This window comes from Mesorhizobium sp. CO1-1-11, assembly GCF_020164995.1.
Taxonomy (GTDB): domain Bacteria; phylum Pseudomonadota; class Alphaproteobacteria; order Rhizobiales; family Rhizobiaceae; genus Mesorhizobium; species Mesorhizobium australicum.
Genome location: NZ_JAIUHE010000013.1, coordinates 1 through 56501, shown reverse-complemented (window position 1 = coordinate 56501; position 56501 = coordinate 1). Strand labels below are relative to the sequence as shown.

General features: G+C 63.8%; 57 protein-coding genes (1 of these 57 running past the window's edge). 36 read left to right on the top strand and 21 right to left on the bottom strand.

The annotated features are described in order from the left end of the window. Positions 1-135, bottom strand: partial view of a hypothetical protein gene (locus LB554_RS16825; RefSeq protein WP_023770299.1) — the 5' portion only. The gene continues 123 nt to the left of window position 1, outside the view; only the first 135 of its 258 coding nucleotides appear in the window; the start codon lies at positions 133-135; its stop codon lies beyond the left edge, outside the window. Positions 136-303: 168 nt separating this feature from the next. Between LB554_RS16825 and hemF the strand changes: the two genes are divergently transcribed. The 3 genes from hemF (at position 304) to LB554_RS16810 (ending at position 2149) form a co-directional block, all read left to right on the top strand. After that, positions 304-1218 carry an oxygen-dependent coproporphyrinogen oxidase gene (gene hemF, locus LB554_RS16820; RefSeq protein WP_140617679.1) on the top strand — a complete coding sequence of 305 codons (915 nt, stop codon included), beginning with the start codon at positions 304-306 and terminating at the stop codon, positions 1216-1218. 297 nt (positions 1219-1515) lie between these two features. Then, positions 1516-1776, top strand: a complete 261-nt coding sequence (locus tag LB554_RS16815; RefSeq protein WP_023770301.1) for a DUF1344 domain-containing protein — start codon at positions 1516-1518, stop codon at positions 1774-1776. Positions 1777-1963: 187 nt separating this feature from the next. Further along, on the top strand, positions 1964-2149 hold the full coding sequence (locus LB554_RS16810) for a DUF1059 domain-containing protein (protein ID WP_015316061.1): 186 nt from the start codon (positions 1964-1966) through the stop codon (positions 2147-2149). A 6-nt stretch (positions 2150-2155) separates the two neighbouring features. Here LB554_RS16810 and LB554_RS16805 read toward each other — a convergent pair whose 3' ends face one another. From LB554_RS16805 to LB554_RS16795, 3 genes are read right to left on the bottom strand one after another with little or no spacing between them, the layout of a single operon-like run. Further along, complete coding sequence (locus LB554_RS16805; protein ID WP_224585722.1) at positions 2156-3418, bottom strand: CCA tRNA nucleotidyltransferase; 1263 nt, start codon at positions 3416-3418, stop codon at positions 2156-2158. Further along, positions 3415-4047, bottom strand: a complete 633-nt coding sequence (locus LB554_RS16800; RefSeq protein ID WP_224585901.1) for a CoA pyrophosphatase — start codon at positions 4045-4047, stop codon at positions 3415-3417. The genes LB554_RS16805 and LB554_RS16800 overlap by 4 nt, the downstream gene beginning before the upstream one ends. Then, complete coding sequence (locus tag LB554_RS16795; protein ID WP_015316058.1) at positions 4047-4676, bottom strand: DUF1285 domain-containing protein; 630 nt, start codon at positions 4674-4676, stop codon at positions 4047-4049. Before LB554_RS16795 ends, LB554_RS16800 begins: the two co-directional genes overlap by 1 nt. Positions 4677-4834: 158 nt before the next feature. Here LB554_RS16795 and LB554_RS16790 point away from each other — a divergent pair, with 158 nt between their 5' ends. Genes LB554_RS16790 through LB554_RS16775 form a run of 4 tightly spaced genes read left to right on the top strand, consistent with a single transcriptional unit; the run spans position 4835 to position 11754 of the window. Next, positions 4835-5839 (top strand): AAA family ATPase, encoded by a 1005-nt coding sequence (locus LB554_RS16790; protein ID WP_023770308.1) that lies wholly within the window; start codon positions 4835-4837, stop codon positions 5837-5839. Further along, on the top strand, positions 5839-6804 hold the full coding sequence (locus LB554_RS16785; RefSeq protein ID WP_140617678.1) for a DUF58 domain-containing protein: 966 nt from the start codon (positions 5839-5841) through the stop codon (positions 6802-6804). Before LB554_RS16790 ends, LB554_RS16785 begins: the two co-directional genes overlap by 1 nt. After that, positions 6801-9623 carry a DUF4159 domain-containing protein gene (locus tag LB554_RS16780; RefSeq protein WP_224585721.1) on the top strand — a complete coding sequence of 941 codons (2823 nt, stop codon included), beginning with the start codon at positions 6801-6803 and terminating at the stop codon, positions 9621-9623. The genes LB554_RS16785 and LB554_RS16780 overlap by 4 nt, the downstream gene beginning before the upstream one ends. Before the next feature lie 58 nt (positions 9624-9681). Next, positions 9682-11754 (top strand): hypothetical protein, encoded by a 2073-nt coding sequence (locus tag LB554_RS16775; RefSeq protein WP_224585718.1) that lies wholly within the window; start codon positions 9682-9684, stop codon positions 11752-11754. 102 nt (positions 11755-11856) lie between these two features. Here the strand turns inward: LB554_RS16775 and clpS are convergent, their stop codons facing one another. From clpS to LB554_RS16755, 4 genes are all read right to left on the bottom strand, one after another. Continuing rightward, positions 11857-12162 (bottom strand): ATP-dependent Clp protease adapter ClpS, encoded by a 306-nt coding sequence (clpS, locus tag LB554_RS16770; RefSeq protein WP_015316053.1) that lies wholly within the window; start codon positions 12160-12162, stop codon positions 11857-11859. 129 nt (positions 12163-12291) lie between these two features. Beyond that, entirely contained in the window at positions 12292-12606 is a 315-nt protein-coding gene (locus LB554_RS16765; RefSeq protein ID WP_140665118.1) for a hypothetical protein, read from the bottom strand. A 161-nt stretch (positions 12607-12767) separates the two neighbouring features. Further along, positions 12768-13061 carry a hypothetical protein gene (locus tag LB554_RS16760; RefSeq protein WP_140617674.1) on the bottom strand — a complete coding sequence of 98 codons (294 nt, stop codon included), beginning with the start codon at positions 13059-13061 and terminating at the stop codon, positions 12768-12770. Positions 13062-13098: 37 nt separating this feature from the next. Beyond that, the gene (locus LB554_RS16755) at positions 13099-13398 is read right to left on the bottom strand and encodes a hypothetical protein (protein ID WP_015316050.1); all 300 of its coding nucleotides are present in this window, start codon (positions 13396-13398) and stop codon (positions 13099-13101) included. A 272-nt stretch (positions 13399-13670) separates the two neighbouring features. On the opposite strand from LB554_RS16755, the gene LB554_RS16750 reads away from it, so the two are divergent. Together LB554_RS16750 and LB554_RS16745 are read left to right on the top strand one after the other, a co-directional pair. Beyond that, entirely contained in the window at positions 13671-14387 is a 717-nt protein-coding gene (locus LB554_RS16750; protein ID WP_224585716.1) for a response regulator, read from the top strand. Then, entirely contained in the window at positions 14384-15793 is a 1410-nt protein-coding gene (locus LB554_RS16745; RefSeq protein WP_140721663.1) for an ATP-binding protein, read from the top strand. Before LB554_RS16750 ends, LB554_RS16745 begins: the two co-directional genes overlap by 4 nt. Before the next feature lie 112 nt (positions 15794-15905). Here the strand turns inward: LB554_RS16745 and choV are convergent, their stop codons facing one another. The 3 genes from choV to LB554_RS16730 form a co-directional block, all read right to left on the bottom strand. Further along, on the bottom strand, positions 15906-17087 hold the full coding sequence (choV, locus tag LB554_RS16740) for a choline ABC transporter ATP-binding protein (RefSeq protein WP_015316047.1): 1182 nt from the start codon (positions 17085-17087) through the stop codon (positions 15906-15908). Continuing rightward, positions 17084-17938 carry a choline ABC transporter permease subunit gene (gene choW, locus LB554_RS16735; protein WP_140665124.1) on the bottom strand — a complete coding sequence of 285 codons (855 nt, stop codon included), beginning with the start codon at positions 17936-17938 and terminating at the stop codon, positions 17084-17086. The genes choV and choW overlap by 4 nt, the downstream gene beginning before the upstream one ends. 135 nt (positions 17939-18073) lie before the next feature. After that, the gene (locus LB554_RS16730) at positions 18074-19009 is read right to left on the bottom strand and encodes a choline ABC transporter substrate-binding protein (RefSeq protein WP_015316045.1); all 936 of its coding nucleotides are present in this window, start codon (positions 19007-19009) and stop codon (positions 18074-18076) included. 262 nt (positions 19010-19271) lie between these two features. Between LB554_RS16730 and LB554_RS16725 the strand changes: the two genes are divergently transcribed. The 9 genes from LB554_RS16725 (at position 19272) to LB554_RS16685 (ending at position 29995) form a co-directional block, all read left to right on the top strand. Beyond that, positions 19272-19883 (top strand): thymidine kinase, encoded by a 612-nt coding sequence (locus tag LB554_RS16725; protein WP_140617670.1) that lies wholly within the window; start codon positions 19272-19274, stop codon positions 19881-19883. A gap of 130 nt (positions 19884-20013) precedes the next feature. Then, positions 20014-20403, top strand: coding sequence for a c-type cytochrome (locus tag LB554_RS16720; RefSeq protein ID WP_140875383.1), 390 nt, complete (start codon positions 20014-20016; stop codon positions 20401-20403). A gap of 319 nt (positions 20404-20722) precedes the next feature. Continuing rightward, entirely contained in the window at positions 20723-21811 is a 1089-nt protein-coding gene (locus LB554_RS16715; protein ID WP_140665129.1) for a hypothetical protein, read from the top strand. A 40-nt stretch (positions 21812-21851) separates the two neighbouring features. Continuing rightward, the gene (locus LB554_RS16710) at positions 21852-22997 is read left to right on the top strand and encodes a hypothetical protein (protein WP_224585713.1); all 1146 of its coding nucleotides are present in this window, start codon (positions 21852-21854) and stop codon (positions 22995-22997) included. Positions 22998-23021: 24 nt separating this feature from the next. Then, a complete protein-coding gene (locus tag LB554_RS16705; protein ID WP_224585712.1) occupies positions 23022-24932 on the top strand; it encodes an AAA family ATPase in 1911 nt (636 codons plus the stop codon). Positions 24933-25001: 69 nt separating this feature from the next. Further along, positions 25002-25409, top strand: a complete 408-nt coding sequence (locus LB554_RS16700; protein WP_015316039.1) for an endonuclease domain-containing protein — start codon at positions 25002-25004, stop codon at positions 25407-25409. A 67-nt stretch (positions 25410-25476) separates the two neighbouring features. After that, the gene (locus LB554_RS16695) at positions 25477-26775 is read left to right on the top strand and encodes a DUF6638 family protein (protein WP_224585710.1); all 1299 of its coding nucleotides are present in this window, start codon (positions 25477-25479) and stop codon (positions 26773-26775) included. A gap of 103 nt (positions 26776-26878) precedes the next feature. Next, entirely contained in the window at positions 26879-28003 is a 1125-nt protein-coding gene (locus LB554_RS16690; protein ID WP_015316037.1) for a DUF2333 family protein, read from the top strand. Positions 28004-28315: 312 nt separating this feature from the next. Further along, positions 28316-29995 carry a formate--tetrahydrofolate ligase gene (locus tag LB554_RS16685; RefSeq protein ID WP_140823199.1) on the top strand — a complete coding sequence of 560 codons (1680 nt, stop codon included), beginning with the start codon at positions 28316-28318 and terminating at the stop codon, positions 29993-29995. 67 nt (positions 29996-30062) lie between these two features. Here the strand turns inward: LB554_RS16685 and LB554_RS16680 are convergent, their stop codons facing one another. Further along, entirely contained in the window at positions 30063-30707 is a 645-nt protein-coding gene (locus tag LB554_RS16680) for a cysteine hydrolase family protein (protein ID WP_224585709.1), read from the bottom strand. A 125-nt stretch (positions 30708-30832) separates the two neighbouring features. Between LB554_RS16680 and LB554_RS16675 the strand changes: the two genes are divergently transcribed. Further along, positions 30833-31828, top strand: coding sequence for a helix-turn-helix domain-containing protein (locus LB554_RS16675; RefSeq protein ID WP_224585707.1), 996 nt, complete (start codon positions 30833-30835; stop codon positions 31826-31828). A 56-nt stretch (positions 31829-31884) separates the two neighbouring features. Here LB554_RS16675 and LB554_RS16670 read toward each other — a convergent pair whose 3' ends face one another. Then, on the bottom strand, positions 31885-32469 hold the full coding sequence (locus LB554_RS16670) for a cytochrome b/b6 domain-containing protein (protein WP_224585899.1): 585 nt from the start codon (positions 32467-32469) through the stop codon (positions 31885-31887). Between the two features lie 5 nt (positions 32470-32474). Beyond that, positions 32475-32741 carry a PepSY domain-containing protein gene (locus LB554_RS16665; RefSeq protein ID WP_224585705.1) on the bottom strand — a complete coding sequence of 89 codons (267 nt, stop codon included), beginning with the start codon at positions 32739-32741 and terminating at the stop codon, positions 32475-32477. A 166-nt stretch (positions 32742-32907) separates the two neighbouring features. On the opposite strand from LB554_RS16665, the gene LB554_RS16660 reads away from it, so the two are divergent. Together LB554_RS16660 and LB554_RS16655 are read left to right on the top strand one after the other, a co-directional pair. Next, positions 32908-33567 carry a response regulator gene (locus tag LB554_RS16660; RefSeq protein WP_140665149.1) on the top strand — a complete coding sequence of 220 codons (660 nt, stop codon included), beginning with the start codon at positions 32908-32910 and terminating at the stop codon, positions 33565-33567. Further along, entirely contained in the window at positions 33564-34913 is a 1350-nt protein-coding gene (locus LB554_RS16655) for an ATP-binding protein (RefSeq protein WP_224585703.1), read from the top strand. The genes LB554_RS16660 and LB554_RS16655 overlap by 4 nt, the downstream gene beginning before the upstream one ends. On the opposite strand, the gene LB554_RS16650 is transcribed toward LB554_RS16655, so the two are convergent. Then, the gene (locus LB554_RS16650) at positions 34900-35457 is read right to left on the bottom strand and encodes a sugar O-acetyltransferase (RefSeq protein ID WP_224585701.1); all 558 of its coding nucleotides are present in this window, start codon (positions 35455-35457) and stop codon (positions 34900-34902) included. The genes LB554_RS16655 and LB554_RS16650 overlap by 14 nt on opposite strands. A gap of 212 nt (positions 35458-35669) precedes the next feature. Here LB554_RS16650 and LB554_RS16645 point away from each other — a divergent pair, with 212 nt between their 5' ends. The 7 genes from LB554_RS16645 (at position 35670) to LB554_RS16615 (ending at position 44264) form a co-directional block, all read left to right on the top strand. Next, positions 35670-36317 carry a glutathione S-transferase family protein gene (locus LB554_RS16645; RefSeq protein WP_224585699.1) on the top strand — a complete coding sequence of 216 codons (648 nt, stop codon included), beginning with the start codon at positions 35670-35672 and terminating at the stop codon, positions 36315-36317. A 116-nt stretch (positions 36318-36433) separates the two neighbouring features. Beyond that, the gene (locus LB554_RS16640; protein ID WP_140721635.1) at positions 36434-36895 is read left to right on the top strand and encodes a DUF4126 domain-containing protein; all 462 of its coding nucleotides are present in this window, start codon (positions 36434-36436) and stop codon (positions 36893-36895) included. An 11-nt stretch (positions 36896-36906) separates the two neighbouring features. After that, positions 36907-38283: an FAD-containing oxidoreductase gene (locus LB554_RS16635; protein WP_224585897.1), complete on the top strand. Its 1377-nt coding sequence runs from the start codon at positions 36907-36909 to the stop codon at positions 38281-38283. 298 nt (positions 38284-38581) lie between these two features. Continuing rightward, a complete protein-coding gene (locus tag LB554_RS16630) occupies positions 38582-39757 on the top strand; it encodes an MFS transporter (RefSeq protein WP_224585697.1) in 1176 nt (391 codons plus the stop codon). Between the two features lie 87 nt (positions 39758-39844). After that, on the top strand, positions 39845-40900 hold the full coding sequence (locus tag LB554_RS16625; RefSeq protein WP_224585687.1) for a succinylglutamate desuccinylase/aspartoacylase family protein: 1056 nt from the start codon (positions 39845-39847) through the stop codon (positions 40898-40900). Positions 40901-41121: 221 nt separating this feature from the next. Further along, entirely contained in the window at positions 41122-43311 is a 2190-nt protein-coding gene (locus LB554_RS16620; protein ID WP_224585685.1) for an anthranilate synthase, read from the top strand. 5 nt (positions 43312-43316) lie between these two features. Beyond that, positions 43317-44264 carry a cation diffusion facilitator family transporter gene (locus tag LB554_RS16615; protein WP_140617656.1) on the top strand — a complete coding sequence of 316 codons (948 nt, stop codon included), beginning with the start codon at positions 43317-43319 and terminating at the stop codon, positions 44262-44264. Between the two features lie 6 nt (positions 44265-44270). Here the strand turns inward: LB554_RS16615 and LB554_RS16610 are convergent, their stop codons facing one another. From LB554_RS16610 to LB554_RS16600, 3 genes are all read right to left on the bottom strand, one after another. Continuing rightward, positions 44271-44657 carry a type II toxin-antitoxin system VapC family toxin gene (locus LB554_RS16610; protein WP_015316022.1) on the bottom strand — a complete coding sequence of 129 codons (387 nt, stop codon included), beginning with the start codon at positions 44655-44657 and terminating at the stop codon, positions 44271-44273. Beyond that, entirely contained in the window at positions 44654-44899 is a 246-nt protein-coding gene (locus tag LB554_RS16605; protein WP_041163682.1) for an antitoxin, read from the bottom strand. Before LB554_RS16605 ends, LB554_RS16610 begins: the two co-directional genes overlap by 4 nt. Before the next feature lie 66 nt (positions 44900-44965). Beyond that, complete coding sequence (locus LB554_RS16600) at positions 44966-46063, bottom strand: hypothetical protein (RefSeq protein WP_224585683.1); 1098 nt, start codon at positions 46061-46063, stop codon at positions 44966-44968. 101 nt (positions 46064-46164) lie between these two features. On the opposite strand from LB554_RS16600, the gene LB554_RS16595 reads away from it, so the two are divergent. The 6 genes from LB554_RS16595 to LB554_RS16570 all read left to right on the top strand — a co-directional run bounded on the left by LB554_RS16595 (position 46165) and on the right by LB554_RS16570 (position 49741). After that, on the top strand, positions 46165-46602 hold the full coding sequence (locus tag LB554_RS16595; RefSeq protein WP_140823190.1) for a DsrE family protein: 438 nt from the start codon (positions 46165-46167) through the stop codon (positions 46600-46602). Between the two features lie 71 nt (positions 46603-46673). Continuing rightward, positions 46674-47459 carry an SDR family NAD(P)-dependent oxidoreductase gene (locus tag LB554_RS16590; protein WP_224585682.1) on the top strand — a complete coding sequence of 262 codons (786 nt, stop codon included), beginning with the start codon at positions 46674-46676 and terminating at the stop codon, positions 47457-47459. Positions 47460-47517: 58 nt separating this feature from the next. Continuing rightward, the gene (locus LB554_RS16585; protein WP_140721619.1) at positions 47518-47826 is read left to right on the top strand and encodes a putative quinol monooxygenase; all 309 of its coding nucleotides are present in this window, start codon (positions 47518-47520) and stop codon (positions 47824-47826) included. Positions 47827-47928: 102 nt separating this feature from the next. After that, entirely contained in the window at positions 47929-48174 is a 246-nt protein-coding gene (locus LB554_RS16580) for a type II toxin-antitoxin system Phd/YefM family antitoxin (RefSeq protein WP_140721616.1), read from the top strand. Continuing rightward, on the top strand, positions 48171-48557 hold the full coding sequence (locus LB554_RS16575) for a type II toxin-antitoxin system VapC family toxin (protein ID WP_140721613.1): 387 nt from the start codon (positions 48171-48173) through the stop codon (positions 48555-48557). Before LB554_RS16580 ends, LB554_RS16575 begins: the two co-directional genes overlap by 4 nt. A gap of 95 nt (positions 48558-48652) precedes the next feature. After that, complete coding sequence (locus LB554_RS16570) at positions 48653-49741, top strand: AbrB family transcriptional regulator (RefSeq protein WP_015316016.1); 1089 nt, start codon at positions 48653-48655, stop codon at positions 49739-49741. Positions 49742-49764: 23 nt separating this feature from the next. Here the strand turns inward: LB554_RS16570 and LB554_RS16565 are convergent, their stop codons facing one another. Next, positions 49765-50652, bottom strand: a complete 888-nt coding sequence (locus LB554_RS16565; RefSeq protein WP_140665177.1) for a LysR family transcriptional regulator — start codon at positions 50650-50652, stop codon at positions 49765-49767. 146 nt (positions 50653-50798) lie between these two features. Between LB554_RS16565 and LB554_RS16560 the strand changes: the two genes are divergently transcribed. Then, the gene (locus LB554_RS16560) at positions 50799-52334 is read left to right on the top strand and encodes an MFS transporter (RefSeq protein WP_224585680.1); all 1536 of its coding nucleotides are present in this window, start codon (positions 50799-50801) and stop codon (positions 52332-52334) included. A gap of 39 nt (positions 52335-52373) precedes the next feature. Here LB554_RS16560 and LB554_RS16555 read toward each other — a convergent pair whose 3' ends face one another. After that, the gene (locus tag LB554_RS16555) at positions 52374-53150 is read right to left on the bottom strand and encodes an esterase family protein (protein ID WP_224585653.1); all 777 of its coding nucleotides are present in this window, start codon (positions 53148-53150) and stop codon (positions 52374-52376) included. Positions 53151-53153: 3 nt separating this feature from the next. Next, positions 53154-54320, bottom strand: a complete 1167-nt coding sequence (locus LB554_RS16550; protein WP_140617648.1) for an ATP-grasp domain-containing protein — start codon at positions 54318-54320, stop codon at positions 53154-53156. Positions 54321-54721: 401 nt separating this feature from the next. Here LB554_RS16550 and leuA point away from each other — a divergent pair, with 401 nt between their 5' ends. Beyond that, entirely contained in the window at positions 54722-56461 is a 1740-nt protein-coding gene (leuA, locus tag LB554_RS16545) for a 2-isopropylmalate synthase (RefSeq protein ID WP_224585651.1), read from the top strand. Positions 56462-56501 lie beyond the last annotated feature (40 nt).

Sequence of the window (56501 nt, the reverse complement as noted above, 5' to 3'; positions counted from 1 at the left end):
GAGACGGGCGTCCGAGCGCGGCAGGACGAAGGTCTCACGCAGGAAACCGTCGCGCGGCATGCGTGCGCGCTCGGCCCGGCTTTGATCGAGCCTTTTCTTCAGGCCATCCAGCGGCGGTCTTGCCGGGGTGCGCACGAAACAACTCCTTGCACCTGGCGCATGACCCCGAAATCGGAATCGGGTTTCGGAAAGGATCATGCGCGAAACCAAAGTGACTTGACCCTATCCCTTAAGAGATTAGGGATCGCGCCCGGAAAAGACGAGTCTTTTGTCGACTCACCGCCCCGCAACCGGAGACGGCACTTGGAACGACCTGAAATACCGGCGGGGCTGCCTGCCGACATCGAAGAAAAGAAGATGAAGGCCCGGCTTTGGTTCGAGGCGCTGCGCGAGCGCATCTGCGGCGCTTTCGAGCAGATCGAGCAGGATCTCGGCGGGCCGCTGGCTTCGTGGTCACCGGGCCGTTTCGAAAAGACGCCCTGGGAGCGCGATCACGGCAAGGGCGGCGGCGGCACCATGTCGATGATGCACGGCCGCGTCTTCGAGAAGGTCGGCGTCCACACTTCGACTGTTCATGGCGAGTTCTCGCCCGAGTTCAGGAAGCAGATGCCCGGCGCCGAGGAAGACCCGCGCTTCTGGGCATCGGGCATTTCACTGATCGCGCATCCCTGGAACCCCAACGTTCCGGCCGTGCATATGAACACCCGCATGGTGGTGACCTCGCGCCAGTGGTTCGGCGGCGGCGCCGACCTGACGCCGGTGCTCGACCGCCGCCGCACCCAGGACGATCCCGACACGATAGCCTTTCAGCGTGCCATGCAATTCGCTTGCGAGAAGAATGCCGCCGTCGCCGACTATCCGAAATTCAAGGCCTGGTGCGACGAGTACTTCTTCCTGCCGCACCGCAACGAGCCGCGCGGCACCGGCGGCATCTTCTTCGACTACCTGCATCCGGAAGAGGAGAAGGGCGGCTGGAATGCCAATTTCAACTTCGTCCAGGATGTCGGGCGCTCTTTTCTCGTGGTCTACGGTCACCTCGTGCGCGCCAACTTCAACGAGAACTGGACCGATGGCGACCGCGACGAACAGCTCGTTCGCCGCGGCCGTTATGTCGAATTCAACCTTCTTCACGATCGCGGCACCATCTTCGGGCTCAAGACCGGCGGCAATGTCGCCTCGATCCTGTCCAGCCTGCCGCCGGAAGTTCGCTGGCCATAAAAAAATTGTGAGCGCGATGTGAGGCCGCATTGATGTCCCATTGTTCGAATCTGGGCGCGGAATGTGACACAATGAATATCTTTTTCGTCTAATATCCATCTGATAAGACTGGGTTATTTATCGCATTCGGGTCGGGAAGCGCCGGTGGTTTGCCCGAGGGCAATTCCAGGAAAATGCGGTTTTCCCTTCGGAATTGCGTCGGAACAGGCGAACCGCGACTCGACGCGACCGGACGGCCCGAAGACGATGCGGATCATCTTCGTCAAAGGATGGCCGCTTTCCCAGGAGTGTATCAGCATGAGAAAGATCATTGTTTCCGCTGCCGCGGCTGCCCTTCTTGCTTCCGGTTCGGTGGCGTTCGCCGCCGTCAAGCACACCACCGGAACGGTCAAGAGCTTCGATGCGACGGCCAAGAGCCTGGTTCTCGACAATGGATCGTCTTTTACGCTTCCCCAAACCTTCAAGGATCCTGGCCTGAAGGTCGGCGAGAAGGTCAGAATTTCGTGGGACATGAGCGGCAAGGACAAAGTTGCCGAGGCAGTCAAGATCGTGAAGTGACGGCCTGCCCGCCGGGCTAGCGTAAGAGGGCGGAGCAGCGCTGCTCCGCCCTTTCACCGTTGACCGCAACCAATATCACACCATCTGTGTTATGGTTCTCACCCCCGCCCATGATCGGAAAAGTCGGATCATGGGCCAAGAAAGTACCGGGGCCTTGCAGGCTCCACGGAGGAAAAGGAGAAGTCCGATGAAGGAATTTCACTGCGGGTCGCTGGTTCCCGGCTGTGAGTGGCATACCCGTGCCGGCGAGGAGGCCGAAGTGATGCGCCGTGCCGTCGAGCATATGCGTGAGACACATGGCGAAACGACCATCCGCGAGACGATGATCGAGGCTATCCGCTCCCGAATCGAGAAGGTCCGCGACGCGGCCTGATCCTCATCAGCCTTCAAGTGCCTCTGCGGCGCGCTTGATCAGTGCGTCGCGATCGGGCGTGAAACTCGCATCGATCCATTCCGCTTCCAGGTTCTTGAGGATCTCCCCGAGCTTCGGCCCTGGTGTTGCGCCGAGCGCGGTCAGATCGGCGCCTCGCAGCGGAAATTCGGGCCTTTTCCATTTGAGCGCAAAGGAAAGCAGGCGCGAAAAGCCGCCGGCTTCGAGCAGCGCTTCATTGTCTTCGACGGCCCGCACCCGCGCCGCGGCAAGCGAAAGCCGCAGGCGGTCGACAAATCCTTGGCGGTCGCCGCGATAGAGCCGTTTCGCCAATTCGCCCTCGGTCGTCTTCGGTTCGACGGCGGTTGCCATGGACCAATGGCGCAGGCGATCCGCCTCGGCGGTCGAGAATTTCAGCCGCTCCGCAAGCGTCTTCATGCGCGCCGCATCCGGCGGCACCATCGCCTCCAGCCGCAGCATCGGATCCATTGCCCAGCCCAGATCCTTCTCGGCTCTGGTCAATCCGTGGATCGCATCGATGCCCCATTTCTCGCTTTCTGACAGCGCGGCGGTCAAGACACCGGCCTGCCGCATCCATAGCAGCGCCCGCGAGGGATCGGGTGCGGACAAAAGCTTTTTCAGTTCGGACCAGATGCGCTCCGCCGAGAGTTGGGCGAGGCCTTCCTTCAACCGGGCGCAGGCCTTCAGCCCCTCGGCGTCGGGCCGGCCTTCGCCATACCAGGCGAAGAAGCGGAAGAAGCGCAGGATGCGCAGATAATCCTCACGGATGCGTGCCTCCGGATCGCCGATGAAGCGCAGCCGGCGCGCCTCGATGTCGGCGATGCCGCCGACAAGGTCGACAACGCTGCCATCGGCCTCCGCATAAAGCGCGTTGATGGTGAAGTCGCGCCGCTCGGCGTCGAGCTTCCAGTCGCGCCCGAACGACACCCTGGCACGACGGCCATCGGTCTCGACATCGGCGCGCAAGGTGGTGATTTCATAAGGTTTGCCATCGGCGACCACCGTGATGGTGCCATGCTCGATACCGGTCGGCACCGCTTTGAAACCTTCCGCCTCGGCGCGGCGAATGGTTTCCCGCGGCAGGCAAGAGGTTGCTATGTCGATGTCGGTGACAGGCTGGCCCATCAGCACGTTGCGTACGGCGCCGCCGGCGATGCGCGCCTCTTCACCGCCTTCGGTGAGCGCGCCAAGCAGGCGCTGCAGATGCTTGTCGAAGAGCCAGTCCGCCCTGCCCGCGATCGAAACACTCACGCATAGAGCCTTTCATACAGTGTGCGGATGATCCCGGCGGTGACACCCCAGATGCGCCGGTCGCCATAGGGCATGTCGTAGAAGAACCATTCGAGATCGTTCCACATGCGGCTGTCGCGCTTGTGGTTGGCCGCGTCCATCAGGAAGCGCAGCGGCACTTCGAAGGCGGCGTCGACCTCATCCGTGTTCAGGGTCAGCTGGAAATGTGGCCGCACGATGCCTAGCACCGGCGCGATGCGGTAGCCGCTGCCGGCGACGTAATCGGGCATCCGGCCGATGATCTCGATGCGATCCTGGCCAAGGCCGATCTCCTCGAAGGTCTCGCGCAGCGCCGCCGCTTCCGGGCTTGCGTCGGTCGCATCGATCGTGCCGCCCGGGAAAGCCACTTGCCCGGAATGATTGCGGAGTTTTTCGGCCCGTTTGGTCAGCAGAACCGTCGCCTCGCCGTCATGGTCGACCACCGGGATCAGCACCGCGGCGTTGCGCAGCGGCTTGCCAGGGTTGAGGCGCGGATGGCCGGGATTGAAGCGGTGATCGCCATAGTCGCCGCCGGCATGCGCCTCCGGCTGCGCGGCGAAGCGCGCGCGAAAATCCGCTGATGAAAACGGCGCCGGCGATACCTGGTCCATCATGCGCTCAACCGCTTCAACTGATCGGCCGGCATGATCGGAAACACGGCGTTCTTGGAGCGCACTGAAAACATCGTCCTGCCGTCGATTTCGATCTCCTCGCCATGCCCGACCAGTTCGTACATGACCGGCCGCGCCACAAGCGCCTCCAGCCTGCCGCGCACCAGCAGATACGGCTTCAAACCGCCGGTCCCGTTCTCGTCGACGAAGCGCAGCGGCCGCTCCGGTCCGGCCTCGATCACGTCGCCGACATTGGTGCGGAAGGTGATGACCTGATCCTCGCCTTCGCCCGAAACATCCATCTCGACGGCGACGAAAGGCGCATCGGCGACGCGGATGCCGACTTTTTCCACCGGCGTCACCAGATAGGTCCTGCCGTCGGCGTCCTTGCGCAGCACAGAGGAGAAAAGCTGCACCAGCGGCATGCGGCCGATCGGCGTGCCCAGGTAGAACCAGGTGCCGTCGGCCTTGATTTCCATGTCGAGATCGCCGCAAAAGTCGGGATTCCAGCGCTCGACCGGCGCCGCGCCCTTGCCTGCGCGGGCCGCGCGCGAGATCAGCGCCTCAAGGCCCCGAGCCTCGGTGGCCTGCGTAAGGCTTTGTTGGCGATGTTCGTGGTGTTCGCTCATCGTCACGAAATAGTCACTGTTGTTCCGCTTGTCAGCCTAAGTCTGTGATTTAAGTTCAACCATAGGCGCTCCGCGAGGCCGAATCGCGGCAGTCTATGGTATGGTGCGGGCCAGCATTTCCAAACCATGGCATTTCCAACCAAAGGGGTCGATGCGGCATGAGCGTGATGGTCAAGGAAAGCCCGATCAGCGAAACGGACATGGTCGCCGAGGCCGAGAAGGCACTTGCCGACATCTCCAGGATCCGTGACGGGGTTGGCCGGGTGATCTTCGGCCAGGAGAACGTCGTCGAGCGTACGCTGGTGGCGCTGCTGGCCGGCGGCCATGCGCTTCTGGTCGGTGTGCCGGGCCTCGCCAAGACCAAGCTGGTGGAGACGTTGGGCGTCGTGCTCGGGCTCGATTCGCGCCGCATCCAGTTCACGCCCGACCTGATGCCGTCCGACATTCTCGGCTCCGAGGTCATGGAGCAGGACGAGACCGGCAAGCGCTCGTTCCGCTTCATTTCCGGGCCGATCTTCGCCCAGCTGCTGATGGCCGACGAGATCAACCGCGCCTCGCCGCGCACGCAGTCGGCGCTGCTGCAGGCGATGCAGGAATATCATGTCACCATTGCCGGCGCGCGCTATGACCTGCCTTCCCCCTTCCATGTGCTGGCGACGCAGAACCCGCTGGAGCAGGAAGGCACCTATCCGCTGCCCGAAGCCCAGCTCGACCGCTTCTTGATGCAGGTCGACATCTTGTACCCCGAAATCGAGGCCGAGCGCCGCATCCTGCTGGAAACCACCGGCGTCGAGGACGCGAAAGCCCAGAACGTGCTGCAGCCGGCGCGGCTGAAGGAGATCCAGACACTGATCCGCCGCATGCCGGTACCCGAAAGCGTCGTCGAGGCGATCCTTACCCTGGTGCGCTCGGCGCGTCCGGGCCAGGGCAATGCCGACACGGACAAGCATGTCGCGTGGGGTCCGGGCCCGCGCGCCAGCCAGGCGCTGATGCTGTGCACCAGGGCCCGCGCGCTCTACGACGGACGCCTGGCGCCTTCGGTCGACGATGTCAGGGCGCTGGCCGAACCGGTGCTGCAGCATCGCATGGCGCTGACTTTCGCCGCCCGCGCGGAGGGCACCAGCGTGCGCGACGTGGTGGCGAAGCTTGTGAAAGGCATTTGATGGCGCGTATCGGCGAAGTCCAGGCCCCGGCAGCGACGCGCGATGCGCTCGCCCGAGGCCGGTTGCGGGCTTCGCTGGTTCCCGACCTGCTGGTCGAGGCGCGCCGTATCGTCAACACCGTGATCGCCGGCTGGCATGGCCGCCGCAAGCGCGGCATCGGCGAGAATTTCTGGCAGTTCCGGCCCTACGTCGAAGGCGACGCCTCGCGCATCGACTGGCGCCGCTCGGCCCGCGACGACCACACCTATGTGCGCGACCGTGAATGGGAAGCCGCCCACACCGTCTGGCTGTGGGCCGACCCCTCGCCGTCCATGCTCTACAAATCGACGGGAGCCGGCGTTTCCAAGCAATCGCGCGCCCTGGTGCTGACCTTGGCCATGGCCGAGCTTTTGTCACGCAGCGGCGAACGCATCGCCTGGCCTGATCTGACCGATCCATTCACCGCTCGCAACGGCGCCGAGCGCATCGCCGCCCAGCTCATGCATGCCGGCGAACTGCCGGCAAAACCCGATCTCTCCAACATCAGGCGCTTCTGCGACATCGTCATCGCCAGCGATTTCCTCGACCCCGTCGAGGAAACCATGGCCTGGCTCGACGTGCTCGCCCGCCATGGCGTGCGCGCCCATCTGATCGAGGTTGCCGACCCGGCCGAGGAAACCTTCCCCTATGCCGGCCGCACCGAGTTCACCGATCCCGAGACCGGCGACAAGCTGACCGCCGGCCGCGCCGAGATGCTGGCCGATGAATACCGCCTGCTCTACACCGCTCGCCGCCAGGAGCTGGCCGGCTGGTGCAAGCGGCTTGGCTGGAGCTTTACCGTCAACCATACCGACCGGCTCGCGTCCGACGCGCTGGTGCGCCTGCACATGGCGATGACCGCCGATGGCGGGCATGCCGGTATCATTGCCGGCGATCAGCCCAGGCTGATCGCCAAGGGCGATCAGCCTGGAAAGGCGGTCGCATGAGCTGGCTGCCGCTCTCCTTCGGTGCCCCCATGGTGCTGTGGGGCCTGCTGGCGCTACCGGTGATCTGGTGGCTGCTCAGGCTCACCCCGCCCAAGCCACAGACCGAGGTGTTCCCGCCGCTGAAGATCCTGGCCCGTGTGCTCAAGCGTGAGGAAACCCCACAGCGCAGCCCCTGGTGGCTGACGCTGCTCAGGCTTCTGATGGCTGCCCTCGTCGTCGCGGCATTGGCCGAACCGGTGTTCAACCCGCGCGAAAAGCTGCCGGCCGAGGGTGCCGCGCTTGCCCTGGTCATCGACAATGATTGGGCGAGTGCCGCCGACTGGAACAAGCGTGTCGCCACCGCCGAGCGGCTGATCAAGGACGCCGGCTCGAATGGCGTGCCTGTTATCATCGCCTTCACCGCCGAAAAGCCCAATGCGGAGATGGGCCCCTTCGATGCCGCCGCCGCGCTCGACCGGCTGCGCGCCGCCAAGCCGCGGCCGATCCCCACCGACCGGCCCGCCGTCTATGCCCGCGTCGCCGGCATGCTGGAAACCTTGCCAGGCGCCAGCGTCGCCGTGCTGGCCGATGGCCTGGCGGCAAAGGGCGACGAGGCCGCCTTCAACACGCTGTTGTCGAAAAATGCCGCCCGAATCGCCTGGGCGGTGGCCGACCGGCTGTCGCTGACTGGCCTGACATCAGCCGAAAACCAGGTTGATGGCTTTGGTTTGACCGCCATCCGCGCGCCCGGCGATCCCGCCCCGGCGCAGGTCACCGCCGGCGCATTCGACGACAAGGGCCGCCGCATCGCCGATGCGACCCTGACCTTCGCGCCGGGCGAAGCCACGGCCACCGGCACCATGGCGGTGCCGTTCGAATTGCGCAACGACTTCGCCTCGATCGCGCTCGATGGCGAACGGCATGCCGGTGCCGTGCGCGTGCTCGACGAAAGCTCCAAACGCCGCCGCGTCGGGCTGTTGTCGCAAGCCGAGGCCGACCAGGCGCAGCCGCTTCTGTCGCCGCTCTACTACATCAGGCGCGCGCTGCAGCCCTTCGCCGATCTGGTCGAGCCCTCCAGCGCCGATCTCGCTGACGCCATCCCGCAGATCCTCGACCAGAAGCCGGCGATGATCGTCATGGCCGATATCGGCACCATTCCCGCACAGGTCCGGCAAAGACTGGTCGACTGGGTCGACAATGGCGGCACGCTCGTGCGTTTCGCCGGCTCGCGGCTGGCCGCTGCCGGCAATGACGACGATTTGCTGCCGGTCCGCCTGCGCACCGGCGAGCGTTCGCTCGGCGGCGCGCTGTCATGGACCTCGCCGCAGCCGGTCACCGAATTTCCCAAGGCCGGCCCGTTCGCCGACCTGGCGCCGCCGACCGAGGTCACGGTGACCAGGCAGGTGCTGGCCGAACCGACACCCGACATCGTCGAGCGCACCTGGGCGGCCCTCGCCGACGGCACGCCGCTGGTGACCGGGCTGAAGAAGGGCAAGGGCACGCTGGTGCTGTTCCATGTCACCCCCGAGGCGACGTGGTCGAACCTGCCGATCTCGGGCAGTTTCGTGGAGATGCTGCGCCGCATCGTGCAATTGTCGCGCAACCAGGGCGCGGCGATCGCCAATGCCGAAGCCGCAGCCACGTCGCTGGCGCCCTATCGGATGATCGCGGCCGACGGCTCGCTGGTGCCGCCGACACCGGATGCACGGCCGCTGGTGCCGGGCGCAGGACCACTGCCGGTCACCTTCGAGAACCCGCCTGGCCTCTACGGCTCGGAAACCGGCGTCTTCGCCCACAATCTGCTCGACGCCTCAAGCACCTTCGCCCCGCTGGCGCGCCCGCAAGTGACGGTCCCGGTTACCACCGTCCAGTACGCCTTCGATGAATCGCGCAACCTGAAGGGCGCGCTGGTCGCGGCGGCTCTGTTGCTGATGCTGCTCGACACGCTGGCGGTGTTGTGGATGGGCGGCCTGTTTTCGCGCCAGCCCCGCCGTGCCGGTGCGGGCGCCACCACAGCCGCTGTCTTGATCGCGCTTGGCGCACTGTTCGGCCATGCCGATGTCGCGCGCGCCGATGATGCCAAGCCGGGCGACCAGGTTGCTATCGAGGCGATTTCGAAAACCCGCATCGCTTATGTGCTGACAGGCGTCCCGGGTGTCGATTCGATCAGCCGCGCCGGGCTCGAGGGTCTGACCCGCTTCCTGATCGAGAAGACCGCCTTGGAACCGGGGGCGCCGGCCGGCGTCGACATTTCGAAGGACGAACTGTCCTTCTATCCCCTGATCTACTGGCCGATCGATCCGGCGGCACCGATGCCAAGCCAGGCCGCGATCGCCCGCATCGACGCCTATATGCAGCAGGGCGGCACCGTGCTGTTCGACACCCGCGATCAGTTCGCCAACGGCATCGGTGCCGATTCCACCAGCCCGGCGACCGAGCGGCTGCGCGACATCCTCGGCAACTTGAACGTGCCGCCACTGGAGCCGGTGCCGTCGGACCATGTGCTGACCAAATCCTTCTTCATCCTGCCCGAGTTCCCCGGCCGCTTCGCCGGCAGCCCGCTCTGGGTCGAGGCATCGCTCGATGCCAGCAATGCCGACAACCGGCCGGTGCGCACCGGCGACGGCGTATCGCCGATCATGATCACCGCCAATGATTTCGCCGGCGCCTGGGCGGTTGACGAGAATGGCGATCCGCTGCTGCCGACCGTACCGAACGATCCGATGCAGCGGGTCTACGCGCTGCGCGCCGGCGTCAACATCATGATGTACATGCTGACCGGCAACTACAAATCCGACCAGGTGCATGTTCCCATCCTGCTCGAACGGCTGGGGCAGTAGGATGACGTTCTTACTCCCCACGGCGGGTCAACTCTCTCCACAACGGAGAGGATGAAGCATGAACTGGTCGATCTCCTTCGAACCGCTTCTATCCTGGCCGCTTCTGGCCCTGGTGCTGGTACCGTTGGCGCTGCTGGCGCTCGTCGGCCTGTGGTTTCGCCAGCGCGGCGCGGTCCTGCGCCTGGTCGCCCTGCTGGCGCTCGCCGCCGCCCTCTTCAACCCCGTATTCCTCAACGAGGAGCGCGAGCCGCTGAAAAGCGTCGTCGCGCTGGTCGTCGACCGCAGCCAGAGCCAGGACATTGGCGACCGCACCAGGCAGACCGACGAGGCCGTGGCCGGGTTGCAGCAGCGTCTTGGCCGCTTCAAGCAGTTCGACGTCCGTGTCGTCGAGGCCGGCAAATCCGACGCCGCCGAGGAGCGCACGGAAACGCGGCTGTTCGGAGCGCTGGAAGGCGCCTTCCGCGACGTGCCGCCCTCGCGCATCGGCGGCGCCATCATGGTCACCGACGGCGAGGTGCATGACACGCCGTCGGGCACGCCCGAGTTCAACGCCCCGCTGCATGCCCTGATCACCGGCAACGACCATGAGAAGGACCGCCGTATACGTTTCGAGAACGCGCCGCGTTTCGGCCTCGTCGGCAAGCCGCTCGACATGAGCTATCGCGTCATCTCGACCGAAAACGAGACCGGACCGGTCGATGTGCGGGTCTCGGTCAATGGCGAGCAGGTTTCGGTCGAGCATGCCACGGTCGGCCAGGCCATGCCGCTGCAGGTGACCATCCCGGGTGCTGGCCGCAACATCATCGAACTTGCCATCGACCGTGAGCCGGGCGAACTGACCGACACCAACAACCGCGCCATCGCGCTGGTCGACGGCATCCGCGAGAACCTGCGCGTTCTGCTCGTTTCGGGCGAACCGCATGCGGGCGAGCGCACCTGGCGCAATCTGTTGAAATCCGACGCCTCGGTCGATCTCGTCCATTTCACAATCCTGCGGCCGCCGGAAAAGCAGGACGGCACGCCGATCAACGAATTGTCGCTGATTGCCTTCCCGACCCGCGAGCTGTTCGTCGAGAAGATCAAGGATTTCGACCTCATCATCTTCGACCGCTACCAGCACCGCGACGTGCTGCCGATCCTCTATTACGATTACATCTCCGAATATGTCGAAAAGGGCGGCGCGCTGCTGATCGCCGCCGGTCCCGAATATGCCGGCGAGGCTTCGATCGCACGCACGCCGCTGATGTCGGCGCTGCCGGCCATGCCGACCGGCGAGGTCGTCGACAAGGCCTTTTATCCTCGCCTCACCGAACTCGGTCAGCGTCACCCGGTGACGCGCGGCCTCGACGGTTCGGCCACCGAGCCGCCGCACTGGAGCCGCTGGTTCCGCACCATCGGCGTGCAGAACCCGCAGGGTGAAGTGGTGATGAAGGGCGCCGACAACCGGCCGCTGCTGCTGCTCGACCGCAAGGGCGAAGGCCGCGTCGGCATGCTTCTGTCCGACCAGGGCTGGCTGTGGGCGCGCGGCTTCGAGGGCGGCGGCCCGCATGTCCAGCTCTACCGGCGCATCGCCCATTGGCTGATGAAGGAGCCCGAACTCGAGGAAGAGCGGCTGACCGCCGAGGGACGCGGCATGGTGCTGGAGATCCGCCGCCAGACCATGGCCGACGATCCCGGCCCGGCGCAGATCATCACCCCTTCCGGCAAGACGCTCGCCGTCAAGCTCGACAAGTCCGAGCCCGGCGTCTTCCTCGGCAGCGTCCAGACCAGCGAGATCGGCCTCTTCCAGGTTGCCAATGGCGATCTCACCGCGCTTGCCCATGTCGGACCGGTCAACGCTCCGGAATTCGCCGACGTCGTCTCCACGCAGGAGCGGCTGAAGGCGCCGGCGGAAGCTACCGGCGGCAGCGTGCGCCGGCTGGCGTCTGCCACGGGCAGCGACGTGACGCTGCCTTCCATCGTGCCGGTGCGCTCGGCCGGCGAGGCGTCGGGCAGCGACTGGATCGGCCTGCGCACCACCGACGACAGTGTGCTCAAGGCCGTGTCGCGCGTGCCGCTGTTCGGCGGCTTCCTCGGCCTCGGCCTGTTGCTCCTGGCGATGGGTTCGATGTGGTACCGCGAGGGACGGTAGAGCGGTGCGCTCTTTCTTTCTCCCCGTGTAGTGACGTGGAGAAAGACGCCGTCGCGAATGGTTTCGCCAATTGTCGAAACCAAGGCTATGACGAGCCCCTCCTCACTCCTCCGGTTCCGTCGTGAACAGCAGCGGGTAGCCCTTGGCCTTGCCGGCATCGGTGGCCCGTGTCGCCTTGGTCTCGGCGACATCCCGGGTGAAGACCGCGACCACGCAGACGCCACGCTGGTGCGCGGTGATCATGACCCGGTGCGCCTGGTCCTCCGAGAGCTTGAACTCGCCCTTCAGCACCGTCACCACGAATTCGCGCGGCGTGAAATCGTCATTGACGAGGATGACCTTGTAGAGCTTCGGCCGCTCTGTCTGCGGCTTGACCTTGGTGCGCGGTTTTGTGGTGATTTCAGGCATTCGAACCGACTGTTTTCGCGATCAGCTTAAGTCCGCATTTTGCCACGGGCGGCAGTGATCGTCCATTTACGGACCGTCGGCGGGCGGGCCCGGTCCTTCAGGATCATGTGGGGAATTGTCGGTCGCGGTTCAACGGCCCTGACGGCCGAAGACGCGGCGCGTTGGGTCGGCATCCGCCCGGCGTTCCAGCCATGCCGCGATCGGCCATCCGGCAACACAGATCAGCGTCACGCCGGCGAGCACGATCAAAAGCCATGCCTGCACCGGCGTGATGTAATCCCAGTTGCTGGAAATCGCCGGTGCGAACAGCGAAGGCTCGGTGCGCCCGCTTGCAGGGTCCGGCACGGGGCTGGCGGTGAGCAGAATCAGCACCCTGGCGACGCCGGTGGCAACCAGGCCGCCAATCACCATGGAGCGAAAAATGGACGAAAGCCGCTTCTTCATGCGGATTGTCCTACAGGGCCGGCATTGCAAACGGGTTAAGCACGATCGAGATGCGTGGCTGGAAGCCGCCGGCGTTCAGCTCTTCGATCATGCCTTGGCAGAAGGCCGCCCCAGCCGGTTTGCGGCTGGGGCGGCCTTGCTAGAACTAACCTCGAAGCTGATCAGGGCTTCTTGGGAGCAGCCTTCGCCGGGGCCGCCTTCGCGGGAGCCGCCATCGCGGGGGCCTTCTTGACCGGGCACTTGTGCTTCTTGGTCACCTTGCAGACGGTCTTCTTGGCGACCTTCTTCGGAGCGGCCTTGGCCGGAGCAGTGGTCGTCGCGGCAGCAGCCGGAGCGGTGGTCGTGGTGGCAGCGGCCGGGGCAGCGGTCGTGGTCGCGGCAGCGTTGCCGAGAACGGGCATCGAGAAGGCGAGAGCGACGGCGAGACCAAGGGCGGACAGGAGGGATTTTTTCATGGCTTCGTTTTCCTTTTTTGTGCGGGTCGTTTGAGTGTCACTGGACCGGGTCGTTCGGTGTCACTCCAAGCAACTTCAAAGCATTGGCGAGCATCCGGATGCCCTGCGCCTGTTTCTTGGCGGCGCAGTACCGGTTACCCTTTCTCTGAAGTGCCTTTGCCGCGGTGACCTGCGTTGCCGTGGCATGGGTTTCGAGGGCTTCATCAAATTGGTGGCTGAGATTGGCGCACCGTTCGCTCCGGGTCAGCGGCGCCTTTGCGTCTGATTGGTCGACAGCGGCAGTGAGCAGGCCAAGGCCCAGCAAAACTCCCAACAAACTGATCGACAATCTTGGCATCGGTTTATCCGTGAACCCGGAGACTAGCGTCGCAGCCGATGACCTGACCGCCACGGCACCGTTATGCCGGCCTACCTTTTCAGGAGTTTTTCCCGATTGTAGAATTTTGTTTCTGGATTGTGTCTGGCCGGGCCACGCCAAGCTGGCCGTTGTGGAGAAGGCGGAATTCATTCTTCCTTGAAAAGCAAGGCACTGGCCAACATACGGCCCGAATTCTATCGTGTGGCTCACCAGCCAAGAATGGCGTGGCCGGCAAACCAGACAGGGCAGCTGTGAAATCCGAGACACACATACTGATCGTCGACGACGACAAGGGCATTCGCGACCTGCTTCAGGAGTTCTTCCAGAAGCGGGGCCTGCACACCTCGGTTGCCGCCGACGGGACCGAGATGGAAACCATCCTGCGCCGCACGCAGGTGGATCTGATCGTGCTCGACGTGATGCTGCCCGGCAGGAGCGGGCTGGAACTGTGCCGTGACATCCGCGCCCAGCATACGACGCCGATCATCATGCTGACCGCCGTCACCGAGACGACCGACCGCGTCGTCGGGCTCGAGATGGGCGCCGACGACTATGTGCCCAAACCCTTCGACCCGCGCGAATTGCTGGCCCGCATCCGCGCCGTGCTTCGGCGCAATGGCGCCGCCGAGCCCAAGCGCGCCACCACCAAGCAGATTTACCACTTCGCCGGCTGGACGATGGACTGCTCGCGGCGGCGGCTGACCGCGCCCGACGATGTCAGGGTCGAACTGACCATGGCTGAGTTCAACCTCCTGCAGACCTTCGTCAAGAGCGCCCAGCGCGTGCTGACCCGCGATCAGCTCATCGAACTGTCCGGCGGCGACAGCGACTATTCCTTCGACCGCAGCATCGACATCCTTGTCTCCAGGCTGCGGCGCAAGATGGAAGATGATCCCAAGACGCCCAAACTGATCCTCACCGTGCGCAGCGGCGGCTACCAGTTCCTGCCCGAGACGACCTCCGAATGAGACGTTTCCTGCCGCAGACCTTGCCTGTCTGGGTGCTGCTGATCGTCATTGCCGGCCTGCTGATCAGTCAGGTCGCGACGCTTTATATCGTATCGCGCGACCGCGCCGCCGCCAATGACGTGGTCGACCTCTACCGCCTCAACGACCGCGCCTTCTCGCTCGTGCAGCTGATGCACGACGCCACGCCGGAGGAGCGCAAGGCGACGGCGACCGGGCTGTTCAACTCCACCTACGCGCTCACCGTCTCGGACACGCCCGCCGTCACCTCCTCGATCGCCGGCGACGACGAACTGGCCGAACTGGAAGACATTCTCGTCGGCCGATTGTCCAAGTTCGGTATCACCGACGCGCGCGTGCGGCGCGATCCGGCGACGCGCGAAGCCGACGATGCCGGCGGCGCGGCACCGGGACCCGAGATCGGCCAGGTCGAGCGGGATCTTCTGGTGCTGGCCGCCGATTTCGCCCAGAGCGACAAGCTGACGGCTTCGCTGCGCTTCGCCGACGGCCAATGGCTGAATTTCACCGAACCGATCACGCCCGTCGGCCCGATCCTGAGCGTCGATAGCCTGCCGCTCTATTCGCTGATCGCGGGGCTGGTGGTGATCATGTCGATCTGGTCGCTGCGCCGGCTGACCGCGCCCTACCGGATGATGGAAACCGCCGTAAACCGGATCGGCAACGACCTCAAGAGCTCGCCGATCGCCGAGAGCGGCAGCCGCGAGGTACGCGCCGCCGCCAAGGCGATCAACGCCATGCAGGCGAGGCTGCGCGAATATGTCGAGGATCGTGAGCACCTGGCGGCGGCCCTCGCGCACGACCTGCGCACGCCGATGACCAGGATGCGGCTGCGCCTGGAGCTGTTGCGCAGATCACCGGCGCGCCAGGCGCTCGCCCACGATCTCGCCGACATCGAAAGCATCGCGAGTTCCGTGATAGACTTCGCCAAATTCGAGGTCACGGAAGAGAAGGCCGAACGGATCGATTTCTGGTCGCTCGTCGAATCGGTCGCCGACAGCTACGAGACCGTGTCCTTCGACAATGACGACGTCCGTTCGCGAGGCCTGATCTGCATGGCGCGGCCGGTGGCTCTCAAGCGCTGCGTCACCAATCTGGTGCAGAACGCCGTCACCTACGGCAAGCAGGCGCATCTCAGCCTCAGCCGCTTGGACGGCACGATCACGCTCGCCATCCGTGACGAGGGACCGGGCATTCCCCAGGCCCAGATCGACGCCGTCTTCGGCTCCTTCGTGCGTCTCGAACAGTCCCGCAACCGCCAGACCGGCGGTCTCGGGCTGGGGCTGACCATTGCCCGCAACATCGCGCGCGCGGCGGGCGGCGAAGTGCGCCTGTCCAACCATCCAGACGGCGGCCTGCTGACCGAGTTGCGCCTGCCGATGGCGGCTTAGGACATAGCCGCCTGAAGCGCGTCGCGCCGAAGCGGATCAGGCGCCGCGCTTCAGTCTTCGTTTTTGTGCATGTCGTCTTCCCAAAACCGAGGTCACTTTTGGGCGACATGCATCAGCGCCGCAGCACCGCGCTCAGCACGTCGCGGATGCCGATCGCGCCGACGAAGCGCGACTGGTCGTCGAACAGCGCCACGGGTGCGGTCTGCGACCGGTGCATGGCCAGCATCACGGTCTTCAGCGAGGTGCCGGGATTGGCCCAGAACACTTGCGCCAACTCCTCCGGCTGGCCCTCGACATCGGCGCAGGACACCCATACGGCCGGCTTGCCGTCGCGCTCGGCCGCCGCCACCAGCCCGTGCTCGTCGATCTTGAAGCGCGTCGTTTTGCGCCGGTCGAGCCACACCCAGCCGTCCTTGCCCTGTTCGAGATCGCGGCGGTCGCGCATCACGTTCCAGGCGGTCAGCACCGAGAGCGGGTTCACATTGGCGATGAAGTCGCGGACATAATCGTTGGCGGGGCGCAGCACGATGTCTTCCGGCGCGCCGGTCTGGACGATACGGCCGCCCTCCATGATAGTGATGTGGCTGCCGATCTTCAGTGCCTCCTCGAGATCGTGGCTGACGAAGATGATGGTCTTCTTCAATTCCGCCTGCAGCTGCAGAAGTTCGTCCTGCAGCTTGGTGCGGATCAGCGGGTCGAGGGCCGAGAACGGCTCGTCCATCAACAGGATAGGCGCCTCGGTGGCGAAGGCACGCGCCAGGCCGACGCGCTGCTGCATGCCGCCCGACAGCTCATGGGCGTATTTGTTCGACCATTGGTCGAGATTGACCAGCTTGAGCTGGCGATGCACCCGCTCCTTGCGCTCGGCGTCCGGCACGCCGGCGAGTTCGAGGCCGAGCCCGACATTCTCCTCCACCGTGCGCCATGGCAGCAGGCCGAACTGCTGGAACACCATTGCCACCTGCTTCTGGCGGAGCCGCCGCAGGGTCGGCTCGTCGCAGGTGACGACATCGACCGTGCGGTCACCGTCCTTCACCAGCACCTGGCCGCGCGACACCACGTTGAGCCGGTTGACCGCGCGAAGCAGCGTCGACTTGCCCGAACCGGACAGGCCCATCAGCACCGAGATCTCGCCTTCATGCACGGTGAGGCTGGCGCCGGCGCAGCCGAGCACATTGCCGGTCTTCTCGAGGATTTCGGCCCGGGTGGCGCCCTTGTCGATCATCGCCAGCGAGCCGGCCTGGTCGGCGCCGAAGACGATATCGACATTCCTGAAATCGACGGCGACGGTCATTTCTTGCCTCCAACGCCAATGCGGGTCATCCGGTCGAGCACGATGGCGAGCACGACGATGGCGAGACCGGCCTCAAGGCCCAGATCGATGCGGCGCGAACCGAGCGCCCGGTTGATTTCCGTGCCGAGCCCGCCGGCGCCGATCAGGGCCGCGAACACCACCATCGACAGCGACAGCATGATCGACTGCGTCAGACCGGCCATGATGGTGGGCAGCGCCGAGGGCAGCTCGACCTTCCACAACAGCTGGCTCTTGGTGGCGCCGAAGGCCTCGCCGGCCTCGATGATCGACTTCGGTACCGAGACGACGCCGAGATGGGTGAGCCGGACCGCGGTCGGGATGACGAAGATGATGGTGACGATCAGGCCGGGCGCGTTGCCAAGGCCGAACAGGGTCAGCACCGGGATCAGGTAGACGAAGGTCGGCAGCGTCTGCATCAGGTCGAGCACCGGCAGCATGATGCGATAGACCTTCGGCTTGTGCGCGGCCCAGATGCCGAGCGGCACGCCGATCGCCATCGCCGCCGCCGCCGCCGCGACAACCAGCACCAGCGTCTGCACCGTCTGTTTCCAAAGGTTCTGGTTGATGATGAAGATCAGCCCGATGAAAACGCCAATGGCGAGCGGCCGCGAACGCTGCAGCAGCCAGGCGATGACGGCAATCACCAAAGCGAGCAGCACCGGCGGCACCATCAGCAGGATGTTGACCAGCCCGTCGAGCAGAAAATTGAGGCCATTCGAGAACGCCCTGAAGACGGTGTCGAAATTGTCGGTAAGGAAACCGAAGAACGCCTTTCCCCAGGCGCCGATCGGGATCTTGTGATCGACCATGAACTTGGAAATCGGATCCATCTCACCCCTCGTTTGCCAGAGCTCTGCCTTCGGCCCCGTACTGTCGCGACGTCATCTTGTCACAGGATACGAAAAAGGGCAGCCTTTTCCACAAAGACTGCCCTCTGTTTCGGTCACGCCGAAATCAAAGTCGGCTCAGCTTCCGAGCGCGGTCTTGACCGCCGCCGCAGCGTCGCCGCCGTCGAAGGTGGTCACGCCGGCGATCCACGGCTTGACCGCATCCGGGTTTTTCTTCAACCAGTCGGTTGCCACCTTGTTGGCATCGCTGCCCTTCAGGATGGCGTCCATCATCTGGCCTTCCATATCCAGATTGAACTTCAGGTTGGCGATGAACTTGCCGACATTCGGGCACTCGCTCATGTAGCCCTTGCGCACATTGGTCGAGACGGTGGCCGCGCCGAAACCGCTGTCGCCCATGCCGTCGAGATAGGTGATCTTCATGGCGCCCATCACCGGATGCGGCGTCCAGCCGAGGAAGGCGATCCACTCATTGCTCTTCATCGACTGCTCGGCTTGCGTCAGCATGCCGGCCTCCGAGGATTCGACCAGTTCGAACCCGTCGAGATTGTCCTTCGGGTTCTTGATCATGTCGAGGATGATGCGATTGCCGTCATTGCCGGCCTCGATGCCGTAGATCTTGCCGTTGAACTTGTCCTTGAACTTGCCGAGGTCGGTCAGCGACTTGACGCCGGCATCCGCGACATAGGTCGGCACGACGATGCCGTAACCGGCGCCGGCCAGGTTCTGGCTGACGGTCTCGACCGAACCGTCGGCCGTATAATCCTTGATGTCATTGGTCATCGACGGCATCCAGTTGCCGAGGAAGACGTCGAGGTCCTTGTTCTTCAGCGACGCATAGGTCACCGGAACCGAGAGCTGGATCACCTGCGGCTCGTAGCCGAGCGCGGTGAGCAGCACCGAGGCCAGCCCGGTGGTGGCCTGGATGTCGGTCCAGCCGACATCGGAGAGGCGAACCGCCTTGCAGCTTGCCGGATCGCCGGCGAAGGCGGCGCTCGTGGACAGGAAAGCCGCCAAGCCTAGCCCGGCGACGAAGGAATTCATGCGCGACATCTGTATTCTCCCATTTCGATTCTTTGGCGAAGCGAAGTTACGGTTTTTGTGCCCGCCTTGTTTCGTCAGCCAAACACCATTCTGGAGTGGTTTCAAGCGCTAAGACAATCACGATCAACGGCGCTGGCTGGCCCATCAGCGACACAGCTGACGCTTTCCGCGCCGAGCCCAAGCGCAATCTGCCTCGGCAATGGCGGCTTTTTCAGGGGAATGCGGCGCCGGCCCCTCCCCGAGGCCTGGCAAGTCGGCTTAAAAGAGCGGCATGGCCAAGCTTTACTTCCACTACGCGACGATGAATGCCGGCAAGACGACCATGCTGTTGCAGGCGTCGTACAATTACCGCGAGCGCGGCATGACGACGATGCTGTTCGTCGCCGGCCACTACCGCAAGGGTGACACCGGCCTGATCTCGTCGCGCATCGGGCTGGAAACGGAAGCCGAGATGTTCCGCGACGGCGACGACCTGTTCGCCCGCGTCGCCGAGCATCACCAGCACACGGCGGTGCATTGCATCTTTGTCGACGAGGCGCAGTTCCTGGAGGAGGAGCAGGTCTGGCAGCTTGCCCGCATCGCCGACCGGCTCAACATCCCGGTCATGTGCTATGGCCTGCGCACCGATTTCCAGGGAAAGCTGTTTCCCGGCTCGCGCGCGCTGCTGGCGATCGCCGACGATCTGCGCGAAGTGCGCACGATCTGCCGCTGCGGCCGCAAGGCGACGATGGTCGTGCGCCTCGGTCCCGACGGCAAGGTGGCCAGGCAGGGCGAACAGGTGGCGATCGGCAAGGACGTCTATGTCTCGCTCTGCCGCCGGCATTGGGAAGAGGAAATGGGCCGCGCGGCACCTGACGACTTCATCGGCTTTATCAGCCGCTGAATGGGGCTCGCTGGGGCGTCGGCGTGGGTAGCTGGCTGCCACCTCTTGTCGGCCGCGCCGTTCTATGGTGCCTTTGTTAAGGCCAGCGCCCTATTTTCCCACCCTCAGCCAGAGCCTCCCGGGGTCAGCCATGCTTCGAGCCGCCTTGTCCGCCAGCCTTCTTTTGCTTGCCACCTCCGTTACCGCCCGGGCCGGGGGCGATCCTGTGCTGGGCAAACATGTTTTCAACCGATGCATGGCCTGCCATGAGGCGGCGTCCGACCGCGACAAGGTCGGCCCGCATCTGATGGGCGTCGTCGGCCGCAAGGCGGGAACCGCCGAAAGCTTCCTCGGGCATTATTCGGACGCCATGAAGAGCGCGGGTGCTGCCGGCCTCCTCTGGGACGAGGCAAATCTTGCCGAATACCTCAGATCGCCCAAGCTGAAGGTGCCCGGCAACAGGATGGCCTTTGGCGGCCTCAGCAATGACGACGACATCGCCAACGTCATCGCCTATCTGAAGGCCGACCCCAAACCCTGAGCAGACGCCGTTCGTCGTCGGAAGGGCCAACTTGTGCCGCCGTGTGGGGCTGCAAATGGCCAGTTGTTGTCGAGTTTAGGAGCCATTCGCTTCCGCGTGGATGGATTGCTTTGCCGGCATGAAAGTTCAAAATCAGCTGAACAAGGCTTGGCCTGCCAGTTGATCACGCCATGACCACGGCTCCATTGCCTTTCAAGGGTTCGGCCGGATATTTGTTTTCGCGCCACCCACTGTCTTCACGTCTTTCAATCCCCTGATACCCCACATATATTCGCCGCTGTTCGCAACCAGCGAGCGGAAGCCGAAGCGGGAGGCCCCTATGGCGACATTGCAGAATTTCGATGCCGAAATTGCCAAGACCAAGCAGGTCGTCCAGGACATGCGCACCAAGATCGAGCAATCCGGCACCGTGCTCGACACGCTCGCAACCGCCGACAAGAAGATCGGCGACGCCAATTTCGACATCGAGAACGCCCGCATTGAGGATGTGCTGAAGCAGCAGAAGGTGATGGAAGGCAACATCGCCGACCTGATCATCGGGCTGGAGGACGCCACCAACGTCTTCGGCGCCGAGTTCGAGAGCATGAAGAACTATACCGGCTGGGAAAACTTCGTCGGCGTTTTTTCGGCGCAGCGCAAGCAGCGCATGCGCACCGATCGCGTCCGCAACATGTCGCTCGCCGGCAACCTGCAGGAGCTGCTGGCCAAGTCCGATACCATCGTCGGCATATTGAAGGCGCAGAAGGAAATTCTCGACCAGCGCTACAAGACCTCCGAGGCCAGCCTGTCGCAGGTGATCGAGCGCCGCAAGATCACCATGACCAACCTCGAAACCGTGCAGAAGCGCATCGAGGAGCTCAATCCGATGCTGCTCGACATCGAAAACAGGATCGCCGCCTCGACCAGCCAGAAAGACCGCACGCAGCTCGAGGGCGAGCGTTCCAAGCTCGCCACCGAATACAATGAAAAGCAGGCGAAGGAGCAGGAGCTGCTGGCCGAAAGCCAGACGCTGGAGCGCTATACTTCGATGTTCCAGACCTTCGTCGATTCGCTCAACAACCAGATCGCCGCGCAGTCGACGCTGATCAACAAGCTGACCATCGATACCGAACAGCGCATCGTGCTCTACAAGGCGCTCGAGGACTCGCTGAAGACGGCCGCCCAGCAGGACGTCGCCCACAAGATCAACACGCTGGGCAGCCAGGTCGACAACACGGCCGAGGAAACCATGGCCGGCATCGGCGCCGCCTCGCAGAAGCACATCGGCGATCTCTTGGAGATGCACGAGAAGAACATGGTCGCCAGCGCCGACATCCAGCGCCGCAAGAAGCTGGCCGACGATGCCTTTGCCCGCCGCTTCGACGAGGTGCTGAAGAAGCACAATTCGGCCAACTACGTGCAGTCATAATTGCCGCGCACACCGGTGCGACAATCCCAGGACTGACAGCATGACCCCCGAAAACGACGCCGCGGCGCGGTATTTCTCGGCAATCATGGCCGCGCTCAGCGGCCTTGAAGTGTTCATGCGCGACGACCGCTCGCCGCTTTACCGGCACGGCATCGTCGCCAAGATCGTTGCCGAGTACATCGCCCGGCTCGACAAGTCCTTTTCCTGCTGGCGCAACCGGCTGGGCTTCATGGACACGTTCCGCATTTCGCGCGCCGAGAGCGGCTACCCGGTGTTCCAGAACCTGCTTGAACTGGAAAACGACCGCCTGCAGGCCGAAGCCCGGCTCGCCAACATCCCCCAGGCCGGCGAGCTGCGCGAGGAGATGGCCGACTTCATCCTACGCCACAAGGAGTTCCCCGAGGCGCTGCAGAAATCGATGGCCGAGCGGCTCTATCTCGAAGACGTCAAGAGCGAGCAGACCTTCGGTCCGTTCACGCTGGCGCAGACGGCCAAGGTGTCGGTCAATCCGAAGACGGCGCGGCCTTATTACCTCGTCCACTGGGCAAGCTTCGACGGCAGCGCCAACCTGCCTCTGGTCTACATGGTGACGGTGGAGGATTCCTCGGAAAGCATGGTCCGCCAGCTGGTCGACCGGAGCGGCAAGCTCAACGACAAGGTCGACATTCCGCTGCCCGTCGAGGGCCTGCTCAACCCCGAGCTTGCCCACCGCTTCGACGATTTCACCGAGAAGAATTCAGCCTATACGCTGTCGCCGGCGACCATCGCGGTCAATCTCGACAAGGATTTCGAGCCATTGCACCCCAAGCAGCTGAGGCGTGTGGTGCTTGGCCCCTTCTACTCGGCAGGCATCACCGACAACAACTCGACGGTGACGGAAGTGCTGGCCAAGGTGCGCAAGCCCGAAAATGCCTGGCTTTTGACCTGGACCATCCAGGAAGTCTATTCCAAAGGCGAGAAGCCCGGCCGCAAGGGCCTGTTCTCCAGCGAGAAGACGACGCAGGAATTCTTCATCAACACCGACGACCTGGAAGCCGCCCGCCAGGGCGTGTCGAGCTACGAAAACCACGCGCTGATCCCGCACGAAGCCTACCAGGCGCTTTACGCCGCCGGCGAAGCACAGAAGATCTTTGGCGGCTACAAGGTTCACATCCTATCGAATGGGCAGGTCATCTCAGACGTCTGACCGTCACACCACGGAGCACCCTTCATGGACACCGGCCTGACCACCATCCCGGAAGCGGCTATCGAAAAACACCGCGCCACCGCGCAGAGCTTCATCACCCGCATCGTCGTGCTGGAGGATCCATCGCGCGAATCCGGTACGGCATTGGCCGGCACCAACCGCCGCTTCGTCTCCACCGTCTCGGTCGGTTCGGTGCGCCGCACCCGCGAGGTCGAGCTGTCGAAGACGGTCGGCGCCGTTCATCCCGACGACCAGTTGCTGACCATCCCGCAGCACACGCTGCTCTTTCGCGCCCGGCGCGGCACGGCGATCGCGCTGGCGGTATCGGACGTCTTCGCCGAAGGCTCCGATCTCGAAAGCCTGCAGGCCAGGAACACCCGCGCGCCGCTCGAAGGCGACGAGGCGTCCACCTTCAAGAAACTGCTGTCGGCTTCGGCCTATATTTCGGCCTTCAGCCTCGCCTCGTATCTGTTCCAGCTCATCGACGGCGGCGGCGAGGCGCCGAACGATATCCCCGAGCCGGACTTCCTGTTCGACACGCCCCAGGATGCGGTGAAATCGATCCTGGCCGGCCTCGACAAGGCGATAGCGGGCTCGACGGACGACGGCGACCTGACGACCAGGGCGCGCGCCTTCGCCCGCGTCGCCATCGACGGGCTTTTGGCGCGCAAAAGCCGCTTCGACGGCATCGGCCCGTTCGAGAACGCCCATATCCGCATCGACGCCGACGACTTCACCCTCGACGGCTTCGACGTCGCGCCCGGCAAGCGCTCCAAGCCGCTGGTGATGACCTTCAAGAAACCGGAAGAGGTCGTCGGCAACCACATCGCCAAATACCAGTCGGTCAAGCTCGCCAAGATGCTGATGGCCTATGATTTCGAGCGTGAACTGAACCCGTTCGTCGAGCTCGGCGGCTTCCTGTTCACCTTCATCGGCGACGGCGCGCCCGGCACCGGCAAGACGACGCTGATCCAGATGATCGCCGGCCTCGTCAACGGCTATTGCCAGGTCGCCGGCTATCCCTTTGCCTATGAAAATTTCGGCGTCGACCAGATTTCGTCCTACCAAGGCAAGTCTGGCCAGAACTGCCGCCAGTTCATCAACAATGTGTTGAACCCGCGCGTCATCGGCTTCGGCACCATCGACGACATCGACCAGGTGGCCGCCCGCCGTTCCGACGACCGCGCATCGGCCGGCCAGCAGGAGATCACCGGCGTGCTGATGGACGCCTTCGCCGGTGCTGCCACCGTGGTGCGTGGCAATTGCTCGTTCGGCATGTTTTCCAACTATCCCGAAAATGTCGACGATGCGCTGCGCCAGCGCGCCGGCGCCCGCTGGCTGGTCGACGGGCCGCAGACCCGAGACGACTATATCGACATTTTCGTGCTGCTCGCCGGCAAGAACCACGAAATCCCCCTGGGCAAGCACGAACTCTACGCCGCGCAGGAGATCCAGCGCGCCGTGACCGAAGCCTATGAAGAGCATGAAAAGCCGCGGGAGGACGGACTGGTGCGGGTCTACGAGCGCTATATGAAGGAAAATGGCGCGCCCAGGACCATGGCCGACATCGGCACCTACCTGCACCTGATCAAGGACGCCGAGCCGCGCTTCACCGGCCGCGCCATCAAGAACGTCACCGACGCCATCAAGATGCGTGCCATGGACATCGAGCTTCCCGACGACTGGTTCGAAAAGCCGGAAGCTTTCATGCACAAGAGCTACGACGACAAGAAGGCGATGATCGAGGAATTGCGCGGGCCGTTCTCGCTTGCCATGGTCATGCAGGAGATCAACCGCTACGCCGATTCCGAGTTCCGCTATTCCGACAAATCCGACGATGCCGCGGTGGAGAAGCTGCTGCGCGACGCAAGGCTGCGCGAACGCGCGGCGCGTGAGATGGAGGAGATGAAGAAGAAGGGTCTGTGGAATGCGTGAGGCGAGCTCTTCTTCCTTCTCCCCGTTCACGGGGAGAAGGTGCCCGAAGGGCGGATGAGGGGCAGCGCCATGCGTGGTGGAAACGAGCCCAAGGTGGCAAGAGCCCGCGAGCTTCGGAAAATCGAGAATGATGCCGAGGAAAAGCTCTGGCATGAACTGCGTGGGCGACGATTGAATGGCCACAAATTCATTCGCCAACTGCCCATCGGGCCCTATTTCGCCGACTTTGCCTGTCGTGAGGCTAATCTGGTCGTGGAGGTCGATGGCAGCCAGCATGCAGGTGGATCCCGGGATCGCTACAGGGACGAAACGATGAACGCTAATGGTTGGTCGGTATTGAGGATTTGGCACGCTGATGTTTTGAGCGGCCGAAAGAGCGTATTGGAGACCATCGTTGCGGCCGTGGATGGTCGGCTGAACAAGAAGATGATTGGCATCGACGCGAAGTTTCTGCCTTCAATCTTGGAGACGAGATGATGAGCGTTTGCGCCGCCCCTCATCCGCCCTTCGGGCACCTTCTCCCCGTGAACGGGGAGAAGGCAAGATGAGCAAAAAACCCGACCTCCTGCGCGACAACGAACTCATCTACGGCCGGCTGCTCACGGTCGACGAGCCGCATCTCATCCAGCGCTACAACAAGGCGCTGGAAGCTTTCGGCCTCAAGCCCACCAGGCTGAAGAGTTTCCAGATCGACCGCACCGGCTTTTCGCCCGAAGTGGCCGAGGAGTGTGGCGACTACGATTATCTGGATCCCAACGAGGTCAACCGCCGCTTCATCATCCTGACGCCGTCGCAGATCGACCTGCCGGTGGTGCACACGGCCTTCTCGAATACCTCGCAGCTGATGTTCGAATTCATGTCCAGGAACCAGCGCGCCATAGACGCGCTGACCATCAAGGACGTGATCTACGGCGAGATGGAGGATTCCGTTCCCAAGGTCAACGACATCGAGGACCTGCTGTCGATCAGCCAGGTCGAGTTCAAGGTGCTGTCGGCCGAGGACGTGCTGGGCAAGGCGGCCGAGCTCGGCAAGCTCGTCGACCGGCTGAAGCAGGAGCCCGACGCCTGGCGCGACAATGCCATGCTGACCCGCATGGTGGAACTCGCCAAGGTCTGCGGCGACATCAGGGAGAACGCGCTGGTGCCCGACCAGGTGATCTTCCGCCACAACGCCTACTGGACCAGCCATTTCGGCGGCCTCTACGTCTTCGTCGATCCCGACATGACGACGGTGATCAGCGATCCGGCGGCTCCAGGTTTCCGCCGCTCGCGGCCCTGGCAGGTGAGCTATCTCTCCATCAAGGACGCCGACAAGGTGTTCAAATTCCTGGCCGCCACCGGCCGCATCGAACTGCCGCGCGCCTCCTGGATCGAAACCTCGGGCTATCTCGAGCACCGCGCTGAAATGGTCGTGCGCGCGCTGATCCGCGACGCCGAGCCCAACCGCAATTTGACCGACGTCGACAAGGTCTGGCTGCAGACCTGGATCCAGGGCCATGCCGACCTGATCACCAGGGACGGCAATTTTCCCTTCCTCAACGCCGCCAAGCGCGAGATCGCCCAGTTCGGCCACCTCAAGATCGAGGACGTCTTCCCGCAGCAGCGCTTCCTGGTGGTCCGCGCCAAGCCTGATCATCCCGACGCCTGGCTGACCAACCGGCTGATCTCGGATTTCGTGCCGTCGGACTTCGTGTCGCGCTACATCTTCAACAAGGACGGCTTCTACAAGGACTATGACGGCTTCAGCGACGCTTGGCGATCGCATGTTGTGGACGTTCTGAAAACCACATATTTGAAGGAAAAGGTGGCGTTTCGCACACGCCTCTACGGCCTGACCGACTAGAATGATATGAACCGTCATTCCGTTCTAACTTGTTGTTTTGGTGCATGATGTTATCCAAAAAGCCTGCAACTTTTTGGCATCGTGCTGAGGGGGTGATACAGCCATGCTCGACCCGATCGTGAACTTCTTCGTCAAGCTGTTCCAGTGGATCGGCCGCGGCATCGGCCTTCTGATCGGCGTGATCCTGTGGCCCTTCTTGTGGGCCGGCCGCTGGTACACGCAGCGCGGCTGGATCCTGAAGGCCGTCGTCGGGCTGGCTCTTTTGGTGCTGATCGGCCTTTACGCCAACTTCTTCTACGCCACCCAGTGGTGGAACAGGTTCAACCCGAACTACCCGGACACCTATACGTTCGAGAAGCGCAACGTTTCCGCCGGTGAACAGGTGGCCGCCGGCGCCGGCACCGACACGGCCAAGACTTGCGGCAACTCCGGCATCGCCCAGGTGGCGGCGGACCTGACTGACTTCAACGTCAACCAGAATGCCTGGATCTCGTCGATGATCCTCTACAAGCTCGGCCTGTTCGGCATTGACTGGGACAACACCCCGTGGATGGACAACAAGGCCTCTTTCCAGCGCGGCATCAACCAGGCGGTGCGACGCACGGCGACCGAACTTGCCGACAATCTCGGCCGCGTGCGCACCACCTCGCAGATCGATGCCGACCTGCAGGACGCGCGTGGCAATCTGCAGTTCGACGAGTATACCTGGTATTTCGGCGTGAGCCCGTTTGGACCGAAGACACCGACGCCGAGCTACTATCGCGACGCCGTGCGCAAGCTGCGTTCGTTCAATGCCCGGCTCGCCACCTGCCAGGCCACTTTCGATGCCCGCGCCGACAATCTGAAGCAGTATATCGATCGCATCGCCAGTGACATCGGCTCGACCTCCGCCATCCTCAAGGAGCGTGCCGAGAACCACAACAATGGCTGGTTCGACACCCGCGCCGACGACCGCTACTGGTTCGCCTATGGCCAGCTCTATGCCTATTACGGCCTGATGAAGGGCGCCCAGGCCGACTTCGAGGACGTCATCAAGGAAAAGCACCTGCAGAGCCTGTGGGATACGATGGACGCGCAGTTCGTGTCGGCCCTGCGCATCCAGCCCTTCATCATCGCCAATGGCCGCGAGGACGGCTGGCTGCTGCCCACCCATCTGACGACGATGGGCTTCTACGTGCTTCGGGTGCGCTCGAACATGGTTGAAATCAGCAACGTGCTGACGCAGTAGCGCTGTCCCACGGCAACACTCGCGATGGCGGATTTGCGTCGTCGCGTCTGTCGCATTCCGTGCATTGTGCGGCTGTTTTGAGACGGCGGAAGCGCCCCTGCTCTGGCTTCTATACGGCGCGGCAAGCGGAGCCATAAAGAACCGGGAATAGGTCGGCCGCCGCAGAGGAATTTTCTCTATAGGAAACATAGTTGCATGAAAGTTGACGCCGCCGCAGCGACAGGGTTAGATGCCCTGCGCGTCCGGCTCCAGCCTTCTTGCGAGTAAGATCAACCCCGTCCCCTCCACCGTCCAATCCAGAGGAACGCCGTCATGGCCGAAGTGAAGTCCGACATCGAGATCGCGCGTGGCGCCAGGAAAAAGCAGATCCAGGAGATCGGCCAGAAGATCGGCATCCCAACCGAACATCTGCTGCCCTACGGCCACGACAAGGCCAAGATTTCGGCCGAGTTCATCAAGTCGGTGAAGGGCAACAGGGACGGCAAGCTGATCCTCGTCACCGCCATCAACCCGACCCCGGCCGGCGAAGGCAAGACCACCACCACCGTCGGCCTCGGTGACGGTCTGAACCGCATCGGCAAGAAGGCGATCGTCTGCATCCGTGAAGCTTCGCTCGGCCCGAATTTCGGCGTCAAGGGCGGAGCCGCCGGCGGCGGTTACGCGCAGGTCGTGCCGATGGAGGACATGAACCTCCACTTCACCGGCGACTTCCACGCCATCACCACGGCGCACAACCTTTTGTCGGCCCTGATCGACAACCACATCTACTGGGGTAATGAACTCGGCATCGACACCCGCCGCGTGGTGTGGCGCCGCGTCATGGACATGAACGACCGGGCGCTGCGCGAGATCATCTGCTCACTCGGCGGCGTCGCCAACGGCTTTCCGCGCGAAGCCGGCTTCGACATCACCGTCGCCTCGGAAGTGATGGCGATCCTCTGCCTCGCCACCGACCTGAAGGACCTGGAAAAACGCCTCGGCGACATCATCGTCGCCTATCGCCGCGACAAGTCGGCGGTCTATGCCCGCGACCTCAAGGCCGATGGCGCCATGGCCGTCCTGCTCAAGGACGCCATGCAGCCCAATCTGGTGCAGACGCTGGAGAACAACCCGGCCTTCGTGCATGGCGGCCCGTTCGCCAACATCGCGCATGGCTGCAATTCGGTCGTCGCCACCACGACGGCACTCAAGCTTGCCGACTACGTCGTCACCGAAGCCGGTTTTGGTGCTGATCTGGGTGCCGAAAAGTTCTTCGACATCAAGTGCCGCAAGGCCGGGCTGAAGCCGGCCGCCACCGTCATCGTCGCCACCGTGCGCGCCATGAAGATGAATGGCGGCGTCAAGAAGGAAGACCTTGGCAAGGAGAATATCGAAGCCGTCAGGAAGGGCTGCCCGAACCTTGGACGCCACATCGAGAACATCAGGCAGTTCGGCGTCCCGGCGGTCGTTGCCATCAACCACTTCTATTCCGACACCGACGCCGAGATCCAGGCGCTCAAGGACTATGTCGCCTCGATGGGCGAGGAAGCGATCCTGTGCAAGCACTGGGCCAACGGCTCCGCCGGCATCGAGGAGCTTGCCAACAAGGTGGTGGCGCTCGCCGAATCCGGCGCCTCGCAGTTCGCGCCACTCTATCCCGACTCCATGCCGCTGTTCGAGAAAATCAACACCATCGTTCAGCGCATCTATCGCGGCTCGGAAGCCATCGCCGACAAATCGGTGCGCGACCAGTTGAAGGCCTGGGAGGATGCCGGTTACGGCAACCTTCCGGTCTGCATGGCCAAGACACAGTACTCGTTCTCGACCGACCCGAACCTGCGCGGCGCGCCGACCGGCCACACCGTGCCGGTGCGCGAGGTCAGGCTGTCCGCCGGCGCCGGCTTCGTCGTCATCATCTGCGGCGAGGTCATGACCATGCCTGGCCTGCCGAGCAAGCCGTCGTCGGAAAAGATCTTCCTCAACGAGGCCGGCCAGATCGAAGGCCTGTTCTGATCTTCATCTCGACAAGAACAAGAAGGGCGCCGCATCGCCGCAGCGCCCTTCTCGTTTGCGGATCGTCCTACGCGGCGCTGCGCGACAGCGCCCGCTGGTTGGACGCATGGATCGTGTCGCGTTCCGGCAGCGCGCCGGTCTCCAGGCAGTCGATCCATTCGGCGGTCTTGAGCACCGCGGCGAAGCGCGACTGCAGGATGATGCTCACCACGCGATGGATCTCCTCCGCCGAGGCGTAACCGGCGCTGTTGGCGTAAGGCACCGAACCGGTCGCGTCGGACAGGAACTCGACCGCGAAGCCCATATGCACGGCATGGATGATGGTCGACAGGTCGCAATTATGCGTCATGTAGCCGACGACCGCGATCGTATCGATGGCGTTGGCGCGCAACCAGTCCTCGAGGTCGGTACCGGTGAAGGCGCTTGGCAAGTTCTTCTCGACATAATGGTCGCGGCCGCGCCTGGCGATCTCGGGATGCAGTTCGCCGCCATGGCTGCCCCGGGCGAAGATCGGCGACGTCTCGGGCGCCATCTGCTTGACGACCACGACCTTGATGCCTGCTGCCGATGCGGCATCCATGGCACGCGTCACGTTGACGACGCTGTCGCGGAACGGCGGATACTGGATCGCCAGGTTGCCGCCGTCATAGTCATTCTGGACGTCGACGACGATCAGCGCGCGGCGCAGCGCGGTGTTGGCTGGGGCAGACATGATGTTTCCTTTCAGGCTTGAATGCGATGGACCGAAGATAGCCTGCTGACCGAGGCGCCAACAGTGGCCCGATTGACATTATACGAAAGAATTGGGACAATCCTCCTTCACACTGGAAACGCCCCATGACCGCTCCCATCATCGCCGTCCTCGCCTTCGACGGCATCAGCCCGTTCCATCTCTCCGTGCCGTGCCTGGTGTTCGGCGCCGACCGCACCAGGCTCGGCCTGCCGCGCTTCGACTTCCGCGTCTGCAGCGTGGAGGAAGGGCTGATCCAGACCGACGCCGGATTGAGCATCCTGGTCCCGCACGGGCTTGCCGCGCTCGAAGACGCCGATATCGTCATCATCCCGAGCTGGAAGGATCTCGGAGCGCCTCTGACCAAACCGCTCAAGGAAGCGCTCGGCGGCGCCCACCGACGCGGCGCGCTGATTGTGGGCCTCTGCCTCGGCACCTTTGCCCTCGCCGCCGCCGGCCTGCTTTCGGGACGGAAGGCGACCACGCATTGGGCCTATACGGATCAGCTGCAGGCTCTCCATCCCGACATTTCGGTCGATGCGGACGTGCTCTACGTTGATGACGGCGACATCGTCACCTCCGCCGGCGTCGCCGCCGGGCTTGACTGCTGCCTGCACATCGTACGCGCACGCTATGGCGCCGAGGCGGCACTGCGGCTCGCCCGGCACATCGTGCTTTCGCCGCACCGACAGGGCGGACAGGCGCAGTTCATCGAACGCCCGGTAGCGCCGAGCCCAGCCGCCGACCGCTTTAGCCAGGCTCTCGACATGGTGCGCGCGACATCAGGCGAACCGCACGGTCTCGATAGCGTCGCTGACGCGGCCGGTCTCACCCGCCGCACCTTTACCCGCCGTTTCCACAAGACGACAGGTACCAGCTTCGGCGACTGGCTGGCCGACCAGCGCATCGCGCTGGCGCAGAGGCTGCTGGAGACGACGGACAAGCCAATGGACATGGTCGCCTTCGAGGCCGGCTTCGGCAGCGCAACTTCCTTGCGCCAACATTTCGCCGCGCGGCTAAGGACATCACCCGCGCAATATCGGCGCGAGTTTTCCAGACGGGTCGATCAGGACGGACGGGTGGCGCTGGCCCTGTCATCGTGATCGAACGGCAAGGGCGTCGCGTCGCTGCGGTGCCCTTGCATTTCCGCTCTCCGCGGTCAGCCAACGTCTTGCGGCGAGGCCGCGCGTTTACGGCCGGTGATCATGGCGCGAACCAGATTTTCATGATGACGCAGACTGGCGAGCAGCACGCCGCCGACATGAAGTCCAATCAGCACCAGTACACCATTGCCCAGGATCTTGTGCGTATCCTCGACCCAGGCCACGCCCCACCAGGCATCGGTGGTCTGCATCCAGCCGGTGAGCGCAATTCCTGCCACGCAAGCCAGAAGCGCCAGCACCATGGCACCGCCGGCGGGGTTGTGGCCGAGATAGCGTTTTTCATCGCCATGCGCCACGTCGGCGAGATAAGAACTCACCACGCGCGGTCCACGCACAAACTGACGGAAGCGCGTGTATCCCGACCCCGCCAGACCGGCGATCAAACGCGAGGCAATCAGAACCCCGGCACTGTAGCCGGCCAGTTCATGCACCTTCATGATTTCGCCTGAAGAAAGCCACGCCACCGCGGCGCAAAGGACCAGCGACCAGTGAAAGAGGCGGACGTAGGGGCTCCAGACCTCGACCGAGGCCTCTCGTGTCGACTCGGCCGAGGTTTCTCGTGTCGAAACAGTGGCGTTCATGGCCGTCAACCGTCATCGGAATCGGCACCGACCGACTCCAGCGTCTTGGGATTGAAGACGGCTTCCAGCTTCTTGCCATTGGCGTCAAGCGCCTGGGCTTCATAGCAGCCGTGTTCCGTCTTGATGCTGCGAACCTTCCAGCCTTCGCTTTCGAGCTTCTTCTGCAAGGCTTCGCGCGGCTGCCACTGGCCGGTCGGCACATCGCATTTGTCGGCGGCGAAGGCCGGTCTGGCAAAAGCCATGACCAGCGCGGTCAGGATCAAGGTCTTCATCTTATTTTCTCCATCGGCCGATTCCGATGTCGAGGACCTTGGCCGCGAAACCTGACAGCAGCCTGAACACGCATCGCATCGTGCAAAAGCCTCAGTTGGCTTTCATTCAGCTTCCTGTCAGCCTCGTGCCGCATGAAGGCGCGTGTTGCAGCGACACGGAGGCGAAGTGCGCGTTCTGTTGATCGAAGATGATCCGGTGCTGGGCGAAGCGGTGCGCGATCATATCGCTGCCGACGGCCACGCCGTGGACTGGAGCACGACGCTTGGCGGTGCCTGCGATCACCTCCGTGTAGTTTCCTATGTGCTCCTCCTGCTTGACCTGCATCTGCCCGACGGCAAGGGTCTCGAATTCCTTAAAACGCTGCGTCGTGAAGGCACCGATACGCCGGTCATCATCCTGACCGCGCGCGACCAGCTCTCAGACCGCATAGCGGGGCTGAATTCCGGGGCGGACGACTATCTGGTCAAGCCCTTCGATCTCAGCGAGTTGTCCGCACGCCTTGCCGCGGTCGCGCGCCGCTATGCCGGAAACCCCAACCCTTTGATCCGGCTCGGAGCCGTCGAAATCGACCAGGCCGCGCGCCGCGTTACCATCGACGGCACGGAGGCCATGCTGACATCGCGCGAATGGGCGGTGCTGGAGCAGTTCCTGCGCCGGCCCGGCATGACAGTCGGCAAGAACCAGATCGAGGAGGCGCTCTATGCCTTCGGCGCGGAGATCGAAAGCAACACTGTCGAAGTCTATGTCAGCCGCTTGCGCAAGAAGATCGGGCGCCAGGTCCTTACAACCGTGAGGGGGTTGGGCTACCGCCTTGCACTCCCATGAAGGTCTTCAGCAGCCTTGCCGGTCGCCTCGTGTCGTCGCTGATCCTCGTCACGGTCGCTGTTGGCCTGGTCGCCGCTGGCACCGGAAGCATCACGCTGCACCGCGAAATCAATGAAGCCATGGACAATTCGATGCAGGAGGCAGCTCGCAGACTGCTGCCGCTGGTCATCGACGATATGTTCGGGCGTGAGGCATCGCAATCGCCGCGCAGGCTGGGGGAGGCTGTTTCGGACGACGAAGGCGGCCGCCTCATCTTCCAGGTGCGGGACGCCGGCGGCCGCCTTCTCATGCATTCCCATGACGCTCCCGCGGAGCCGCTCACGGCTGAGCTCGCGCAGGGCTTCTCGGAGGCAGCCGGATGGCGCATCTACACCGAGCCTGCGGTCAGCGGCACAATACTCATTCAGGTCGCCGAGCTCGATTCACGGCGTAATGAGGAAACGCTCGAAGCCGCCACCGGCTTCCTCATACCGATGGTCATTCTGATCCCGTTGAGCGCACTTGTCGCGTGGCTGACCCTGACGCGTTTCCTGAGGCCGATCGCGACACTGCGCGGCGAGATCAGCGCCCGCCACGGCGACAACCTTGCTCCGATCCGCACCGAGGACCTGCCCTCCGAACTTGCCGCCATCGCCAAGTCGGTCAACAGCCTGATGCGGCGCCTGCATATGGCGCTCGACGCTGAAAAGGAGTTCACGGCGAACGCCGCGCATGAATTGCGCACACCGATCGCCGGGGCGTTGGCACAAACGGAGCGCCTGATCGCGGAAACATCCGACGAGGCGGCAAGAAAACGCCCGCGCCAGATCAAGGCGGCTCTGTCCGACCTCGCCGGCCTGTCCGAAAAGCTGATGCAGCTGGCGCGCGCCGACGCAGGAGTAGCGATCGCCGGCAAGCCAGCCGATCTCGCCGCGGTCGCCGCATTGGTGGTCGCCGACTTCGAGCAGCACGGCCAGAACAGGGGTCGGCTTCGTCTTGAAACGTCCGACAAAGGCAAGGCGTTGGCCGCGATCGATACGGATGCATTGGCCATTATCCTGCGCAACCTCATCGAGAACGCCTTGCGGCATGGCGCCGAGGGCGGCGAGGTTGTCATTCGGATCACTGACGATGCCCGGCTCAGCGTGATCAACCAAGGTCCGGTGGCGTCAGCTCCCGGCGGTCTGGTCAAACGGTTTGAACGCGGTGGGACGCGTGCCGAAGGATCAGGCCTGGGACTGGCGATCGTCACCAAAATCCTGCAGCAGATCGATGCGACGCTTGTCCTGACCTCACCGGCATCCGGCCGACGGGACGGTTTTGAAGCGACGATCAGGTTCCCGCCGCGTAGTGTTAGCCCCGCCTGACCACCCGCGCCGGGTTGCCGACCACGGTCGTGTGCGCCGCCACGTCGCGCGTCACCACCGCCCCGGCGCCGACGATGGCGCCCTCGCCGATGCTGACGCCGCCAAGGATGACCGCGCTGCCGCCGATCCAGGCATTGTCACCGATCGTGACCGGCTTGGCGATCTCCAGCCCCGCCTGGCGCCTTGCCGCCTCCTTGTGGTGCTCGGCGCAATAGATCTGCACGCTGGGGCCAAGCAGCGTTCCCTTGCCGAGGCGCACCGGCGCGGTGTCAAGAATGGTGCAGCCGGCATTGAGGAAGGTGCCGGCGCCGAGAAAGATGTTGAAGCCGTAGGCGCAATGGAACGGCGCCTCGATGCGGGCACCCTCGCCCACGCCGCCCAGCAGTGTCCGCAGGGCCGGCCCGAGGTTCCCGCGTCGGCGAGGCGGCAGCGTATTGTGCTCGAACACCGCATCCGCGGCCAAGCCGCGCAACGCGCCAAGATCGTCATCCAGGCACGTATACCATTCACCATCAGCCATTTTCGCGCGTTCGCTCTGAACCATGGCAGTGCCTCCGTTTTTTTACATCACTGCGAACAGCGCCAAGGCGAGGACTGACGTGAAATCCGTAAACCAGGATGCGCGGCCTTGCTGATGGCGGCCATTCGCGATCTGCTCCAGCAATGAAATAGTTCAGGACCGATGTCGATTTCCGGGAAGCTCATTCGTCCTCGGTAGGAAGCCGAAGAAATTCGCCCAGGCAAGGAACAAATGCGATGACAATCACCATCACGGCGTTTGAACGATCGCCCGATGGCGGCAAGGGACTGGCCCGCGATACGCGTGTTCGCTGGGCGCTGGAAGAAGTGGGGCAGCCTTACGCGGTTCGTTTTGTTTCCTTCGCGGGCATGAAGGCGCCTGATCATCTGGCCATCCATCCTTTCGGCCAGATCCCTACCTATGAGGACGGTTCTCTCTCGCTGTTCGAGACCGGCTCGATCGTCTTTCATCTTGCCGAGCAGCATGCGGGCCTGCTGCCGAAGGAGCGCAACGCCCGCGCGCGAGCGATCACGTGGATGTTCGCCGCACTGAACACCATAGAGCCGCCGATCCTCGAACTGACCACGGCAAGAATTTTCGAAGCCGACAAGCCCTGGAGCGAGGCGCGCTTGCCGCTGGTAAAGGACCGTGTTCGCGCCCGGCTGGACTGTCTCTCGGCTCATTTGAGCGTCGCGGACTGGCTCGATGATGCGTTCAGCGCCGGCGATCTACTGATGGTGTCAGTGCTGCTGCGACTGAGGATGTCAGGCATTCTGGATGAATACCAAAACCTGGCCGCCTATGTGGCGCGTGGGGAAGCTCGGCCCGCTTATATCAGGGCTTTCGCCGCGCAATTTGCGATCAACGCTCCATCAGCCAACTGACTTGCCTCGATCCGCCGTGGCTGTGCGCTTGTGAGTCTGCGGCCTAGCCAAATATCCGGCCTATGGTAGCTTGCCGTTTCAAGGCTGTACCGGCCCGGGATCGAGGGGGATCGACCATGCTCTACATTCTTGCACTCCTGATCGGCGTCATTGCCGGCCTGCGCGCCATGACGGCACCTGCCGCCGTTGCCTGGGGCGCCTATCTCGGCTGGCTGCCGGTTGCCGGCACCTGGGCGAGCTTCATGGGCCATTGGGCGGCTGTCGGCATCTTCACCGTCCTGGCCATAGTCGAACTGGTCACCGACCAGCTGCCGTCGACGCCAAGCCGCAAGGTGCCGCAGCAGTTCGGCGCCCGCATTCTGCTCGGCGCGTTCAGCGGCGCGGTGATCGGCGCGACCAGCGGCGCCACCATCGTGTGCCTGATCGCCGGAGCGATCGGCGCGGTCATCGGCACCCTGGGTGGTGCCGAAGCGCGCGGCCGGCTGGCGGCCGTTTTCGGCAAGGATCCGCCCGCGGCCTTCATCGAGGATGCGGTGGCGATCATCGGCGGCCTGCTGATCGTGGCGGCGGTGGCATGACGGCCCAGACCTTGAACGCAAGGACCTTCGACGCCATCATCATCGGCGCTGGCCAGGCGGGGTCGCCCCTGGCGGGCCGCCTGGCGGCAGCCGGTATGAGCGTGGCGCTGATCGAGCGCAAGCTGGTCGGCGGCACCTGTGTCAACACCGGCTGCATGCCGACCAAGACCATGGTCGCCAGCGCCTATGCCGCCCATCTGGCGCGGCGCGCTGCCGACTATGGCGTGACGTTCCCCGGCTCCGTCGGGGTCGATTATAGCAGGATCAAGGCGCGCAAGGACAAGGTCACCAACGACGCCCGTGGCAATCTGGAGACCTGGATCGCCGGAATGGAGCGCTGCACGCTCTATCGCGGCCATGCACGCTTCGAATCCGCCAACACGGTGCGCGTCGGCGACGACCTGTTGACCGCCGACAAGATCTTTCTCAACACCGGCGGCCGCGCCTCGGTGCCGGACCTGCCCGGCATCCACGACATCGACTATCTGACCAACTCGTCGATGATGGATCTCGACGTTTTGCCGCGCCACCTGATCGTCGTCGGCGGCAGCTACATCTCGCTCGAATTCGCGCAGATGTTCCGCCGCTTCGGTTCGGAAGTCACCGTCATCGAAAAGAGCCCGCGCCTCACCGGCCGCGAGGACGAGGACGTCTCGGCCGCCATCCTGTCGATCCTCGAAAATGAAGGGATCGCGGTCCATGTCGGCGCCGACGACATCGGCTTCGCCAAGCAGGGCGGGGACATTGCCGTGAGTTTCTCCACGGGCCAGCCGCCCGCGGTCGGCTCGCATGTGCTGCTGGCGCTGGGCCGAACGCTCAATACCGACGATCTCGGCCTCGACAAGGCGGGCGTCGAGGTCGACGGACGCGGCGCGGTTGTCGTCGACGACCAGCTGCGCACCAGCGTGCCAGGCATCTGGGCGATGGGCGACTGCAACGGCAAGGGCGCCTTCACCCACACCTCCTACAACGACTATGAGATCGTCGCCGCCAATCTGCTCGACAAGGATCCGCGCAGGATCAGCGACCGCATCGAGGCGTACGCGCTCTACATCGACCCGCCGCTCGGCCGCTGCGGCATGACCGAGACGGCGGTGAGGAAATCCGGACGTCGCGCCCTGGTCGGCCAGCGGCCGATGACCCGTGTCGGGCGCGCCGTCGAAAAGGGCGAGACGCAGGGTTTCATGAAGATCCTCGTGGACGCCGACACCAGGGAGATCCTCGGCTGCTCGGTGCTCGGTCCCGGCGGTGACGAGGCGGTGCATTGCGTGCTCGACCTGATGTACGCCAAGGCGTCGGTCGACACACTGGCGCGCGCCGTGCACATCCATCCCACCGTCTCGGAGCTGCTGCCCACCATCGCCCAGGAGCTGAAGCCGCTGGCGTGAGACTGTCAGCCGCTGCCCCTTCAATCGTCGCCTGTGCCTTGCCGAAGGCTCCGCGATTTCACGGTCGTCATCACGCAATTATTGTTGGGGCACCGGCAGGCTTCAAGATAACGTGTCCGGCTGCAGAACTGGGACGAAGCGACATCGTTTCAGCCCTTGAAGGATCGGTCTGCGTCGGGCCGGTAGAAGAGGAGACGTCCGCTCCACGCTTTCTGCATTGCTGCATTGCGGCAATGTCTGTTGCGCCCGGCAGGGGTCTCGCGCAGTCTGAATTGAACCGATTCAGTCTGGACCTTCCATGCCTTTGCCGATCCTTGCGCTTGCCATTGCGTCCTTCTGCATCGGCACCACCGAATTCGTCATCATGGGCCTGCTGCCCGAGGTCGCCGCCGATCTCTGCGTAACGATCCCCGCCGCCGGCCTGCTGGTCACCGGCTATGCGCTGGGGGTCGTCTTCGGCGCGCCTGTCGTGGCCATGGCTACCGCGCATTTGCCGCGCAAGCCCGTGCTGGTGGGACTTGCAGCCCTGTTCGTCGTCGGCAACCTCTTCTGCGCCATCGCGCCCAATTACTGGCTGCTGATGGCGGCGCGCGTCTTCACCGCTTTCGGCCATGGCGCCTTCTTCGGCATCGGCTCGGTCGTCGCGGCAAGCCTTGTGCCGCGCAACAAGCGCGCCAGCGCCATCGCGCTGATGTTCGCGGGCCTGACGCTCGCCAACATCCTCGGGGTTCCCGCCGGCACCGCACTCGGCGAAGCCTTCGGCTGGCGGGCCACCTTTCTGGCCGTGGTCGGCATCGGCCTGATCTCGGTCGCGGCCATCGCCTGGCTAGTGCCGTCCGACGTCACGGAACCGAGCGGCGGCGGTCTGCGCGCCGAAGTCCGTGTGCTCGGCAAGCTGCAAGTGTGGCTGGCGATGCTGATCGCGGCGCTGACCTCGGCCAGCCTGTTCGCCGTTTTCACATACATAAAGCCATACCTCACCGGCGTGTCGGGCCTGTCGACCGCGGCGGTCACCTGGGTGCTTTTGCTGTTCGGCGCCGGCATGACCATCGGCAACATCATCGGCGGCAGGCTTGCCGACTGGAAACTGATGCCGACAGTGATCGCCACCTTGCTGCTGATGGCCCTGCTGTTCGTCGGCTTCATGCAGTTCGGCACGATCGCCAGCGTTGCCATCGGCATCGTCTTCCTCTGGGGCCTGCTCATCTTCGTCGTCGTGCCACCTCTGCAGATCCGGGTCGTCGAGGCGGCTTCCGAAGGACCGAACCTTGCAGCCACGCTCAATCAAGGCGCCTTCAATGTCGGCAATGCCGGCGGCGCATGGATCGGCGGCGTGGCGCTGTCATCAGGCGTTTCCTATGCCGGTTTGCCACTGGTCGGCGCGGTGCTAGCCCTGCTGGCGGTCGCCGTTGCGGTGCTGTCGGCGGCGCTGGACAGGCGCGCGCCTGTCACGCTTCACGCTGCCGCGGAATAGGCCCTTGCGCCCATAGCGCGGCGGGCTGGACCAATCGACATCGGTACCTTCCAATGGGCATGTCTTCTCGCTTTCATGGAGAACGTCATGCAGAAATCGATCGAACGCATCGCCGGCGACAGCGACGGCGTTTCCTACGAATTCCCGGTGCTCCGCTTGGCCGGCGCCGACAAGACAGCACCTTCGGCCTACCTGCAGGCAGCGCTCCATGCCGGCGAATTGCCTGGCGTCGTCGTCATCGATGCATTGATGCCGATGCTGAACAAGGCCGAGGCCGAGGGTCGCATCAGGGGCAACATCACCATCGTGCCCTGGGCCAACCCGATCGGCCGCGCGCAATACCATTTCGGCGAGCACCAAGGTCGCTTTCATCTCGGCACCCGCACCAACTTCAACCGCGGCTTTCCGCTGCTGGCCGCGCCCGACGCCAGGCTCTTGCCGGACGCCACCTTTGGCGGCGCCGACCAGCGGCTGAAGTCGCGCCTGGTGCAGCTTTCGCTCGGCCATGACATCGTGCTCGACCTGCACTGCGACGATGAGGGTCTTGCCTATCTCTACGTCCACACCAGCCTGTGGCCCGGGATGGCCGATTGCGCCGCCGCCATGGGCGTCGATGCCGTGGTGCTGTGGAGCGAGGACACCGACGGCACCTTCGAGGGCGCTTCGATCATGCCCTACCAGAACGCATCGGCCGATGTGGCGAAGTTCGACAGGCGCGTCGCCACCACTGTCGAATATCGCGGCATTCTCGATGTCGACGGCGCGCTGGCCAAGTCCGACGCCGAAGGCCTCTACCGGCTGCTGGTGGCGCGCGGCGTGATATCCGACACCGCCCTGCCCGCGCCCGGCCCCTTCAAGGGCGTCGCGGCACCTCTGGAAAATATCGACATGATGCCGGCGCCCCGTGGCGGTGCGGTCCTCTACGACGTCAAGCCCGGCGACCGCGTCACCAGGGGCGCGCGGCTCGCTACCATCGTTCACGCGCCAGGCGAAGCCGATGGCCGCACGGAAGTGTTCGCGCCGCAGGACGGCATCATCCTGACCCGCCGCTCGCGCCGCATCATCCGCTCCGGCGAAGACCTGTTGAAACTGGTTGGCGACAGGAAGAGCGCCGATGCAAGGTCGGGCACGCTGGAGGATTGAGCCTGCGTCGAATCCAGTTGCGCGGCCGCCCAATCGCCGCTAAGGGAATCGCCATGAACATGCGTTCGATCAAGACCATTTGGTGGTGGGCCTGCTGACAGCGGCCTGTTCGAACGCGTGCGCGTGAAAATAGAGGGTGGCCGCAACGGAATGTCCGGGCGGCCATTTGTTTTTTAAAGCCATTCCCGGGTCCGTTGCCCAAGTAGCTGATGGAGACGGCAATGACGTTGAAGGTTCTGGAAAACGGCGCTGAAAGCTTCGCGACGGCGGGTGGCATCACCATCACCCGCGAGCGCCACGACCGCCCCTATGAAGGCGCGATCGACACTTATGTCGAGGGGCTGAACTCGCGCCGGGGCGCGGTATTTTCCTCGAACTACGAATATCCCGGCCGCTACACGCGCTGGGATACGGCCATCATCGATCCGCCGCTGGTCATCTCGGCACGCGGCCGCGCCATGCGTATCGAGGCGCTGAACGGCCGTGGCGAGGCGCTGTTGCCGGTCATCGGCAGGACACTGGGCGGCCTCGCCGAGGTCACGATCGCCGAGACCTCGAAAAAGCTGATCCGCCTCGATGTCGCCAAACCCGGCCGTGTCTTCACCGAGGAGGAACGCAGCCGCGTTCCCTCGGTCTTCACTGTGCTGCGCGCCATCACCGCGCTGTTCAAGACGGCGGAAGACGCCAATCTCGGTCTCTACGGCGCCTTCGGCTACGACCTTGCCTTCCAGTTCGACCCGGTCGACCACACGCTCGTGCGCAAGCAAAGCCAGCGCGACCTGGTGTTGTTCCTGCCCGACGAGATCCTGGTCGTCGACCACTACTCGGCCAAGGCCTGGACCGACCGCTACGACTATGCGGGCGAAGGTTTTTCGACCGAAGGCCTGCCACGCGACCAAATCGCCGAGCCGTTCAGGACCGCCGACCGCATCCCGCCACGCGGCGACCATCAGCCCGGCGAATACGCCAATCTGGTGCGCCGCGCGATGGACTCGTTCAAGCGTGGCGACCTGTTCGAGGTCGTCCCCGGTCAGATGTTCTACGAGCGCTGCGAGACCCAGCCCTCCGAGATTTCGCGCAAGCTGAAGTCCATCAACCCGTCCCCCTATTCCTTCTTCATCAACCTGGGCGAGAACGAATACCTGATCGGTGCGTCGCCGGAGATGTTCGTGCGCGTCAACGGCCGCCGCGTCGAGACCTGTCCGATCTCCGGCACCATCAAACGCGGCGACGACGCCATCTCCGATAGCGAGCAGATCCTGAAGCTGCTCAATTCGAAGAAGGACGAATCCGAGCTCACGATGTGCTCGGACGTCGATCGCAACGACAAGTCCAGGGTCTGCGAGCCGGGTTCTGTACGCGTCATCGGCCGCCGCCAGATCGAGATGTATTCGCGCCTGATCCACACCGTCGACCACATCGAGGGCCGCTTGCGTGAAGGCATGGACGCTTTCGACGCGTTTCTCTCGCACGCCTGGGCGGTCACCGTCACCGGCGCACCGAAACTGTGGGCCATGCGCTTCATCGAGCAGAACGAGAAAAGCCCGCGCGCCTGGTATGGCGGCGCGATCGGCATGGTCAACTTCAACGGCGACATGAATACCGGCCTTACCTTGCGCACCATCCGCATCAAGGACGGCATCGCCGAGGTTCGTGCCGGCGCTACATTGCTCTTCGACAGCATTCCAGAGGAAGAAGAAGCTGAAACCGAACTGAAGGCATCCGCCATGCTCTCCGCGATCCGCGACGCCAAGACGGGCAATTCGACCAGCACCGAGCGCACCACGGCGCGCGTCGGCGACGGCGTCAACATCCTTTTGGTCGACCACGAGGATTCCTTCGTCCATACGCTGGCCAACTACTTCCGCCAGACCGGCGCCAATGTCTCGACCGTGCGCTCGCCGGTGCCGGAGGAAGTCTTCGACCGGCTGAAGCCCGACCTCGTCGTGCTGTCACCCGGACCCGGCACGCCGAAGGACTTCGACTGCGCCGCGACCATCAAAAAGGCGCGCGCGCGCGACCTACCCATCTTCGGCGTGTGCCTCGGCCTGCAGGCACTGGCGGAAGCCTATGGCGGAGAACTCAGGCAGTTGCACATTCCCATGCACGGCAAGCCGTCGCGTATCCGCGTCTCGAAGCCGGGCATCATCTTCTCCGGCCTGCCCAAGGAAGTCACCGTCGGCCGCTACCACTCGATCTTCGCCGATCCGGTACGCCTGCCCGACGATTTCATGGTTACGGCCGAGACGGAAGACGGCGTCATCATGGCCTTCGAGCACCGCAAAGAGCCGATCGCCGCGGTCCAGTTCCACCCGGAATCGATCATGACGCTCGGCCACAATGCCGGCATGCGCATCATCGAGAACATCGTCGCGCATTTGCCGCGAAAGGCCAAGGAAAAGGCAGCCTGACGCCAATGGCCGAAGCCGAGAACACGATGGCGATCGCAGCCAGGGCGGCCGCGAAGCGCAAGGTCGCCAACCTTGCCTTCTGGTCGATCGTGGTCGCTTTTGTCGTGCTCGCGCTGAAAGCCGCCGCCTGGTACGTGACCGGCTCCGTCGCGCTCTATTCGGACGCGCTGGAATCGATCGTCAATGTCATCGCGTCGATTGCCGCTTTCTGGGCGATCCAGGTCAGCCACAAGCCGGCCGACCAGGACCACCCCTTCGGCCATCACAAGGCCGAGTATTTCTCCGCCGTGCTGGAAGGCGTGCTGATCGTGCTCGCCGCGCTTTTGATTCTGAACGAAGTCTGGCGCTCCTGGCAGGCCCCGGCGCCGCTCGAACAGCCTTGGAAAGGCCTTGCCGTCAACGGCGTCGCCACCGTCATCAACGCCTTCTGGGCCTGGATGCTGATCCGCACGGGCCGGGCGGAGAAATCGCCGGCGCTGGTCGCTGACGGCAATCACATCATGACCGATGTGGTGACGTCGGTCGGCGTCTTCGGCGGCCTCGTCGGAGCGATCCTGACCGGCTGGCAGATCCTCGACCCGGCATTGGCCGTCATCGTCGCGCTCAACATCCTGTGGCAGGGCTGGCATGTCATCGGCTCGTCGATGAACGGCCTGATGGACCGGGCCGTCGACACGGCGGAGCACATGCGCATTCGCGACATCATCTCGGCCAATTGCAAGGGCGCCATGGAGGTGCACGACCTCAAGACCCGCATCGCCGGCCGCGCCACCTTCATCGAGTTCCATCTGGTCGTCGACGCCGACATGTCGGTCGGCGCCAGCCATGTCATCTGCGATCGCATCGAAGACGCGCTGAAGGCCGAACTCCCCTCGGTGCGGGTGACCATCCATGTCGAGCCCGACGACGAAGCCAAGCTGCCCAAGGGCACGACCGCGGTGCCGTTCGCCTGAGGCGGGTCACCAAGTCCCGATTGAGAGAGCGTCGACGCGCTCGAATTCCCGGACGTTGCGGGTGATCAGAATGAGGTTTCTGGCGCGCGCCTGTCCGCCAATGAGCGCATCATAGGGGCCGATTGGCGTCCCCAATGCTGCAAGCGTCGCCCGAATTTCTCCGGCATGCCTCGCGTCCTCCCGATCGAATTCAAGCATCGGGAATCGCAGAGCTTCGATGCGCGCCAGATTTTCAGCCCTTCTCTGGCTTCTCTCGGCACCATAATACAGTTCATGTGCCACGATCGGAGAAAGCGCAAAATCCTGCGGCGTGTGCTGCTTCAGAAGCGCGAGTAGACTGGCGTCGCCCTTGATGACGGCGATGACAGCATTGGTATCGAGCAGATAGATCACTCGAAGATGTCGTCCAAGGCAGGTCTATCCTGCCCTTGCTGCCGTTCCAGCGCCGCTTCGGCAAAATCCTCATCTACCGATCCGATCACTTGGTCAAGCCACGCCCAATCCTGCACGACGGGCTCCAGTATGACAGTCTGTCCATGGCGACGAATCGAAACCTCATCCGTTTCGAAACGAAACTCCTTAGGCAGACGCACAGCTTGCGACCGGCCTGACCAGAACACCTTCGCCTTGTCCATCATGCCATCCTCAAATGAGATATAGCAAAGATATATCCCTTCGTGGCATTGTAGACAAGCCCGTGCTCACGACGCGCAGGCGGATTGTGGCATTGGCTCCAGCCGATAGACCTTGTCGTCGGACATCGTCTTGCCGTCGGCCGCCTTCGAGCACAGGTCGACGACCGCCAGGCTGCTGTTGGGGTTGGCAAGCGTGATGGCGCCGTTGGCGCCGCGCTTGAGGAAGATTTCCTTTTGCGCGATGTCGCAGGAGAAATTGCTCGTCTTCGAACTCGCGGCACAACGCCATTGATCGGCCTCGCCCTGGCATGAATAAGTCTGCGTGACCTTGGCCCCCTTCTGCCGCGTCGTGACCGAGACCGCGATGTCGGCGCCGTCGGGCCAGTTCGCGGCGTCGCCTCCCGAGGCGAAGGACGCCAGTTCCACCGGTCCTCGAAACACCCGGATCGACTGCGTCAGTTGCTCTGGATGCGAACTCATATGCGCAGCGTCATAGTCGCGCCCGTAGCAGAAGGCCTGGTCGGGTTTGAGCCGCTCGCGCAGCGGCGGCCCGAGCGCCGGGTCGATCGGATCGATGCGGGCGAATTCAGCCTTGCAGGTCGCCGCCGGCATCGGATCGAGGCGGAAATTGTCGTCTTCCTTGCCAAGCGCCTGCCTGTCGTATTCAGCCGCGCCGAGTTCTTCTTCCGAACCGGCGTCGAGGTAGATATCGGACGACAGGTCCGACAGGATCAGCCGACCCTTGCCGTCGACCTTCAGCGACGCCAGCGTACGGTCGCAGTCCATGCCGCAACGGATCGGGCCCGATGCGCCATCCTCGGACTCGTGATTGCACCAGCCTCCGGCCCATTCCGGCGCCTTGGCGCCACGCACCGTGGTGGTGAGGAACCCATTGTAGGAAGTATCGGAATTCGCGTTCGGTTCCTCATTCGGACGGCTGACCGGATTATGGCCGTAGTAGAAGAAAATCCGCGTCACCTTCTGCTTCGGACGCGCCTTGAGGTGCGCCGCGTCATAGACCCGGCCGAAACAGGCGTCCGCCCCGTTGGGGCTGAGTTCGGTGAGTTTGAGCGCATTGTCGGCAAAAGCAGAACCCACAAGTCCGCCAAGCAGTGCGGCGCCAAATCCGGCGCTGGCAAACGTCTTCCATTCCCTGAACGCCATGTGCCCCTCTCCGCATCGACAGGACGTAACGTTAATTTATGCTAGTATTGCGGCCGCGGCCACGCAAATCGCGCTGAGCCGGCAAGCCAGGGAGGCACGCCATGCGCCGACGTGACATGTTCCACGCGGCTCTCGCCGGAGCCGGGACGCTTCTAGGCCTGCGGGCGGTGCAGGCGGCAACCACCGAGCCTGCCAGGCTGAAGGTCGCCTATCACCTCAGCGACCTCGACAAGATCAATTTCGTGCTCGGCAACATCAAGAACCACTATGAGGGCACGGGCGGCAATGTCGATATCGCGCTGGTCGTGCATGGTCCGGCGCTTGCCGGCTTCAAGTCGAAGGGCATATCGGCGGCGGTTTCGGGGCGCTTTACCGGTCTTGTCCAGCAAGGGCTCGACCCGCATGCCTGCGGCAACACCATGCACGGCATGGATATTACGCTCGCCGATTTGCTCGACGGCTTCCATGCCGCCGACAGGGGTGGCGTCGTCAAGCTCGCCGAACTGCAAAGCCAGGGCTATGTCTATCTCAGGCCTTGAAGCGGCACTGACTTGAATGCAAGGGTGGCAACACCCGCCAAGAAACTTGGAAATCCCCCGGAGGAACAGCAGTGCCAGAGACAGCCCTTGGTCTTGTCATCCCCGACCTCGCCGGCAAGGCGGTGCTGGTCACCGGCGCCTCGACCGGCATCGGCGCGGCGCTCGCGCTCGCTTATGCCGGGCAGGAATGCAAGGTGGCGCTGCACTACAATTCCAGCCGCGACGCCGCCGAGAAACTCGGCCAGACCATCCGCGACGGCGGCGGTGAGATGTTCCTCGTCCAAGGCGACTTTTCTCTCCCTGCCGATGTCGAACGCGTCGTCGAGGACAGCGCGCGGCATTTCGGCCGGCTCGACGGGCTGGTCAACAATGCTGGCGGCATGCTTGGCCGCGTGCCCTACGCCGAGCAGACCGAGGCGCATTACGACGCGGTGATGGACCTCAACGCACGCTCGGTGCTGACCGCCTCGCGTAAGGCGATCCCGTGGCTGAAAAAACAGGGCGGCTTCATCGTCAACACCTCGTCGATCGCCGCGCGCAACGGGGCGGGCGGCGGCGCCGGCCTTTACGGCTCGGCCAAGGCCTTCGTCTCCAACGTGACGCGCGGCATGGCCAAGGAACTGATCGGCTTCGGCATCCGCGTCAACGCCGTGGCGCCGGGCACCATCCTCACCCCCTTCCACGAACGCTATTCGACCGACGAGCAGATGAAGGGCATGGTCGCCACCATCCCGCAGGGCCGTGCCGGCACGGCGCAAGATTGCGTCGGCGCCTATCTGTTCCTCTCATCGGACCTGTTGAGCGGCTACGTCACCGGCCAGGTGATCGAGGTCAATGGCGGCCAGTTGATGCCTTGACCGGCGACCGGCATACTGGACACACTCCTTTCGCGCCAACCCAGGGGGAGACGAGGACATGTATGGACTGATCGGCAAGATGCGGGCGGCGCGTGGCCAACGCGACGCTGTCATGACCGTGCTGCGTGAGAGCACCGGTGCCCTGCCCGGCTGCCTGAGCTATATCATCGCCACCGATCCGGCCGATGCCGACGCGATCTGGGTGACCGAGGTGTGGACCGATCAGGCGAGCCACAAGGCCTCGCTGCAGCTTCCCGAAGTCCAGGCGGCGATCGCCAAGGCGCGCCCCTTCATCGGCGGCTTCGAATTCCAGGTGGAAACGCATCCCGTCGGGGGCTTTGGACTGGCCGAAGCGAAGGGGGGTTGAACCGGCCGGCTCAACACCGACAAACAGGGGCGGACCCGCCCTTGCAATAACCATCAAATGAACTAAGTTCTATGAACTAAGTCCGCTTGGGGTAATGCTGTCGTGCAAACCGTGAACATTCACAACGCAAAGACCAACCTTTCGCGCCTCGTTGACCGAGCCGCCAAAGGTGAGCCGTTCATTATCGCCAAGGCCGGCAGACCACTGGTCAAGGTCATACCTGTCGACCAGTCGGCTTCGGCACAAGCGCGACGGGTTGGTTTTATGATCGGCCAATTTTCGGTCCCCCGTGACTTCGACCGCATGGGCAGCGAGGAGATCGAGCAGCTGTTTGGCGACAACGCGTGAAACTGTTGCTCGACACTCATTTGCTGCTGTGGGTGGCAGCCGAACCAGGTCGGCTGCCAATCGCGGCCCTCGCCGAAATCGAGAACCCAGAGAACGAATTGCTGTTCAGTCCTGCCAGCCTCTGGGAAGTCGCAATTAAACGAGGACTGGGGCGAGATGATTTCCAGATCGACCCTCGGTTGCTGCGGCGAGGCCTGATAGACAACGACTATCACGAACTGCCGATCACGAGTGAACATGCTGTCACCGTCGATGGACTTCCGGCGATTCACAAGGATCCCTTCGATCGAATCCTGATTGCCCAGGCAATGGTGGAAGGCATTACCTTGCTGACGACGGACGATTTTGTCGCCCGATATCCAGGCCCCGTCCGAAAGATCTGACAAGGACATCTCTCGTGAACTGGCGGACACGCTGAATAGTTTTGTTTTGGTACTGCGGGGTTCGCATTCCTTTCCGCCCGGTCTAAGACCAAAGCATGGATTCCGAGGCCGAGCAGTCCCCTGTCGAGCGCATGACGCGGCTGAGCAAGCCTTGGCAGTGGCTCATCCTGCTGGTCATCTCCGCGCTCTTCGCCGGCGCGCTGGAACTCGCCGCTTTGCCGGCGGCGCTGCTGATCGGACCGATGCTGGCGGCCATCGTCGCCGGCACCAACGGTGCCGCGGTGCGTGTGCCGCGGCTTCTGTTCGGCGCCGCCCAGGCTGTCGTCGGCTGCCTCGTCGCGGCTTCGATCTCGGCCGATATCTTCCCGGTCTTCTACAAGGAATGGCCGCTGTTCCTCGGCGTGGTGATCGCCACCGTCGCGGCCTCAAGCCTGCTTGGCTGGCTGATCAGCCGCTGGCGCATCCTGCCGGGCACCACCGCCGTCTGGGGTTCTTCGCCGGGGGCCGCCACCGCCATGGTGCTGATGGCCGGCGCCTTCGGCGCCGATCAGCGCCTTGTCGCCTTCATGCAGTATCTGCGCGTCATCTTCGTCTCGATGACGGCAGCCCTCGTCGCCAAGATGTGGGTCGATACCTCGGGCATCGAGGTCCCGCCCGTTATCTGGTTCCCCGAGATCGATCCGCAACCCTTCGCCGCCACCATCGGCATGGCGCTCATCGGCGGCCTCGCGGGCAGGCTTTGCCGGCTGCCTTCGCCCTTCTTCCTCGGCAGCTTCATCTTCGGCACAGTCATCCATCTCGGCCTCGGGGTGCCGATGCAATTGCCGCAATGGCTGCTGGCGGTCAGTTACGCGATGGTCGGCTGGGCGATCGGCCTGAACTTCACCAGGCCGATCCTGCGCCACGCGGCACGCGCTTTGCCGCAGATCATCGCTTCGATCATCGCGCTTATCGCGTTTTGCGGCGGCCTTGCCTTCCTCATCAGCCGGCTCGCCGGCGTCGACCCGCTGACCGCCTATCTGGCGACCAGCCCTGGCGGCATGGACAGCGTCGCCATCATCGCCGCCGCCGCGCAGAACGTCGACATCTCCTTTGTCATGGCCCTGCAGTCGGCGCGCTTCCTGATCGTGCTGCTTGTCGGCCCGAGCATTGCCCGGCTGGTAGCCAGAAGCATCAGGGAATGATGAGGGCTGCCACCAGGGCACCGCTATCGCGCGGCTGCCAGGCGTTCGGGCAGGAAATCGACGAAGACGCGCACCTTTGGCGACAGATGGCGATTGGAGGGCCATAGCATCCGGAACTGGCCACGGCCGTCGACATGATCGTCGAGCACGGTGCGCAGCCGGTCCTCGCGCAACGCGTCCCGCACCAGGAAATCGGGCATGCAGGCGATGCCGAGTCCGGCGATCGTGGCGCCTTTCAAAGCTTCCATGTTGTTGCAGGTCAACATTGAACGGATCAGCGGTTGGGCGCTCCCGGTAATGAACGGCCAGTCCAGCAGCCTGCCGCTGTTGAGATAGCGGAAGTTTATGCCGAAATGCCTGATGAGATCCGCCGGCACGCCGGGAGTGCCATGGCGATCGAGGTAGGAGGGTGCCGCGCACAGCAGCATGCGGAAGGGCGCAATGGGTCTGGACACCAATCGTGAATCGGGCAGCTCGCCGCTGCGGATGGCGACGTCGATGCCTTCCTCGATGACGTCGACGATCCGGTCGTTGAAATCGATATCGAGCTCGATCTCGGGATAGCGGGCCATGAACTCCGACAGCACCGGCAGCAAAAGATGGTAGGTGACGATCGGGGTCGAGACGCGCAACCGCCCACGCGGCGTCTCCCTTGTCCGCGACAGCATCGCCTCGGCATCGTCGATGTCGTCGAGGATGCGCCGCACGCGCTCGTTGAACAGCTTGCCCTCCTCCGTCAGGCCGATCCGCCGCGTGGAGCGCTGCAGCAGCCGCACGCCGAGTTCCTGTTCGAGCCGCGCGACGCTTTTGCCGACCGCTGAAGCGGAGATGCCGAGCGCCCGGCCGGCGGCGACGAAGCTGCCGAACTCGGCGGTGCGGGCGAAAGCCAGAAGGCCGCTGAGGCGATCCATCATGCTGCTCCATTCGAGCGTTTGAGTCCGTTATATCAGGATATTTAATACTATTATTCCTGATCTGTCTCTGACCTATCTTGGTCCGCATGATCGGCGCCGCGGTTGCGCGCATGCCGGCACAGACCGCTCAGATAGGAAAACCCATGACCTTGAAGACCACCACCGGGCCGGCCGAGCGATGGCTCGTGCTCCTGTCGGTATGCCTCGCCGCTATGACGATGCCTCTGACCTTCACCGGCCCGGCCGTCGCGCTCTCCCGCATCGCGGCCGATCTCGGCGGCAGCCCGATCGCGCTCAACTGGGTGACCAACGCCTTTATGCTGACCTTCGCCGCCAGCCTGATGGCGGCCGGAGCGCTGGCCGATAATCATGGCCGCAAGCGGATCTTCCTCGTCGGTCTCGCCCTCTACATTATCGCCTCGCTCGGCGCGATGCTGGCGTCCGACATCGCCTGGTTCGACATCTTCAGGGCCGCGCAAGGGCTCGGCAGTGCCTTGGCCTTCGCCGGCGGCGCCTCCGCACTTGCCCAGGAATTCGAGGGACCATCGCGGCTGCGCGCCTTCTCCTTCCTCGGCACCAGTTTCGGCATCGGGCTGGCCTTCGGCCCGATCGCCTCCGGCCTGCTCATCGCCGCCTTCGGCTGGCGGTCGATCTTTGTTCTGGTGATGGCGCTCGCGGCTGGCTCGGCAACCCTCGGCCTGCGCACCATCAGGGAATCGCGTGATCCGGATGCTTCCGGCCTCGACTGGGCGGGCGCCGCCACGTTCACCTTCGCGCTGGCCTCGCTGACATATGGCGTGCTCCAGGCACCCCAGAGCGGCTGGACCGACCCGCTGGTGGCAACGCTTCTCGGCGTCGCCGTCCTTTGCTTTGTGCTGTTTGTCGTCGCCGAGCGGCGCGTGCGCCGGCCGATGCTCGATCTCACCCTGTTTCGCTTTCCTCGCTTCGTCGGCGTCCAGTTTCTTGCGGCGGCGCCCGCCTATGGCTTCGTCGTCCTGCTCGTACTTTTACCGATCCGCTTCATCGGCATCGAGGGGATGAGCGAGATCAAGGCCGGGCAATTGATGATCTGCCTCTCCGGACCGTTGTTGTTCCTGCCCTTGCTCGCCGGCCAGCTGGCGCGCTGGATCGCTCCGGCCACGATCTGCGGCGTCGGCCTGCTCGTCGCGGCGGCCGGCCTGGTCTGGCTGAGCCTGACGCCACCGGTTGAGGTTGCGCTGGTCGCGCCACTGATCCTGATCGGCGTCGGCATCGCCTTGCCTTGGGGGTTGATGGACGGGCTCGCCGTCAGCGTCGTGCCGACGGAGCGGGCCGGGATGGCAGTCGGCATCTTCAACACCACCCGTGTCGCTTGCGAAGGTGTGGCGCTGGCCATCGTCATGGCGACCCTGTCAGGCTTCACCGCCGCGCAACTCGCCGCTCGGGGCGCTACGCCTTCCAGCGACGCCGCCGCCGCGGCGCAAATGCTGGTGACCGGCAATGTCGGTGGAACCGTGCACCATTTGCCGGCGGCGGGCGTCGCCGTGCTGGTCGAGGCCTACGAAACGGCGTTCGACAGGCTGCTGATCGTGCTGGCGGCGGTCACCATCGTCACCGCCCTCGTCGTCTTTCTCGGCCTGCGCCGCGGATCCGCGGCGGAGCACCAGACCGCACCCCTGCCGGCCTGCCAGGAAGGGTAGGCGTCAGCCATTCGCAGGCCAGCTGAATATCAATGCACCTTAGTCCAGCCTGTGCATCAGATCGTCATCCAGCCAGCGGCCGAAGAAATAAGCCAGCTGCTTGTGCCACCACGGCCAGTCATGGCTGACGTCGCCGCCCCAATAGTCGACCCAGGCCGGAATGGATTTGTCGCGCAGGATCTGTTCCAGCTGGCGGGTCTCGACCAGCATGCGCTCTTCCCATGCGCCCTGTCCGCAGCAGAAGATCAGCCTGAGCGCTTTCAGCCGCGCCAGCAGTTTCGGGTCGACGATCCCTGGCAGATAATCGAGCGGCGAGTTGTAGAAGATGTCGCCGTCGAGCGCCTTGCCGAAGAACTCGCGGGCCGAATAGACACCCGACAGCGAGATGACGCCGCTGGCGAGCTCGGGAAACCGGAAGACGAAGTTCGAGGAATGGTAGCCGCCCATCGAACAGCCCGAGAACAGCGGCTTCAACCGCCGTCCGCCATTGGCTTGCGCGGCGGTTTCCAGAAATTCCGGCAGCGCCTCCTCGCGCAGATAGCGGAAATAGGCCTCGTGCCGGTCGATGCGATGCGCGGCATCGACATTCCTGGCGAAGAAGGATTCTGTATCGATGCCGTCGACGGTGAACAGCTGGATGCGGCCGGTATCGACGAACTCGGCGAGCGCCCCCACTCCGCCGGAATCCTCGAACTGGTAGAACCGGCCCTGCGAGGTCGGGAACACCACGACCGGCCGGCCGGCATGCCCGTAGCGCTTGTACTCCATGTCGCGGCCGAGATTGCGGGCGAAGACCTTGTGATAGGAAATGTCCATGCCTCAAGCCTTTTCGGCGTGGATATAGGCCACCGCCTCGCGCAGATCAGCCTGATCCTTCGAGCGCATCTGGTAGGCGTAATTTCCCATGGCCCGGCTGAAAACCTCTTCTATCGGCTGATGATGGACGATCTTGTCGCGGTGGGCGGCTAGCACGTCCGCATGGCTGTGCAAATAGTCGAGGTGGCGCTTGCGGCTGGCATAGGCGGTGAAATACTTGCCCTCATAGGGGCCGCCTACGGCATCCTTGACCACCATGTCCGCCCATGCCGCGTAGACATCGATGTCGAACGTGTAGTTAATCGCGTCGGTCATCCAGGCGCCGGGCGGCCGCATGTTGACCTCCAGCGCGATGATGCGGTCGTCCCTGGTCTCGAACAATTCGATATGGAAAAAGCGTTCGCGCACGTCGAATGCTTTCAGGATCTTGCGGCCGGCCTCCTCGACGGCAGGCCTGATCCGGGGAAAGCAGGTGTAGCTCATGTGGCGGTCCTTGTTGACCACGTCCATGACGCTCTGGTCGTAGCGATGGCTGGCCGCCAGCACCACCTCGCCGTCGCGGTTGATCAATCCGTCATAGGTCACAACCAGCCCTTCGATGAACTGCTCCATGACGAAGGTCACGTCCTCCGGCTTGTCCCGGAAGAACTGGTCGAGCTCTTTCGGATTGGAGATCTTGAACGTGTTCGAAGCGCCGGAGCCCGAATCCGGCTTCACCACCACGGGGTAGCCGACGCGGCGGATGAAGGTCATGGCGCCGGCCCGGTCGGAGCATTTGCGCTGCGCGATCGTCTCGACACCGCTCTTGCGGAAGAAGGCGCGCATGCGGCTCTTGCGCTTCAGATTCTTCACGAAATCGAGCTTGGTGCCGTAGATGTTGAAGTCGGTGCGGATATTGGCTTCCAGCTCCAGCCAGTGCTCGTTGAGCGATTCGAACCGGTCGATGCGGCCCCATTTGTGGATGAAATGGCCTATCGCCCGGAACACCGGCTCGTAATCCTCCATGTCGGCGACGCGATAGTATTCCGAAAGCGCCTGCTTCAGCTTGCCGTCGAGCGCATCGTAGGGCGCATCGCCAATGCCGAGCACGGTTGCACCGGCCTTCTTCAGCCGGTCGCAGAAATCGGCGCCATTGGCGGGAAAATGCGGCGAGAAGAACACGAAATTCATGAACGCCCCCTGCCGACGGCACCCCGCCGGAAGCCAAGTCTGGCGCATTTGCGGCGCGCGGGGAAGAGCATCCGCGTTAAGATAAAATTCGACGGGGGCCGGCCCGCTTGCCTCCAACAGGCCGCTCCTGTATGAGAGCGGCCATGAACACGCGCGCCACCACCGCTTCCCGTCAGACCGGCTTTGCCGGCGAGACCGTGCGCGCGCTTGCCTCGACCCTGCTTCTTCTCGGCCTTATCGGCGATCGCCGGGTTCGCTGAAGGAGCGCCCGGCGGTCGAACCGCCGCGCAAGCGCATGCTCCTTGGCAAATCATATCAAGCGAACGAAATTCTGGTAAAGGCGCCGCTTGGCTCCACATCCGCCTGAAAGGTGGACCCGCCGGCCGCCGGGAGAAACAACGATGAACGCACGAGAAAACATCCGCGCCAGCGAGGCCGCGACCGGCAAGCAAGTTGGCCGGGGCATGCCGGACGCAGCCCGCAAATATCAACCCTACCCGACCGTCGGCCTCACCGACCGGACCTGGCCCTCGAAGGTGATCGACAAGGCGCCGATCTGGTGCTCGGTCGACCTGCGCGACGGCAACCAGGCGCTGATCGATCCGATGGGCCACGAGCGCAAGGCGCGCATGTTCGGCCTGCTGCTCGACATGGGCTTCAAGGAAATCGAGATCGGCTTCCCCTCGGCTTCGCAGACCGATTTCGACTTCGCGCGCTGGTGCATCGAGCAAGGCAACGTGCCGGCCGATGTGTCGTTGCAGGTGCTGGTGCAGTGCCGGCCTGAACTGATCAGCCGCACCTTCGAGGCGCTGAAGGGCGCCACCAACCCGATCGTGCATTTCTACAACTCGACCAGCGAGTTGCAGCGTCGCGTCGTCTTCGAGAAAGATGTCGGCGGCATCAAGCGTATCGCGACCGACGCGGCCAAGATGATCACCGACATGGCTGCCAGGGCCGGCGGCGGCTATCGCTTCGAATATTCGCCGGAGAGCTTCACCGGTACCGAACTCGAGGTTGCGCTGGAGATCTGCAACGCCGTCACCGAGATCGTCAGGCCGACGCCCGACAACAAGCTGATCATCAACCTGCCGTCGACGGTCGAGATGTCGACGCCCAACATCTATGCCGACCGCATCGAGTGGATGTGCCGCAATCTCGACAACCGCGAAAACCTGATCATCTCGCTGCATCCGCACAATGATCGTGGCACCGGCATCGCCACCACCGAACTCGGCTTGATGGCTGGCGCCGACCGCGTCGAGGGCACGCTGTTCGGCAATGGCGAGCGCACCGGCAATGTCGACATCGTCACCTTGGCGCTCAACATGTACACGCAAGGCGTCGATCCGGGCATCGACTGCTCCGACATCAACCGGATGAAGGATGTCTACGAATATTCGAACCAGCTGAAGATTCCCGAGCGCCACCCCTATGTCGGCGAACTCGTCTACACTGCTTTTTCCGGCTCGCACCAGGACGCCATCAACAAGGGCATGAAGGCCTTGAAGAAGGCCAACACACCGCGCTGGGAAGTGCCATACCTGCCAATCGATCCGGCCGATGTCGGCCGCAGCTATGAGGCCATCATCCGCATCAACTCGCAGTCGGGCAAGGGCGGCATTGCCTATGTGCTGCAGGCCGATTACGGCCTCAATTTGCCGCGCAACCTGCAGATCGAATTCAGCCAGGCTATCCAGGCGATCACCGACGCCGAAGGCAAGGAAGTGCCGGCCAAGCGTATTCATGACCGCTTCCTCGAAACCTATGTCGACCAGCCTGGCGCCCGCCTGAAATTCCTCGACCATCACACTTATCCGGCCACCGAGGTGAAGGGCCGGCGCGTGGTCGAGGCCGTCATCCTCGACAACGGCAAGGAAGTGACGATATCAGGCACCGGCACCGGCCCGATCGACGGCTTCGTCGATGCGCTGTCACGCCATGTCGGCGTCGAGATGTCGGTGCTCGATTATTCCGAGCATTCGATGCAGCGCGGCTCGAATGCGTCGGCCATCTCCTATGTCGAGATGGAATATCCCGGCGGCAAGCTGTTCGGCGCCGGCATCAACACCAACATCGTCGCTGCCTCTCTGGAAGCGGTAACGTCAGCGGCCAATCGTATCGTCGGCCGCAACGCGCGATAGTTTACCCGTCGGGGGGGGGGGGGGGGGGGGGGGGGGGGGG

Coding starts and splice junctions, on each gene's coding strand:
- LB554_RS16815 (WP_023770301.1), top strand. CDS start 1,516: ATGAGAAAGATCATTGTTTCCGCTGCCGCGGCTGCCCTTCTTGCTTCC.
- LB554_RS16810 (WP_015316061.1), top strand. CDS start 1,964: ATGAAGGAATTTCACTGCGGGTCGCTGGTTCCCGGCTGTGAGTGGCAT.
- LB554_RS16800 (WP_224585901.1), bottom strand. CDS start 4,047: ATGGACCAGGTATCGCCGGCGCCGTTTTCATCAGCGGATTTTCGCGCG.
- LB554_RS16795 (WP_015316058.1), bottom strand. CDS start 4,676: ATGAGCGAACACCACGAACATCGCCAACAAAGCCTTACGCAGGCCACC.
- LB554_RS16790 (WP_023770308.1), top strand. CDS start 4,835: ATGAGCGTGATGGTCAAGGAAAGCCCGATCAGCGAAACGGACATGGTC.
- LB554_RS16785 (WP_140617678.1), top strand. CDS start 5,839: ATGGCGCGTATCGGCGAAGTCCAGGCCCCGGCAGCGACGCGCGATGCG.
- LB554_RS16780 (WP_224585721.1), top strand. CDS start 6,801: ATGAGCTGGCTGCCGCTCTCCTTCGGTGCCCCCATGGTGCTGTGGGGC.
- LB554_RS16775 (WP_224585718.1), top strand. CDS start 9,682: ATGAACTGGTCGATCTCCTTCGAACCGCTTCTATCCTGGCCGCTTCTG.
- clpS (WP_015316053.1), bottom strand. CDS start 12,162: ATGCCTGAAATCACCACAAAACCGCGCACCAAGGTCAAGCCGCAGACA.
- LB554_RS16765 (WP_140665118.1), bottom strand. CDS start 12,606: ATGAAGAAGCGGCTTTCGTCCATTTTTCGCTCCATGGTGATTGGCGGC.
- LB554_RS16760 (WP_140617674.1), bottom strand. CDS start 13,061: ATGAAAAAATCCCTCCTGTCCGCCCTTGGTCTCGCCGTCGCTCTCGCC.
- LB554_RS16755 (WP_015316050.1), bottom strand. CDS start 13,398: ATGCCAAGATTGTCGATCAGTTTGTTGGGAGTTTTGCTGGGCCTTGGC.
- LB554_RS16745 (WP_140721663.1), top strand. CDS start 14,384: ATGAGACGTTTCCTGCCGCAGACCTTGCCTGTCTGGGTGCTGCTGATC.
- choV (WP_015316047.1), bottom strand. CDS start 17,087: ATGACCGTCGCCGTCGATTTCAGGAATGTCGATATCGTCTTCGGCGCC.
- choW (WP_140665124.1), bottom strand. CDS start 17,938: ATGGATCCGATTTCCAAGTTCATGGTCGATCACAAGATCCCGATCGGC.
- LB554_RS16730 (WP_015316045.1), bottom strand. CDS start 19,009: ATGTCGCGCATGAATTCCTTCGTCGCCGGGCTAGGCTTGGCGGCTTTC.
- LB554_RS16725 (WP_140617670.1), top strand. CDS start 19,272: ATGGCCAAGCTTTACTTCCACTACGCGACGATGAATGCCGGCAAGACG.
- LB554_RS16720 (WP_140875383.1), top strand. CDS start 20,014: ATGCTTCGAGCCGCCTTGTCCGCCAGCCTTCTTTTGCTTGCCACCTCC.
- LB554_RS16715 (WP_140665129.1), top strand. CDS start 20,723: ATGGCGACATTGCAGAATTTCGATGCCGAAATTGCCAAGACCAAGCAG.
- LB554_RS16710 (WP_224585713.1), top strand. CDS start 21,852: ATGACCCCCGAAAACGACGCCGCGGCGCGGTATTTCTCGGCAATCATG.
- LB554_RS16705 (WP_224585712.1), top strand. CDS start 23,022: ATGGACACCGGCCTGACCACCATCCCGGAAGCGGCTATCGAAAAACAC.
- LB554_RS16700 (WP_015316039.1), top strand. CDS start 25,002: ATGCGTGGTGGAAACGAGCCCAAGGTGGCAAGAGCCCGCGAGCTTCGG.
- LB554_RS16695 (WP_224585710.1), top strand. CDS start 25,477: ATGAGCAAAAAACCCGACCTCCTGCGCGACAACGAACTCATCTACGGC.
- LB554_RS16690 (WP_015316037.1), top strand. CDS start 26,879: ATGCTCGACCCGATCGTGAACTTCTTCGTCAAGCTGTTCCAGTGGATC.
- LB554_RS16685 (WP_140823199.1), top strand. CDS start 28,316: ATGGCCGAAGTGAAGTCCGACATCGAGATCGCGCGTGGCGCCAGGAAA.
- LB554_RS16680 (WP_224585709.1), bottom strand. CDS start 30,707: ATGTCTGCCCCAGCCAACACCGCGCTGCGCCGCGCGCTGATCGTCGTC.
- LB554_RS16675 (WP_224585707.1), top strand. CDS start 30,833: ATGACCGCTCCCATCATCGCCGTCCTCGCCTTCGACGGCATCAGCCCG.
- LB554_RS16670 (WP_224585899.1), bottom strand. CDS start 32,469: ATGAACGCCACTGTTTCGACACGAGAAACCTCGGCCGAGTCGACACGA.
- LB554_RS16665 (WP_224585705.1), bottom strand. CDS start 32,741: ATGAAGACCTTGATCCTGACCGCGCTGGTCATGGCTTTTGCCAGACCG.
- LB554_RS16655 (WP_224585703.1), top strand. CDS start 33,564: ATGAAGGTCTTCAGCAGCCTTGCCGGTCGCCTCGTGTCGTCGCTGATC.
- LB554_RS16650 (WP_224585701.1), bottom strand. CDS start 35,457: ATGGTTCAGAGCGAACGCGCGAAAATGGCTGATGGTGAATGGTATACG.
- LB554_RS16645 (WP_224585699.1), top strand. CDS start 35,670: ATGACAATCACCATCACGGCGTTTGAACGATCGCCCGATGGCGGCAAG.
- LB554_RS16640 (WP_140721635.1), top strand. CDS start 36,434: ATGCTCTACATTCTTGCACTCCTGATCGGCGTCATTGCCGGCCTGCGC.
- LB554_RS16630 (WP_224585697.1), top strand. CDS start 38,582: ATGCCTTTGCCGATCCTTGCGCTTGCCATTGCGTCCTTCTGCATCGGC.
- LB554_RS16625 (WP_224585687.1), top strand. CDS start 39,845: ATGCAGAAATCGATCGAACGCATCGCCGGCGACAGCGACGGCGTTTCC.
- LB554_RS16620 (WP_224585685.1), top strand. CDS start 41,122: ATGACGTTGAAGGTTCTGGAAAACGGCGCTGAAAGCTTCGCGACGGCG.
- LB554_RS16615 (WP_140617656.1), top strand. CDS start 43,317: ATGGCCGAAGCCGAGAACACGATGGCGATCGCAGCCAGGGCGGCCGCG.
- LB554_RS16605 (WP_041163682.1), bottom strand. CDS start 44,899: ATGGACAAGGCGAAGGTGTTCTGGTCAGGCCGGTCGCAAGCTGTGCGT.
- LB554_RS16600 (WP_224585683.1), bottom strand. CDS start 46,063: ATGGCGTTCAGGGAATGGAAGACGTTTGCCAGCGCCGGATTTGGCGCC.
- LB554_RS16595 (WP_140823190.1), top strand. CDS start 46,165: ATGCGCCGACGTGACATGTTCCACGCGGCTCTCGCCGGAGCCGGGACG.
- LB554_RS16585 (WP_140721619.1), top strand. CDS start 47,518: ATGTATGGACTGATCGGCAAGATGCGGGCGGCGCGTGGCCAACGCGAC.
- LB554_RS16570 (WP_015316016.1), top strand. CDS start 48,653: ATGGATTCCGAGGCCGAGCAGTCCCCTGTCGAGCGCATGACGCGGCTG.
- LB554_RS16565 (WP_140665177.1), bottom strand. CDS start 50,652: ATGGATCGCCTCAGCGGCCTTCTGGCTTTCGCCCGCACCGCCGAGTTC.
- LB554_RS16560 (WP_224585680.1), top strand. CDS start 50,799: ATGACCTTGAAGACCACCACCGGGCCGGCCGAGCGATGGCTCGTGCTC.
- LB554_RS16555 (WP_224585653.1), bottom strand. CDS start 53,150: ATGGACATTTCCTATCACAAGGTCTTCGCCCGCAATCTCGGCCGCGAC.
- LB554_RS16550 (WP_140617648.1), bottom strand. CDS start 54,320: ATGAATTTCGTGTTCTTCTCGCCGCATTTTCCCGCCAATGGCGCCGAT.
- leuA (WP_224585651.1), top strand. CDS start 54,722: ATGAACGCACGAGAAAACATCCGCGCCAGCGAGGCCGCGACCGGCAAG.